57 protein-coding genes and 1 pseudogene (1 of these 58 only partly in view) are annotated in these 55,167 nt (G+C 69.3%); 22 read left to right on the forward strand and 36 right to left on the reverse strand.

Annotation, left to right across the window (positions count from 1 at the left end):
• The 4 genes and pseudogenes from EJK15_RS22105 to EJK15_RS22120 form a co-directional block, all read left to right on the forward strand.
• A pseudogene (locus EJK15_RS22105) lies at positions 1-218 on the forward strand (ABC transporter ATP-binding protein); the annotation flags it as partial.
• A 5-nt stretch (positions 219-223) separates the two neighbouring features.
• Positions 224-2,014, forward strand: a complete 1,791-nt coding sequence (locus EJK15_RS22110; protein ID WP_138712367.1) for an ABC transporter permease — start codon at positions 224-226, stop codon at positions 2,012-2,014.
• Between the two features lie 7 nt (positions 2,015-2,021).
• Positions 2,022-2,306, forward strand: coding sequence for a hypothetical protein (locus EJK15_RS22115; RefSeq protein WP_138712368.1), 285 nt, complete (start codon positions 2,022-2,024; stop codon positions 2,304-2,306).
• Between the two features lie 93 nt (positions 2,307-2,399).
• Positions 2,400-2,843 carry a DUF817 family protein gene (locus tag EJK15_RS22120; RefSeq protein WP_240777132.1) on the forward strand — a complete coding sequence of 148 codons (444 nt, stop codon included), beginning with the start codon at positions 2,400-2,402 and terminating at the stop codon, positions 2,841-2,843.
• A gap of 433 nt (positions 2,844-3,276) precedes the next feature.
• On the opposite strand, the gene EJK15_RS22125 is transcribed toward EJK15_RS22120, so the two are convergent.
• Positions 3,277-4,176 (reverse strand): LysR family transcriptional regulator, encoded by a 900-nt coding sequence (locus EJK15_RS22125; RefSeq protein WP_138712369.1) that lies wholly within the window; start codon positions 4,174-4,176, stop codon positions 3,277-3,279.
• A gap of 86 nt (positions 4,177-4,262) precedes the next feature.
• Between EJK15_RS22125 and EJK15_RS22130 the strand changes: the two genes are divergently transcribed.
• Both EJK15_RS22130 and EJK15_RS22135 read left to right on the forward strand, forming a co-directional pair.
• Positions 4,263-5,189, forward strand: a complete 927-nt coding sequence (locus EJK15_RS22130; protein WP_138712370.1) for a DMT family transporter — start codon at positions 4,263-4,265, stop codon at positions 5,187-5,189.
• Positions 5,186-6,439: an MFS transporter gene (locus tag EJK15_RS22135; RefSeq protein ID WP_138712371.1), complete on the forward strand. Its 1,254-nt coding sequence runs from the start codon at positions 5,186-5,188 to the stop codon at positions 6,437-6,439. The genes EJK15_RS22130 and EJK15_RS22135 overlap by 4 nt, the downstream gene beginning before the upstream one ends.
• Positions 6,440-6,511: 72 nt before the next feature.
• Here EJK15_RS22135 and EJK15_RS22140 read toward each other — a convergent pair whose 3' ends face one another.
• Positions 6,512-7,294, reverse strand: coding sequence for an MBL fold metallo-hydrolase (locus EJK15_RS22140; protein WP_138712372.1), 783 nt, complete (start codon positions 7,292-7,294; stop codon positions 6,512-6,514).
• Positions 7,295-7,384: 90 nt separating this feature from the next.
• On the opposite strand from EJK15_RS22140, the gene EJK15_RS22145 reads away from it, so the two are divergent.
• On the forward strand, positions 7,385-7,981 hold the full coding sequence (locus EJK15_RS22145) for a CGNR zinc finger domain-containing protein (protein ID WP_138712373.1): 597 nt from the start codon (positions 7,385-7,387) through the stop codon (positions 7,979-7,981).
• Between the two features lie 41 nt (positions 7,982-8,022).
• Here the strand turns inward: EJK15_RS22145 and EJK15_RS22150 are convergent, their stop codons facing one another.
• On the reverse strand, positions 8,023-9,318 hold the full coding sequence (locus EJK15_RS22150; RefSeq protein ID WP_138712374.1) for an MFS transporter: 1,296 nt from the start codon (positions 9,316-9,318) through the stop codon (positions 8,023-8,025).
• A 2-nt stretch (positions 9,319-9,320) separates the two neighbouring features.
• A complete protein-coding gene (locus EJK15_RS22155) occupies positions 9,321-10,445 on the reverse strand; it encodes a MerR family transcriptional regulator (RefSeq protein ID WP_206061032.1) in 1,125 nt (374 codons plus the stop codon).
• Positions 10,446-10,675: 230 nt separating this feature from the next.
• Here EJK15_RS22155 and EJK15_RS22160 point away from each other — a divergent pair, with 230 nt between their 5' ends.
• Positions 10,676-10,942: a hypothetical protein gene (locus EJK15_RS22160; RefSeq protein WP_138712376.1), complete on the forward strand. Its 267-nt coding sequence runs from the start codon at positions 10,676-10,678 to the stop codon at positions 10,940-10,942.
• A gap of 199 nt (positions 10,943-11,141) precedes the next feature.
• Here EJK15_RS22160 and EJK15_RS74680 read toward each other — a convergent pair whose 3' ends face one another.
• The 4 genes from EJK15_RS74680 to EJK15_RS22175 are packed head-to-tail and all read right to left on the reverse strand — an operon-like array spanning position 11,142 to position 13,278.
• Positions 11,142-11,456, reverse strand: coding sequence for a cellulose binding domain-containing protein (locus EJK15_RS74680; RefSeq protein WP_240777133.1), 315 nt, complete (start codon positions 11,454-11,456; stop codon positions 11,142-11,144).
• 21 nt (positions 11,457-11,477) lie between these two features.
• Complete coding sequence (locus EJK15_RS76370) at positions 11,478-11,609, reverse strand: hypothetical protein (RefSeq protein ID WP_276615417.1); 132 nt, start codon at positions 11,607-11,609, stop codon at positions 11,478-11,480.
• A gap of 56 nt (positions 11,610-11,665) precedes the next feature.
• Entirely contained in the window at positions 11,666-12,919 is a 1,254-nt protein-coding gene (locus EJK15_RS22170; protein ID WP_206061033.1) for an RNA polymerase sigma factor, read from the reverse strand.
• The gene (locus EJK15_RS22175) at positions 12,916-13,278 is read right to left on the reverse strand and encodes a YciI family protein (protein ID WP_138712377.1); all 363 of its coding nucleotides are present in this window, start codon (positions 13,276-13,278) and stop codon (positions 12,916-12,918) included. The genes EJK15_RS22170 and EJK15_RS22175 overlap by 4 nt, the downstream gene beginning before the upstream one ends.
• 183 nt (positions 13,279-13,461) lie before the next feature.
• Between EJK15_RS22175 and EJK15_RS22180 the strand changes: the two genes are divergently transcribed.
• Positions 13,462-14,901 (forward strand): MFS transporter, encoded by a 1,440-nt coding sequence (locus tag EJK15_RS22180; RefSeq protein WP_138712378.1) that lies wholly within the window; start codon positions 13,462-13,464, stop codon positions 14,899-14,901.
• Positions 14,902-14,946: 45 nt separating this feature from the next.
• Here the strand turns inward: EJK15_RS22180 and EJK15_RS22185 are convergent, their stop codons facing one another.
• Positions 14,947-15,399 carry a MarR family winged helix-turn-helix transcriptional regulator gene (locus tag EJK15_RS22185; RefSeq protein ID WP_138712379.1) on the reverse strand — a complete coding sequence of 151 codons (453 nt, stop codon included), beginning with the start codon at positions 15,397-15,399 and terminating at the stop codon, positions 14,947-14,949.
• Positions 15,400-15,545: 146 nt separating this feature from the next.
• Here EJK15_RS22185 and EJK15_RS22190 point away from each other — a divergent pair, with 146 nt between their 5' ends.
• A complete protein-coding gene (locus EJK15_RS22190; protein ID WP_138712380.1) occupies positions 15,546-15,902 on the forward strand; it encodes a COX15/CtaA family protein in 357 nt (118 codons plus the stop codon).
• A complete protein-coding gene (locus EJK15_RS22195) occupies positions 15,899-17,479 on the forward strand; it encodes a multicopper oxidase family protein (RefSeq protein ID WP_138712381.1) in 1,581 nt (526 codons plus the stop codon). The genes EJK15_RS22190 and EJK15_RS22195 overlap by 4 nt, the downstream gene beginning before the upstream one ends.
• A 225-nt stretch (positions 17,480-17,704) precedes the next feature.
• Here the strand turns inward: EJK15_RS22195 and EJK15_RS22200 are convergent, their stop codons facing one another.
• Both EJK15_RS22200 and EJK15_RS22205 read right to left on the reverse strand, forming a co-directional pair.
• Positions 17,705-18,478: a M23 family metallopeptidase gene (locus tag EJK15_RS22200; protein ID WP_206061034.1), complete on the reverse strand. Its 774-nt coding sequence runs from the start codon at positions 18,476-18,478 to the stop codon at positions 17,705-17,707.
• 403 nt (positions 18,479-18,881) lie between these two features.
• On the reverse strand, positions 18,882-19,472 hold the full coding sequence (locus tag EJK15_RS22205) for a DUF6461 domain-containing protein (RefSeq protein WP_138712383.1): 591 nt from the start codon (positions 19,470-19,472) through the stop codon (positions 18,882-18,884).
• A 6-nt stretch (positions 19,473-19,478) separates the two neighbouring features.
• Here EJK15_RS22205 and EJK15_RS22210 point away from each other — a divergent pair, with 6 nt between their 5' ends.
• The gene (locus EJK15_RS22210) at positions 19,479-19,709 is read left to right on the forward strand and encodes a hypothetical protein (protein WP_138712384.1); all 231 of its coding nucleotides are present in this window, start codon (positions 19,479-19,481) and stop codon (positions 19,707-19,709) included.
• Here EJK15_RS22210 and EJK15_RS22215 read toward each other — a convergent pair.
• The 7 genes from EJK15_RS22215 to EJK15_RS22245 form a co-directional block, all read right to left on the reverse strand.
• Positions 19,706-20,764, reverse strand: a complete 1,059-nt coding sequence (locus tag EJK15_RS22215) for a 3-deoxy-7-phosphoheptulonate synthase (protein ID WP_138712385.1) — start codon at positions 20,762-20,764, stop codon at positions 19,706-19,708. The genes EJK15_RS22210 and EJK15_RS22215 overlap by 4 nt on opposite strands.
• A gap of 355 nt (positions 20,765-21,119) precedes the next feature.
• Positions 21,120-21,596, reverse strand: a complete 477-nt coding sequence (locus EJK15_RS22220) for a hypothetical protein (protein ID WP_138712386.1) — start codon at positions 21,594-21,596, stop codon at positions 21,120-21,122.
• A gap of 204 nt (positions 21,597-21,800) precedes the next feature.
• Positions 21,801-22,667: a hypothetical protein gene (locus EJK15_RS22225; protein ID WP_138712387.1), complete on the reverse strand. Its 867-nt coding sequence runs from the start codon at positions 22,665-22,667 to the stop codon at positions 21,801-21,803.
• Positions 22,668-22,848: 181 nt separating this feature from the next.
• Positions 22,849-23,493 (reverse strand): response regulator, encoded by a 645-nt coding sequence (locus EJK15_RS22230; protein ID WP_138712388.1) that lies wholly within the window; start codon positions 23,491-23,493, stop codon positions 22,849-22,851.
• Positions 23,494-23,497: 4 nt separating this feature from the next.
• Positions 23,498-24,709: a sensor histidine kinase gene (locus tag EJK15_RS22235; RefSeq protein WP_138712389.1), complete on the reverse strand. Its 1,212-nt coding sequence runs from the start codon at positions 24,707-24,709 to the stop codon at positions 23,498-23,500.
• Complete coding sequence (locus tag EJK15_RS22240; protein ID WP_138712390.1) at positions 24,703-25,428, reverse strand: ABC transporter permease; 726 nt, start codon at positions 25,426-25,428, stop codon at positions 24,703-24,705. Before EJK15_RS22240 ends, EJK15_RS22235 begins: the two co-directional genes overlap by 7 nt.
• Positions 25,425-26,144, reverse strand: coding sequence for an ABC transporter ATP-binding protein (locus EJK15_RS22245; protein WP_138712391.1), 720 nt, complete (start codon positions 26,142-26,144; stop codon positions 25,425-25,427). The genes EJK15_RS22240 and EJK15_RS22245 overlap by 4 nt, the downstream gene beginning before the upstream one ends.
• Before the next feature lie 185 nt (positions 26,145-26,329).
• Between EJK15_RS22245 and EJK15_RS22250 the strand changes: the two genes are divergently transcribed.
• Entirely contained in the window at positions 26,330-27,802 is a 1,473-nt protein-coding gene (locus EJK15_RS22250; protein ID WP_138712392.1) for an MFS transporter, read from the forward strand.
• 133 nt (positions 27,803-27,935) lie between these two features.
• Here the strand turns inward: EJK15_RS22250 and EJK15_RS22255 are convergent, their stop codons facing one another.
• A complete protein-coding gene (locus tag EJK15_RS22255) occupies positions 27,936-29,264 on the reverse strand; it encodes an aminotransferase class I/II-fold pyridoxal phosphate-dependent enzyme (RefSeq protein WP_138712393.1) in 1,329 nt (442 codons plus the stop codon).
• Between the two features lie 34 nt (positions 29,265-29,298).
• Between EJK15_RS22255 and EJK15_RS22260 the strand changes: the two genes are divergently transcribed.
• Both EJK15_RS22260 and EJK15_RS22265 read left to right on the forward strand, forming a co-directional pair.
• On the forward strand, positions 29,299-29,922 hold the full coding sequence (locus EJK15_RS22260) for an FMN-binding negative transcriptional regulator (protein ID WP_138712394.1): 624 nt from the start codon (positions 29,299-29,301) through the stop codon (positions 29,920-29,922).
• An 88-nt stretch (positions 29,923-30,010) separates the two neighbouring features.
• A complete protein-coding gene (locus EJK15_RS22265) occupies positions 30,011-30,475 on the forward strand; it encodes a GbsR/MarR family transcriptional regulator (protein ID WP_138712395.1) in 465 nt (154 codons plus the stop codon).
• Positions 30,476-30,578: 103 nt separating this feature from the next.
• Here the strand turns inward: EJK15_RS22265 and EJK15_RS22270 are convergent, their stop codons facing one another.
• Positions 30,579-31,292: an SDR family oxidoreductase gene (locus EJK15_RS22270; RefSeq protein ID WP_138712396.1), complete on the reverse strand. Its 714-nt coding sequence runs from the start codon at positions 31,290-31,292 to the stop codon at positions 30,579-30,581.
• A gap of 123 nt (positions 31,293-31,415) precedes the next feature.
• On the opposite strand from EJK15_RS22270, the gene EJK15_RS22275 reads away from it, so the two are divergent.
• A complete protein-coding gene (locus EJK15_RS22275) occupies positions 31,416-32,951 on the forward strand; it encodes a DNA-3-methyladenine glycosylase 2 family protein (RefSeq protein ID WP_138712397.1) in 1,536 nt (511 codons plus the stop codon).
• A gap of 180 nt (positions 32,952-33,131) precedes the next feature.
• Complete coding sequence (locus EJK15_RS22280) at positions 33,132-34,412, forward strand: MFS transporter (RefSeq protein WP_138712398.1); 1,281 nt, start codon at positions 33,132-33,134, stop codon at positions 34,410-34,412.
• Positions 34,413-34,767: 355 nt separating this feature from the next.
• Here the strand turns inward: EJK15_RS22280 and EJK15_RS22285 are convergent, their stop codons facing one another.
• From EJK15_RS22285 to EJK15_RS22320, 7 genes are all read right to left on the reverse strand, one after another.
• The gene (locus EJK15_RS22285; RefSeq protein WP_171074462.1) at positions 34,768-35,742 is read right to left on the reverse strand and encodes a phosphotransferase enzyme family protein; all 975 of its coding nucleotides are present in this window, start codon (positions 35,740-35,742) and stop codon (positions 34,768-34,770) included.
• Between the two features lie 109 nt (positions 35,743-35,851).
• Positions 35,852-36,319 carry a GNAT family N-acetyltransferase gene (locus tag EJK15_RS22290; protein ID WP_240777134.1) on the reverse strand — a complete coding sequence of 156 codons (468 nt, stop codon included), beginning with the start codon at positions 36,317-36,319 and terminating at the stop codon, positions 35,852-35,854.
• A 142-nt stretch (positions 36,320-36,461) separates the two neighbouring features.
• Positions 36,462-36,668: a hypothetical protein gene (locus EJK15_RS22295; RefSeq protein ID WP_138712400.1), complete on the reverse strand. Its 207-nt coding sequence runs from the start codon at positions 36,666-36,668 to the stop codon at positions 36,462-36,464.
• A gap of 300 nt (positions 36,669-36,968) precedes the next feature.
• A complete protein-coding gene (locus EJK15_RS22300; RefSeq protein WP_138712401.1) occupies positions 36,969-37,400 on the reverse strand; it encodes a PPOX class F420-dependent oxidoreductase in 432 nt (143 codons plus the stop codon).
• A 67-nt stretch (positions 37,401-37,467) separates the two neighbouring features.
• Positions 37,468-38,364 carry an NAD(P)-dependent oxidoreductase gene (locus EJK15_RS22305; protein ID WP_240777135.1) on the reverse strand — a complete coding sequence of 299 codons (897 nt, stop codon included), beginning with the start codon at positions 38,362-38,364 and terminating at the stop codon, positions 37,468-37,470.
• Between the two features lie 209 nt (positions 38,365-38,573).
• Positions 38,574-38,912 carry an ArsR/SmtB family transcription factor gene (locus EJK15_RS22310; protein WP_138712402.1) on the reverse strand — a complete coding sequence of 113 codons (339 nt, stop codon included), beginning with the start codon at positions 38,910-38,912 and terminating at the stop codon, positions 38,574-38,576.
• Positions 38,913-39,282: 370 nt separating this feature from the next.
• The gene (locus EJK15_RS22320; protein ID WP_171074463.1) at positions 39,283-40,332 is read right to left on the reverse strand and encodes an AraC family transcriptional regulator; all 1,050 of its coding nucleotides are present in this window, start codon (positions 40,330-40,332) and stop codon (positions 39,283-39,285) included.
• Between the two features lie 201 nt (positions 40,333-40,533).
• Here EJK15_RS22320 and EJK15_RS22325 point away from each other — a divergent pair, with 201 nt between their 5' ends.
• Positions 40,534-41,385: a polysaccharide deacetylase family protein gene (locus tag EJK15_RS22325; RefSeq protein ID WP_138712405.1), complete on the forward strand. Its 852-nt coding sequence runs from the start codon at positions 40,534-40,536 to the stop codon at positions 41,383-41,385.
• 447 nt (positions 41,386-41,832) lie between these two features.
• Here EJK15_RS22325 and EJK15_RS22330 read toward each other — a convergent pair whose 3' ends face one another.
• Positions 41,833-42,024, reverse strand: a complete 192-nt coding sequence (locus EJK15_RS22330) for a hypothetical protein (protein ID WP_138712406.1) — start codon at positions 42,022-42,024, stop codon at positions 41,833-41,835.
• A 171-nt stretch (positions 42,025-42,195) separates the two neighbouring features.
• Here EJK15_RS22330 and EJK15_RS22335 point away from each other — a divergent pair, with 171 nt between their 5' ends.
• The gene (locus EJK15_RS22335) at positions 42,196-42,852 is read left to right on the forward strand and encodes an isochorismatase family protein (protein ID WP_138712407.1); all 657 of its coding nucleotides are present in this window, start codon (positions 42,196-42,198) and stop codon (positions 42,850-42,852) included.
• A gap of 98 nt (positions 42,853-42,950) precedes the next feature.
• Here EJK15_RS22335 and EJK15_RS22340 read toward each other — a convergent pair whose 3' ends face one another.
• From EJK15_RS22340 to EJK15_RS22350, 3 genes are all read right to left on the reverse strand, one after another.
• Entirely contained in the window at positions 42,951-43,487 is a 537-nt protein-coding gene (locus EJK15_RS22340) for a GNAT family N-acetyltransferase (RefSeq protein ID WP_138712408.1), read from the reverse strand.
• A 291-nt stretch (positions 43,488-43,778) separates the two neighbouring features.
• Positions 43,779-46,139: an ABC transporter permease gene (locus tag EJK15_RS22345; protein WP_138712409.1), complete on the reverse strand. Its 2,361-nt coding sequence runs from the start codon at positions 46,137-46,139 to the stop codon at positions 43,779-43,781.
• A complete protein-coding gene (locus EJK15_RS22350) occupies positions 46,130-46,861 on the reverse strand; it encodes an ABC transporter ATP-binding protein (protein WP_138712410.1) in 732 nt (243 codons plus the stop codon). The genes EJK15_RS22345 and EJK15_RS22350 overlap by 10 nt, the downstream gene beginning before the upstream one ends.
• 201 nt (positions 46,862-47,062) lie before the next feature.
• Between EJK15_RS22350 and EJK15_RS22355 the strand changes: the two genes are divergently transcribed.
• On the forward strand, positions 47,063-47,404 hold the full coding sequence (locus EJK15_RS22355) for a DUF5713 family protein (protein ID WP_138712411.1): 342 nt from the start codon (positions 47,063-47,065) through the stop codon (positions 47,402-47,404).
• Positions 47,405-47,445: 41 nt separating this feature from the next.
• Here EJK15_RS22355 and EJK15_RS22360 read toward each other — a convergent pair whose 3' ends face one another.
• Both EJK15_RS22360 and EJK15_RS22365 read right to left on the reverse strand, forming a co-directional pair.
• Entirely contained in the window at positions 47,446-48,177 is a 732-nt protein-coding gene (locus tag EJK15_RS22360; RefSeq protein WP_138712412.1) for a class I SAM-dependent methyltransferase, read from the reverse strand.
• 26 nt (positions 48,178-48,203) lie between these two features.
• Positions 48,204-49,403 carry a serine hydrolase domain-containing protein gene (locus EJK15_RS22365; protein WP_138712413.1) on the reverse strand — a complete coding sequence of 400 codons (1,200 nt, stop codon included), beginning with the start codon at positions 49,401-49,403 and terminating at the stop codon, positions 48,204-48,206.
• 471 nt (positions 49,404-49,874) lie between these two features.
• On the opposite strand from EJK15_RS22365, the gene EJK15_RS22370 reads away from it, so the two are divergent.
• Positions 49,875-50,600 (forward strand): GbsR/MarR family transcriptional regulator, encoded by a 726-nt coding sequence (locus EJK15_RS22370; RefSeq protein ID WP_138712414.1) that lies wholly within the window; start codon positions 49,875-49,877, stop codon positions 50,598-50,600.
• A 152-nt stretch (positions 50,601-50,752) separates the two neighbouring features.
• Here the strand turns inward: EJK15_RS22370 and EJK15_RS22375 are convergent, their stop codons facing one another.
• Positions 50,753-51,703 carry an NmrA/HSCARG family protein gene (locus EJK15_RS22375; RefSeq protein ID WP_138712415.1) on the reverse strand — a complete coding sequence of 317 codons (951 nt, stop codon included), beginning with the start codon at positions 51,701-51,703 and terminating at the stop codon, positions 50,753-50,755.
• Positions 51,704-52,018: 315 nt separating this feature from the next.
• Here EJK15_RS22375 and EJK15_RS22380 point away from each other — a divergent pair, with 315 nt between their 5' ends.
• Complete coding sequence (locus tag EJK15_RS22380) at positions 52,019-52,486, forward strand: MarR family winged helix-turn-helix transcriptional regulator (RefSeq protein ID WP_138712416.1); 468 nt, start codon at positions 52,019-52,021, stop codon at positions 52,484-52,486.
• Positions 52,487-52,535: 49 nt separating this feature from the next.
• Here the strand turns inward: EJK15_RS22380 and EJK15_RS22385 are convergent, their stop codons facing one another.
• Entirely contained in the window at positions 52,536-52,862 is a 327-nt protein-coding gene (locus tag EJK15_RS22385; protein ID WP_338089885.1) for a DUF6300 family protein, read from the reverse strand.
• 14 nt (positions 52,863-52,876) lie between these two features.
• Positions 52,877-55,167: the 3' portion of a DNA polymerase III subunit alpha gene (dnaE, locus tag EJK15_RS22390; RefSeq protein WP_206061035.1), read on the reverse strand. Its footprint extends 1,264 nt past the window's final position; only the last 2,291 of its 3,555 coding nucleotides appear in the window; the start codon falls outside the window, past its right edge; the stop codon is at positions 52,877-52,879.

Here is a 55,167-nt window from a genome sequence, read left to right on the forward strand (position 1 = left end):
CCGGCAACCTCGACACCGCCGCCACTCTCGACATGCTGAGGATCTTCCAGGAGCTGCGTTCGGCGGGGCAGACCCTCGTGATCGTCACGCACGACGAGCGGGTCGCGGCCACCGCGGATCGGCTGGTCTCGATGCGCGACGGGATGTTCGTCGACGACACCCGGCTGGACGGCTCCCCCACGCGCGGGCTCGGCGGGCTGATCGGGCTGGAGGGCTGAACGTCATGGGCTCCATCGTGCTCGTGGTGCGTCTGGTGCTGGCCGATGTGCGGCGGCACAAGGTCCAGGCCGTGATGCTCCTGCTCGCGGTGACCGTGGCCACCGCCACGATGGCCCTGGGCCTGTCCCTGCGCGGCGTGAGTGACGCGCTGTACGAGCAGACCCGCGCGGCCACCGCCGGGCCGGATGTGGTGGCACTCTCCGGCGACACGGGCCCCGCCGTGACCTCGACCCTGGCCTCGCTGGCGGACGCCCCCGAAGTCATCGCCCACCATGGCCCCTATCGCATCGTCTACGCCGATCTCACCACGCGCGATTCCACCTCGTCCCCAGTGGTGGTGCAAGGCTTCGCCGAGAAGCCCGGCACGGTCAACCGGCCGCTGGTGACCTCGGGCCAGTGGGTACGCTCCGGCGGAGCGGTCCTCGAACGCGGTTTCGCCACCGCGCTGGGCGTCGGCGTCGGCGACCGCGTCACCATCGCCGGCCGGTCGTACCCCGTCGTCGGGATCGCCGTCACCGCGGCCACCTCCATCTACCCCTGGGCGGTGCAGATCGGCCCGGGCGGCGGCCCCAGCGACTACAGCGGCCTGGCCTGGATGACCCGATCAGATGCCCGGGCCCTGGCGTCGTCCCAAGATCTCCCGGTGACCTTGGCCGTGGACCTCAAGCTGCGCGACCCCGCCGCGACCGAGGCCTTCCTGGACGCCTACCGCGCCCCCACCTTCAGGGTGAACATCCGTACCTGGCAGTTCACGGCCACACATGACACAGTCATCCTCAGGAACAGCCAGCCGATCCTGGTCGTCGGTAGCTGGCTGCTCAGCTTCCTGGCCATCACCGGAGTGGCGGCGCTGGCCGCGGGACGCGCCGTCGAGCAGACGCGCCGGGCCGGGCCGCTCAAGGCCGTCGGCGCCACCCCGGGTCTGATCGCCACCGTCCTGCTCACCGAGTACTTGGCGCTGGCGCTGGTCGGCGACGCGCTGGGGCTGGTGATCGCCCGCCTGACCGTACCCGCCATCGCCAGCCCCACCGCCAGCCGGATCGGCGACGCGGTCGGACCGACCGGCGCCACCGTGGCCATGGCGACCGTCCTCGCCGTGGTGGTGGCGGTGCTGTCCACGCTGCGTCCCACGCTGCGGGCCATGCGGACGGCGACCGTCACGGCGCTGACCGCCACCGCGCACCAGCCCCGTCACCGACCCTGGCTCACCGCGCTGTCCGCGCTGCTGCCCACGCCGCTGCTGCTCGGGCTGCGGCTGACCGCCCGCCGGCCGGGCCGCGCCGTGCTACAGGCATGCTCCACCGCCACCACAATGATCGCGATCGTCGCCCTGCTGACCCTCTACGCCCAGCCGGAGAGGGGCTACGGCCTGGACGGCTCTTCCGCCCTGCCCAACCTGCGGGGCGAGCACGACCGCCAGCTGATGCTCGCCGTCACCATCCTGCTGATCGCACTCGCCGTCGTGAACACCATCACGCTCACCTGGACCACTGCCATAGAGGCCGAGGCGAATATGGCCATCGCCCGCACGCTCGGCGCCACCCCAGGACAGATCTCCGCGGGGCTGTCCACCGCCCAACTCCTGCCCAGCCTGCCCGGCGCCATCATCGGCATCCCTCTGGGCATCGGCCTGCTCTCGCTCTTCGCCGCCAGGAATTCGACGGAACCCCCCTCCTCCTGGCTGCTCGGCGCCGCACTCGCGACCCTCCTGACGACGGCGGCACTCACCGCCCTACCTGCACGCCTGGCGGCCCGCCGACCTGTGGCACAGACCCTCAGCGCCGAAACTGCGTGACCGGCCCATGACATCCACCGCCACGGATCTCGTCAGCGACTACGACTTCCGTCCGGACGAGCCAGAAGTGCGGCTCGTCCGCGTGCCACGGGCGGACGTGTTGCGCCTGGACTCCGGGGCCTACGTGAGCGAGGCGGACCTCAACGGCATCGTGCTGCGCCACTACGCCTTCCGCAACGAGTGGTTCAAGGTCAACATAACCTTCGACCGAGCGGGGGAGATCCTCGAGTCTTCACCAGCGCCGGGAGTCACCGCTTTCGCGCTCAACTGCGGCATCGCGACACCCATGTGACCGATCCGCCCTCCACGGCGTACCGCTAATTTCTGCACCCAACCTCCCCGAAGTCCGATGAACCTCGGAGCAGTGCGGACGATCGGTTAAGGCGTGAGGTTCTTTGCCGCCCAGATGTTCCGCTTCGCGTGGGCCGAGGCCAAGTCGTGCACTTTCGCGGTCGCCCTGTTTGCGGGGCTGGCCGCTTCGTCGGTCCTGCCGCTGCCGATCCCGCGCTATGACGCGCTGCTGTTCTATGCCGTGGCCGTGACGGTGATCTTCCGTGCGCTCCGATGGGAGAGCACCCAGGAGATGGTCGTCATCGCCGGGTTCCATCTGGTCGGGCTGGGCTTTGAGATGATCAAGGTACGGCTCGGGTCGTGGAGCTATCCGGAGGATGCCTATACCAAGGTCGGTGGGGTGCCGCTGTACAGCGGATTCCTCTACGCCGCGGTGGGCAGCTACGTCTGCTCGGCCTGGCGGCCCAGCGTCGCCGAGACGGTGCAGCCCGGGCTCCACACCGCCACGGCGGCCGGGTCGGCGGCGAGGGAGGTGTAGCGGTGAAACGCGTCCTGACGCCGGATCACGGCCACTTGCTCGGCCGGCAGGCGCAGCACCTCCTCAACATTCCTCTCAGCCGTGACCAGCAGGCCCTACGGCCGGCCGGCTCCGGGCCAACCACCGGGGAGGCTGAGGAGATCCGGGGGTCGCCCAGAACTGCATCCGCCAGAAGTCGCCCTCCGAGGCCTCGAAGCCGGGGATCTCCGGCGGGGTCCTGCGGCAGGAGATGCGGACCCGGTACAACCCTGGCGCTCCGATCGTCGTGCCATCAGCGTGCCATTGGGGCGGTCAGCAGCGGTCAATCACGATCACTCGCGGACCTCCTCCGCGCAGGTCGAGGCCGTTGCGCCTAAAGATCACCGGCGTCTGCCTGAGGACGCGGCCGAGTCGGTCACCCCGAGGTGCCCAGCCTTGCGGGAGGTGGATTCGGTTACAGGTTGCTGTGTGTGGCCGCGTCCTGGAGAGCGGTCAAGATCCCGGCAAGAGGGCGCTGATCCAGTGACGCATGCCGTACCGCCGCCTGGATCGTCCGGACGGGCTCGGGTTCGCGCACCTTGCGGACCACGACACCTGGATGGCGGCTGGCCAGTCCCATCTCAGGGATCAGGCTGATTCCGAGGCCGGCGGCGACGAAACCCTGAGCCGTCATGTAGTCGTCGCTTTCCACCACGAAGCCAGGAACGAACCCCGCGGCGGCGCAGCCGCCGAGCAGGACGTCCAGGCACGGGCCGGGGGATTCGCTGCCCACCCACGACTCGTCGGCCAGGTCGCTCAGCTCGATGACCCGCTTGGTAGCCAGGGGGTGTCCTTTGGGCAGGACGGCACGATAAGGGTCGTCGAGGAGATGGACCAGGTGGACGCCTCTGTGAAGGCTGCCGCGGGGAGTGACCACGATGGCCAGGTCGGCACGGCCCTGCGTCACCTCCGGCAGAGGGTCGGCGGGGTCGGTCACCCGCAGATCGACTCGCACGTCGGGGTATTCCCGGTGGAACCGGGCGAGGGTGGGCGCCATCAGGGTCGCGCCCGCGGTGGCGAAGTAGTGGACGACCAGCCGCCCCGTACGCCCGGCACGGAGGTCGGCCAGCGCCGTCTCGGCCTCGGCCACCTGCCGGCCGATGACGGTCGCGTGCTCGGCGAGCAGCCGCCCGGCCGCGGTAGGCCGTACACCCCGGCCGGCGCGCTCCAGCAGCACCATCCCGGTCTCTTTCTCCAACGCCGCCACCTGCTGGCTGACGGCGGAGGGGGTGTAGCCAAGATTGGCGGCCGCCGCGCTCACCGAACCGCTGGTGACCACCTCGCGCAGGATCTGCATCCGTCGTACGTCGAGCATGTAGTTGAGCTTAAAGGTTCTGCGTAAATCTTCACTTGTCCTTCCAGGTCTCGTCGGGCAGCCTTTGCCCCTGGAATGAGGAGGACATGGTGGCAGGTGGCTCGTCGGTGCGGATGGCCGTACTCGCCCTGTTGTGGGGATCGGCCTTCTTCTGGATCAAACTCGCGCTGGACAACGGGCTGACCCCGGGGCAGATCACCGTCATCCGGAGCGCGCTCGGCGCCGCCGTCCTGCTCGGACTGGCTCTCCTCGCCCGGCAGCGCCTGCCACGGGACCGCTCGACCTGGGGACACCTCGTCGTGGCGGCCTTCTTCTGCAACGCCCTGCCGTTCTTCCTCTTCGCCGTCGGCGAGCAGAGTGTCGATTCGGGCACGGCCGGTGTACTGCACGCGACCACCCCGTTGTGGTCCCTGCTGATCGGTCTGGTCATCGGCACGGAGCGCGGGTTGCGCCCGCTGCGCCTGGCCGGGCTGCTGATCGGGTTCGCCGGCACGTTGCTGATCTTCGCTCCCTGGCACGAGAGCGAGCTGCTCGGCTGGGGAGCTCTCGCCCTGCTCGGGGCGGCGGCCAGTTACGCGGTCGCCTTCGCGTACATGGGTCGCAAACTGACCGGCAAGGGCACCGGGCCGCTCGCCCTGTCAGCGGCTCAGCTCGTCGCGGCCACGGGCCTGAGTACGCCGGCTCTGCCCACGGCCGGGGCGGCGCCCGCGGGGCCCAACTCGACGGCTGTGATCGCCGTGGCCGTTCTCGGGATCTTCAGTACGGGGATCACCTTCTACCTCAGCTACCGGCTCGTCGCCGACGAGGGCGCGACGGCCGCGGCCACGGTCGGCTACCTCCTGCCGGTCGTCTCCGTGACGCTGGGGGCGATCGTTCTGGGCGAGGAACTCGAGCTTCGCGTCCTGGTGGGAATGGTCGTCATCCTCGCCGGTGTGGCCCTGAGCCAGCGGCGTGAACGGCCGCCCTCCGAGACGAACACCGCCGCACCGACCTCGGCCGGCCTCGCCGAATGACCACGCAGCCTTCGCCGTGGCGGCTACCCGGTTTCCGCGTCCTGATCACCGCGACGGCGCTCAGCCAGCTCGGCACCAACATCGGCTATGTCGCCACCCCGCTCATCGCCGTGACGGTGCTCGGCGCGGGGCCCGGCCAGGCCGGAGCACTGGCCACGCTGAGCACCGCCGCCTTCCTCCTCATCGGGCTGCCGGCCGGGGCGTGGGTGGACCGGATGCGCCACCGCCGCGTGCTGATCCTGGCGGATCTGGCACGAGCCGGGTTGTTCACCTCCATCCCGCTCGCCTGGTGGCTGGAGATTCTCACGATCGGACAGCTGTACGTCGTCGCGCTGCTGAGCGGCTGCGCCACTGTCTTCTTCGACGTCGGCTCCCAGAGCGTGCTGCCGCGAATGGTCGGCAGGGACGGCCTCGTACCGGCGAACGCCGCCGTGATGACCCTGATCGCCGCCGGCAACGTGGCCGGGCGCGGCGCGGGCGGCGGGCTCGTCCAATTGCTCACCGCTCCGGTGGCCGTGGCCTGCGCGGCGGCCGGCTATCTTGCCTCGGCCCTGCGGCTCACCGCCATCCACCGGATGCCGGCTACGCCTCCCGCCGAACGGCCCGCCGGTCTGGCCACGCAGATCGCGCAAGGACTCCGGCACGTCTTCGGCCACAGCGAACTGCGCGCCCTCGCATTCACCGCGACCCTGACCAACCTCGGCTCGCAGATCATCAACACGGTGCTTCCCGTCCTGTTCGTCGGCGAGCTCAGGCTCCCGGCGGGCGCGCTGGGCCTGTTCTGGGCGGCGGGCGGAGCCGGTCTGCTGCTCGGCGCCCGATGCGCTCGCCCCGTCGCCGGACGCCTCGGCTACGGCCGTACGCTCGGCCTGGTCGGCCTGCTGCTGGCACCGGCGGGCCTGCTGGTGCCACTCGTCGATCGCGGCCCCTGGCTGTGGCTGGCGGGAGCCGGCTGGCTGCTGGCCATGGCCAAGACCGGCATGGACAATGTACTCGGCGTCAGCCTGCGGCAGCAGATGACGCCCGATTCCTTGCTCGGCCGCATGAACGCCACCTTCCGTTTCCTGCTCACCGGCGCACTGGCCATCGGTGCGGCGGTCGCGGGACTGATCGGCGAGTTGGCCACCGTACGCGTCACCCTCTGGGTGGGCGGCGCGTTCTTGGCATTCGCCTTCCTGCCTGTCTTCCTCTCCCCGGTCCGGGCACGCCGTGAACTGCCGGCCGCCAGTCCGGCGCCGCTGAGGACCTGAGCGGCGACCAAGACGATCAGGATGCGGCGCTGCGCCTGGGAGCGCGGGAGGTCCTCGGTCCGGCCTTCCCGGTCAGCCCAGGTCCAGTCGGTCAATCAGCCCAGCGTCGGTCAAAGCGGCTACCAGTTCGTCACGGCCCTCGGTGAAGTGGGCCCAACTGTCGTAGTGGACGGGAACCACCCGGCGGGCACCGAGGATCTTGACAGCCTCGGCGGCCTGGGCGCTGTCGAGGACGAGTGGCGCGCCGTCGAAGAGGACGGGGACGCGGGGAGCTCCGGCGAAGAGGATGGCGGTGTCCACCGGGCCGAAGTGCTCGGCGATCTCCTTTACCAGGTCGAGCGAGGCGTTGTCGCCGCTGACGTAGACCGTGGGCAGGCTCTCCCCGGTCAGGACGAATCCGACGACCTGGCCGGTGATCGGTTCGACCTCCTCGCGTGCGCCGGGCCCGTGGATGGCGGGCACGCCGGTCACGGTGATCGTGCCGCCACCGGGGCGGTCCAGCTCGATCGACTCCCAGTCGGCCAGCCCCTTGGCCCCATTCCCCAGGCGCTGCCCGCCCTCGGGCGTGGTGAGGGTGAGCGGGACGTCGGCGAGCAGGGCTCGGCCGGAGTTGTCGAGGTTGTCGGGGTGCTCGTCGTGGGAGAGCAGGACCACGTCGATGCGGCCGAGGTCGGCGGGGCCGGCGGAGGAAGGTGCGGTCTTGGTCAGGATCGTGCGGCCCGCCCTCTGGTAGTCGCCGGGAGCGTCGAAGGTCGGGTCGGTGAGAAACCTCAGCCCTCCGTATTCGAAGAGGGCGGTCGGGCCGCCGAAGACGCGGACGGGGAACTGCTCATTGGTTGTGTCGGCAGAAGCCACGAAGAAACTCCTCACGGATGAAGACTTGTCTATCCGTGAAGTGACGGTAGTGGTTTCTCACGGACGAACGCAAGTCGTACCATGAGAGTCATGAGGGAGACCCCGACCGCCGAATCTGCGTTGCCGCCCGCGCCGGGGGCGGAGCACTACCTCGCCCTCGACTTCGTCGACAGCGCCATCGCGCTGCCCGGTGGGCAGTTCATCGATCTCCTCGGCACCCCCAAGGGGACGAATCAGTGGCTCACGGAACGCGGCCTCGCTCCGGCCGATGCCGGACTGCAGGAGATGTGCACGACGCAGCTACGCTCCCTGCGCGAACACATCAGGGCATTGTTCGCCGCCCGCGTTGCCGGGCTACCCGCCTTGCCTGCGGCTCTGTCCGCCGTCAATGACGCGCTGAGCAGGGCTCCCACGGCCGACCTGCTGCTCTGGGACGAGAAGAACGGCCCCTACCGCGCGGCTCCGCACCCCATCACCGAGGTCCTCGACCACGCTCTCGCGACCCTCGCCGCCAACACGGCCGACCTCCTCACCGGCCCCGACGCCGAGCGCCTCACCGCCTGCGGTTCCACCCCCTGCAATCGCTATCTGCTGCGCCACGGCCGCCGCCACTGGTGCTCCACCCGCTGCGGCGACCGCGCCCGCGCCGCCCGCGCCTACGCCCGACGCACCCAGAAGGCCGACTGACGAACGCCCCGCACCCGGCCTGGCGGGTGTTCAGGGCCGGGTCAGAGGCTGTTGGATCGAGCGGTGTAGTGCCGCAGCTCGGGCGCTGCCCGTGCGATCGCCACCACCGTTATCGTGGTGAGTAACCCGCCAGCGCAGATCACCATCCGGGGACCGAAGATCGATGCGGCGGCCCCATGCAGCAGGTTCGCGATCTGTGGCCCCCCGAAGAGTACGACGGTGAGGGATCCCTGGATTCGGCCGCGCATGGCGTCGTCGGTGTGTGCCTGTGAGATGGCATTGCGGAAGGTGCTCAGCACGAAGTTCACTGCACCGCCGAGGACGAGCGCCGCCAGCGCGATCCACAGCTGTGCGGCCAGTCCCAGGATCATGACAGTGATGCCCCACGCTGCGGCGGCGGCCGCCATGAGAGCGCCGTGGCGGCGGGTGCGGGTGAACGTGCCCGACACCAGGCTGGCTGCGATGACCCCGGCCGGGTAGGCGGCGTAGAGCAGTCCCAATTCCACGCCGCCTCCCGCCGGGCCGCCAAAGGTGTGTTGGGCAAGTTCCGGGAACAGCGCTATCGGCATGCCGAAGACCATCGCTGCGAGGTCCACCGCGAGCACCGCCACCAGCAGCCGACTGGCTGCCAGGTACCGGAAACCGTTCAGTACCTGACGGATTGTGGAACGACCCTGGCGGTACTGCGGGGCCGGGTCGTCCGATGGTCCGGTCGGGTCAGTGCGGGGCGGCAGCGGTGGCAGCTTGACGATGGCCCACACGACGGCCAGCAGTGCGACGGCGTCGCACAGGTACAGCGTGCCGAGCCCGACAGTCGGGATCAGGGCACCAGCCAGTACCGGCCCCAGGATCGACCCGGCGTAGCGGACCAGCGAGCTGAGGCTGTTCGCCGCCGGTAGAAGTTCGACCGGGACGAGCCGGGGCACCGCGGCACCCATCGTGGTCATGATGGCCCCGAAGGTCAGTCCCTGGCAGGCGACCAGCATCATGAACACGGGAACGGAGCGGCCGCCCAGAACCGCCTGGATCCACAATGCCGCGTACGTCAACGCGAGGCAGCAGTGGGCCACCAGCAGCACCGTTCGCCGGTCCATGACGTCGGCAAGGGCACCGCTCCATAGCGCCGCCACGACCAGCGCGACGAACGACACCGCGGCGGAAGCGCCCACGGCCGCCGACGAGCCGGTCACCGTGTACAACTGCGTCGGTATCGCGACCACGCTGAACGAACCGCCCACCGCGCAGACCGCCGAGGCCACCCACAGCCGGCGGTAGGCCGCGATGGCCAGCGGGCGGCGGTCGACGGTGTAGGCGCCCAGCGACCGGAGCGCTGACATGCTCACCGTCGGGTGCCGCCGCCACGGCCGGCATCGGCGGCAGCTGGTGTTTCCAGCCTCACTACATCGGCGACCACACAGGCGATGTTGTCGGGGGCGCCGGCGGCATATGCCCGCGCGACCAGCTCGTCGAGCACCTGCTGAGGGCCACCCGGCCCGGCCAGCACCTCAAGCAGCGATCCGGCCGGTACGACGGCGGAAAGCCCGTCGGAGCACAACAGGTACCGGTCACCCGCCAAGGCTCCGTGCAGCGACAGGTCCGGCTGGGCCCCGCCTGTACCCGTCAGCGCTCGTGCCAGCAGAGAGCGTTGCGGATGCGAGGCCGCTTCCTCCGCGGTCAGTCGGCCCTCGTCGACCAGCCCCTGCACGTAGGTGTGGTCATGGGTGATCTGGAACAGCTCCCCGTCACGCACGAGGTACGCCCGGGTGTCACCGATGTGCACCAGTGCCAGCCGGGAACCTGACCACAGCAGCGCAGTCAGTGTGGTGACCGCCTCACCCGACGGTGTTGCCGCGGCGATTTCCCCGATCGCCCGGTCGGCTTCACCGACCGCTTCTGCGAGCGCGCCGAGCAGGTCTTCAGCCGGCACGGCCAGCGTTTCCAGCGGTTTGAGCGCGTCGATGGCCGCGGTGCTCGCCAGGTCCCCGCCTGAGCCGCGGACCCCGTCGGCCACTGCCAGCAACCGAGGGCCGGCATACGCGGTGTCCTCGTTGCTTGTGCGCACCAGTCCCGACTCCGACCGGGCCGCGTAACGGATCCCGAGCATGGTCGCCGCCTCTTCCACGGTGCTTCCTCTTCCCGACAGATAGTCGACGAGGAAGGTGGCCAGCTGCCCGCGAGCGGCGGTCTCGACCAGCACCTGCTCCCAGTAGCCGGCGATCTCTGCGGCGGCCGCAGGCGCCGGTAGGTCACACACCCGCCGGATGCGCGCCAACGGCATGCCCAGCCGCCGTAGCCATGCGATCAACCGGGCCCGCTCCAACTGCGTCGGATCGTAGAACCGGTATCCCGATTCGCCATCCACCGCTGTCGGTCGCAGCAACCCGAGTTCGTCATACAGCCGCAACGCCTTCGGCGACAGGCCCGCGGCCCGGGCGAACGCCCCGATCGTCAGCAACTGCCGCACCACTCCCCCTCGTCCCGACCACCGTGGCCGGTGCCGACAATGCTGCGGCTTCACCCAAGGGGAAGGTCAACACAACTCCGTGATCCCGGCCCCAACCGACGCTTTCCCTGCCCGGAAGTACGCGAATGAACGCTACCGTTACAAGTCAATTGATCTTGTGACGCGAGGATGGCTGGGCGGTGCCAGGCGCACGCGTCCCCACGACAACCCCTACGGCAGTGAGGTCGCAAATGGAGAACGTTGAGGCCGACAACGGCGGTCCAGCCGCGATGAACGGCACCATGATCACGTACATGTGGGTGCTCACTCTTCAGTGGCCTATCGGTGGTGGCCCGCGTTTCGCCTCGACCACGATGTACGGGACCTGGAACGCGCCGATGGGTGCGTCGCGCGTCCAGATCTATCAGACGATCGTGCAAGACGCACTGAAGCGGATCGGCAGGGACAGCGCGGACACGCTGTTCTTCTGCCTCGAGCCCGACCAGTTGGGTGGCTAGCCTCGATCTTCCCGGTCTTGGCGTGGTCGGCTGAGGGCTGATTTCCGAGCGCCGGTGTGATGTGGAGCCGAGCGAACACCTCGTCGTTCGCGGCCGCACCGACGTGCGGTGTCGCCGTTCGGGCGGCTCACCTGGAAGTCGACGCCGGCGGTGCCGGCTCCGGGGGCGAGGGTGCCGTTGTGGCCGGCGTTCCTGATGGTCACGGTCTGCCCGCGACAGTGGCGGTGCCGTTCCACGAGCCGGTCAGCGTGTGCCCGGCCGGCAGCGTGAAGGTGACCGTCCATCCGGTGATCGCCGAGGTGCCGGTGTTGGTGATGGCCAGCGGCTGGATGACGTACCCGGTGCCCCACTGGGTCTGCACGGTCGGAACGGCCGTGCAGGTTCCGGTGGACGTACCGGGCTGGGTGGTGACCTCCGCGGTGTTCGAGACCGGCGAGGTGTTGCCCGCGGCGTCCCGTGCCCTGACCTGGTAGCGGTAGGTGGTGCTCGGGGTCAGGCCCGTGTCGCTGGACAAGGTCGTGGTCGAGGTGCCGACCTAGGTGAACGTGCCACCGCTCGCGCCGGGCGCGCGCAGGATGTCGTAGCCGGCGACGCCGTTGTCGAGGTCATGGTGCTCGCCGCCTACTCCGGCCTCATAGCGGGCAGTGGCCGCTGACCCACGGCTCATCGACTCCTGCGCCAGGTCACGTCCTTCGCTGAGCGGTCGCCGTTGATCTGCCGCTGTCAGGCACCATCCAGCCGGGCGGCACGAGCATCGAGGTAGTGCCGCTCGGGCAGGCTCGTCGTCTGGCGTGCGGCCGTCCGGTAGCAGGTGCGTGCCGACGCGTGGTCACCTGCCATCTCGAGCAGGTGGGCGCGCACTGCACTCAGGCGATGGTGCCCGGCGAGATGGTCGTCGGTGTCGAGGGTGCTCAGCATCTCGAGCCCTGCCTGCGGCCCCCGCACCATCGCCAGGGCAACGGCGTGGTTGAGGGTGACCACCGGGTTGGGCGCGATCTGCTCCAGCAGCTCGTACAGCGCGAGGATTTGCGGCCAGTCCGTGTCCCGCGCCCGCGCGGCCTCGGCGTGGACCGCCGCGATGGCTGCTTGCAGCTGGTAGGGGCCTATCAGTGAGCGGGGCAGCATCCGTGTGATGAGGGCGATGCCCTCCTGAATCTGGCGACTCTTCCATCGCCGGCGGTCCTGCTCCGCCAGCGGCACCAGTGAGCTGTCGGGTGCCGTGCGTGCCGGGCTCCGGGCGTCGGTGAGGAGCATGAGTGTGAGCAGTCCCGCCACCTCGCCATCGTCCGGGAGCAGGCGATGCACCTGGCGGGTCAGGCGGATCGCCTCGCCGGTCAGGTCAGCACGGTGTAGGGAGGCTCCCGTGGCGGCCGTGTAGCCCTCGTTGAAGATCAGGTACAGCACGCGCAGGACGGTGTCGAGTCGGTTGTTTCGTTCCTGCTCCGAAATCGGGCCGAAGGGCGCGCCGGCCTCTGCGATGTGCCGCTTGGCCCGGCTGATGCGCCGGGTCATCGTCGCTTCAGGGACCAGGAAGGCGCTGGCGATCTGCGCGGTGGTCAGGCCGCCGACCGCGCGGAGGGTCAGCGCGACCTGCGACTCCGGGGTCAGCGCCGGATGGCAGCACAGGAACAGCAGGGAAAGGGCGTCGTCGTCGCGAGGGGGCTCGTCCGCTGGGGGGACGATCAGCTGGTCGGGCGGCACGAGAGCTGCGGCGGTGGTCTCCCTGCGTCGGCGCGCGGTATCACGGCGCCACTGGTCGGCCAGCCGCCGCGCCGCGACGGTGACCAGCCAGGCGTGCGGGCTGCGGGGCAGTCCCTCGACCGGCCACTGGACGGCTGCGCTCAGCAGCGCCTCCTGGAGGGCGTCCTCGGCGGTGTCGAAGTCCGTCCCTCGGCGCACCAGCGTGCCGAGTACCTGCGGCGCCAGCTCGCGCAGCAGGTCTTCGATCGTGTCGTCGCCGCGGCCGTCGGGCGTCACATCTCCATGCCGCCGAAATCCATGAGCGGGCGCACCTCCACCCCGCACAACCGGGCGTCGGGAATGCGGGCCGCGATCTCCAGCGCCCGTTCCATGCTGTGGCACTCGACGAGGTCGTAGCCGGCCAGGTGCTCCTTGGCCTCGACGTAGGGCCCGTCCACGATCATCGTGGCGCCGTCCCGGACCCGGACCGCCTTCGACCGCACCTTGTCGGCCAGCGCGTCGCCGCCGACCCACTCCCCGGACTCGACGAGCTCCTCACACAGCGTTGAGTGGTCGTGCACCACCTGGTCGCGTTCGCTCTGCGACAGGGCATCCCACGTCTGCGGCGAGCTGTAGATCAACAGCATGTACTTCATGCGTCACTCCTCGGATCAGCGCGCGCCTGTATGAGCGCCCTCTCATAGAAATGTCGAACCAGCACGGCCAGATGCGACATCGGCCGAGGTTCCAGCCCCAGGCGTGTCCGCTCCCTGCTCCGGGCTCCGACCTCTCTACGACAGCACCCACCCTGGGTGCGGTCCCCGAGGGAGGACAAACCGTTGACCGACCGCCGCGTTGCACGTCGCCGACAGGTGCTGGGCCTGCTCGCCACGGCTTTCTTCATGACCATCCTGGACGGGACGATCCTGTTCGCCGCCCTGCCCAGCATCAAGGAGGACCTCGGCCTGGCCGAGGCGGAGTCGCAGTGGACCGTCACCGCGTACGCGCTGGCCTTCAGCGGGCTGCTGCTGTTCTGCGGCCGGGCCGCGGACCTGCTCGGCCGGCGGCGGGTGTTCCTCGTCGGGGTCGTGCTGCGGGTGGCGTCCTCGCTGCTGTGCGGCCTTGCCTGGTCCGGTGAGGTCCTGATCGCCGCCCGGACCCTGCAGGGCGTCTCGGCGGCGGTCATCGCTCCGGCCGCGCTCTCCATGGTGATGACGAGCTTCCCCGAGGGGCCCGAGCGAAATCGGGCGCTCGGTATCTGGGGCGGCCTCGGCGGCGTCGGCGCGACAACGGGCCTGCTGCTGGGAGGCGTCATCACCGACGAGCTCGGCTGGCCGTGGGTCTTTCTCCTCAACGTTCCGGTCGGGATCGGGGTGCTCATACTGGCCCCGCTCCTGCTGCGCGAGAGCCGCGATCCTGGGCGTGTCCGGGCGTTCGACACCGCTGGAGCCGTCACGGTGACGGCGGCGCTCGTGCTGCTGGTGTACGCGATCGTCACAGCGCCCGAGGCGGGCTGGGTGAGCGGCCGAACCGCCGGGCTGCTCCTCTCCGCCGCCGCGCTGGCCGCCCTGTTCGTCCTGGTCGAGTCGCGCTCGGCGGTCCCGCTGGTGCCGTTGAGGATCCTGCGCTCACCCAGCCTCGTCGGCGGCAACCTGGTGATCCTCTCTGCCGGCATGGCCGTCGACGGCGTGCTCATCACCCTGACGTCGTACGTCCAGCACGTGCTGGGCTGGACGGCGATACAGTTCGGCCTGCTGGCCGCGGTGATGACCGTGGCCTCGGTCGCCGGCGCCCTGGTCAGCCAGCGCCTGGCGACCGGGATCGGCCTACGGCATGTGGCCACGGCCGGGACCGTCCTGCTGGGTGCGGCCTGCATGCTGCTGATCTGGGCGGTGTACGACGGCGGCTCGCTAGGCGTCATGCTCATCGCGCTGCTGATCTTCGGAGCTGGGATGGGCGCCGCGTTCGTCTGCTCCCAGATCGCCGCGCTCACCGGCGTCGCAGAGCGGGAGGCGGGGCTGGCCGCCGGTTTCGTGGACACCTCCTTCGCCATCGGCACCGCACTCGGCCTCGCCGTCTGCTCAAGCGTCGCCCTCACCCACGCCCAGGCCGCCGACGGGCCGGCACTGCCGGCTCTCACCGAGGGGTACCAGGCGGCGTTCGGCGTGGCCGTCGTCTTCGCCGTGCTTGGGCTCGCCGCCGCGCTGACGCTGCTCGGCCGGGCCGCCGGCTCTGCCAGGCCCGGACAGAGAGGCACTCCCACGCTGACTCGCGAGTGATGTGCCACGTCCAGCGCGCAGCCGTCCGCCGGCAGGCCAGGGGCCCTATTCGCCGGGAGCGACGAACTTGCGCAGCAGGCGCCGTAGCTGCTCCTGCTCATCTGGATCCAGGTGGCCGAGCAACTCGCCATTGGTTCGTACGGCAACCTCTTCGGCGTGGGTGAAAAGGTCGCGGCCGGCGCCGGTGAGGTCCACGGCGTGAGCGCGCCGGTCGCCCTCGGCCGGTCGACGTATCGCAAGCCCTCTGGCCTCCAGATCGTCCACCGTGCGCATCATGGACGACTTGTCACTGCCGGTGAGCTCGCAGAGCCTGCGCTGGCTCATCGGGCCGTGTCGTACCACGTTCATCATCACGCCGAAGTGCCGGCCCTCGATGCCGAGCGTAGCCAGCGCGGCCGTGAACGCGGCGGACGCGCGCTGCCCCGCCACCCTGAGAAGCGGCCCCAAGCTGTAGTCGCGGCCCGCCTGCGGCGAAACCGGCACATGTCGTGGATTCATTAGATATCAGCGTATGCTCTCCGTAGATGCTCTCATGTGGGAGTTTCTCAACTGAGAGGATATGTGCCATGGCGGCTGTGCGAACGGCACTCACCGAGAGAACGGAGCGTGCTCCCCGATGGGTGCGCTGGCCGTTCCGGGGGGCGATGAGTGTGGCAACGGTCCTGCTCTTCGACCAGGCGGTCTTCGCTGGGCAGTTCCTCTCGGGCACCTTCGGCGCCCTGCACACACACCGGGAAAACGCCACCTACGCCGGCATCGCGGTGCTCATCGCCGGCGGCACCGCGATCCTGCTCCGATGGCCCGGCCGTGGGCCGCTCTGGCCGGCGCTGGCATGCCTGGGGCTGTTCGGCTTGATCGCCCTGCAGATCGTGCTGGGTTTCGCCCGGATGCTGACCGTGCACATCCCGCTGGGCTCCGCGATCATCCTGCTCGCCGTACTGCTGGCCGTTCAGGCCTGGCGGCGCCCGGCCCCGCATGAGCCGCAGGAGGACCAGACATGAGGCGGTTGAGCAGGCGGCGCTTCCTCGGCGTGCTGGGCGGCGCGGCCGCGGCCGCCGGGGTGGGGGTGCCGTTCGTGTCGGGGATCGCCGGCTCGACGTCCACCGGCGAGCAGCTCGTCAGCCGGGTGCCGCTGCCCAGGCCGTACACCCTGCCCTTCGCCGTCCCGCCGGTCCTCGCGCCGGCGCGTAGCGACGCCGCCGGCGACCACTACGAGATCGTCCAGCGCGCCGCCAAGGCCGAGCTACTGCCCGGCGTGCCCACCGAGATTTGGGGATACAACGGGATCTTCCCTGGCCCGACGATCGTGTCCCACAGCGGCCGCCCGACAGTCGTACGGCACCGCAACGAGCTGCCCGTCCCGGTCGTCGTCCACCTGCACGGTGGCCGCACGCCATCGTCCGACGACGGTTATCCCACCGATCTCCTGATGCCGGCCGGCACCCCCGGCGGCCGGCAGCACCACATGAGCGGTGGCCACGAGGGACGCATGAGCGACCCTGCCGCGTCCATCTCCACAGGGGAGCGCGACTACCGCTATCCGCTCCAGCAACGGGCCGCGACGTTGTGGTACCACGACCATCGGATGGACTTCACCGGGCCGAGCGTGTGGCGCGGGCTGGCCGGGTTCCACCTGGTCGGCGACGCGGAGGAGAACGCATTGCCGCTGCCCCGCGACGAGCGCGATCTGCCGCTGATGATCGCCGATCGGGCGTTCGGCGCCGACGGGTCGCTGCTCTATCCCAGCCTCGACCCGACGCTCGCGAGGCCAGGGGTGCAGGCGGCATACGGCAGCGGCGTTCTCGGCGACGTCATCCTGGTCAACGGCGTGCCCTGGCCGCTGGCCGAGGTCTCCGCGACCCGGCACCGGCTGCGGCTGCTCAACGCCTCCAACGCCCGTCGGTACCGGCTCGCCCTCGACCCGCCGCCGCCCGGCGGCGGAGGGCTCGTGCAGATCGGCACGGACGGGGGACTCTTGGAGCAGCCGGTACGACACGACGCGATCGACATGGCCCCCGCCCAGCGCTACGACGTCGTCGTCGACTTCGGCGCCTACGGGGTCGGGCAGGAGGTCACGCTCGTCAACCAGTTCGGCACCGGGTCCACTGCGGACGTCATGCGGTTTCGCGTCGCCCGGTCCGGCCGTGACGACACCCGGATACCGGACCGGCTCTCCCGGGTCCCCAGGCTCCGCCCCGCCGACGCGCTCGCCACTCGGACCATGCGCTTCCAGCACGACGACGTGCACGGCATGACCGGCTGGACCATCAACGGGCGGCCGTTCGCCCCCGGCCTCGTGCACGCCAGGGCCCGGCTGGACAGCGTCGAGATCTGGCGACTGACCAGCGACTTCCACCACCCCGTCCATCTGCATCTGGCGCCGTTCCAGGTCCTCTCCCGGGGGAACTCCGGCCCAGGGCCCTACGACCTGGGCTGGAAGGACACCCTCGACCTGCAGCCGGCCGAGCAGGCCACCATCATCGTCAGGTTCGACGGCTACACCGGTCGCTACGTCTTCCACTGCCACAACCTGGAGCACGAGGACATGGCGATGATGGGCAACCTCGTCGTGTTCTGAGCGCCAAGGGCGGCCAAGGCCCGAAGAGCTGCGGTTACTGGTGCCGCCTTACATGATCACATGTCGCCGACCCTGATCTGTCGCTTGGCAGAGCAAGGTCCCTCGACGTCGTGACCGGCACTCGTGTGCAAGCAAGAAGTCAGGAGTTCGAATCTCCTGGGCTTCACCCAAGGTCAAAGGCCACTTCCCGTGATCGGGTAGTGGCCTTTGACGTCAGTCGCGCTCTTAACCGCAGTGTTCGAAGGGGCTGGTGTACGAGCTGCTGCCGATCGAGCCGCCCCACTTGACGCATTGTCCGGCCGCATCGCGCCTGACAGGGCCCGCGTAGTAGGAGAAGCTGCCCGAGTCGGTCGTCCTGCTTTCCCCTTGCGGCTCCAGGAATGCCGACATCGACGACGGTGACCCGAGGTTCGTCGTCTTCAGGGTCACGACGCAGTTGTAGCCGTTGCCCGAGTTGTAGAGCAGGTAGGCGCGACCACCGGTGAGGCCTGCCGAGTCGATGACCGTGTAACCGCTGCCGCAGACCTCCTCAGGGGTGTGGGGGTTGCTGCTGCAGGTGTTGGTGCTCGTAATGGCCTTCTTCTGGCCCAAGGACACGGTCACGCCGTCCACGGTCGGGCTGGTGTCCACCGTACCGCTGGAGGTCCGCTGTTCGTAGTGCAGGTGCGGAGCGTTGGAGCCGCCGGTCGAGCCGACAGTCCCGATCGAGGTGCCCTGGCTGACGCTCATCGAGCCGCCGGCCGACCTCACCATGGTCGCGAGGTGGGCATAGCGGGTTCTGGTGCCGTCGCTGTGACGGACCTCTATCCACTTGCCGTAGCTCGTGCTTCCCGCGTCGTAGAAGTACGCGGTGCCCGAAGCTGTGGCACGCACAGTTTCACCGTCGATGTCATCGCCCCCATAGTCCTGCCAGTCGAGAGAACCGGATGGGCTGTGGCCGGGGTACCAGTTGTTGGCGTAGAAGGTCTTCCCGCAGTTGAACGGGCTCTTGTGTGACACAGCCAGGACGCTGGTGCCCTGCGCTGAGGCTGCCTGGGGAATCAGCGCTGCCGCGAGAGTGACTAACAGGGCAGTGATCGCGGATCTGAGGGTCTTCGGCCAGGTCGGCCTGCCGGTTGTGGGCATGCTCACCTCTCTGAACAGGTGCGTATGGGGGGTGCGGTTAGGCGCCCAGCTCCTTGATGTCCATGAGCCCCGTGGCGGCAGAACTACGTTGGCGGCATGTGATCAACCTCGAGGGGAGGGGAAGGCCGCCGCAAGGGAACATTTCGACATCTCACCGCCTATGAGGGACGGACGGGTCGATCATGAACATATCCCTGAAAGTTCTCTTCATCAATCTCTATGACATGAAATTTTGCGGCTTTCCGAGTCCGGCGTCGAGGCCGAACCGGTCCGCTGCTCACCTCGATTCGGGTACGGCTCCGGACAGGTAAATGGACTCCTCCAGCAGTTCCGGCGTCAACGTGATTCCAGTGAGACGCTCGGCCAGCAGGAACGCCGGCCCATCGTGGAGGTCGGTCGGTTCGTTGCCGGAGTTGATCCGCTCCATGGTCTCCACGAGCTCGTCCGGCACTTCCTCCGAGAAGCCGTCCTGAGACAGGAAGCAGAACCGGATCTCCCCGTCTTCGATCCAGTAGAAGTATTCGTCGCCCTTGATGTTGAGGAAGTGGGAGACGAGACGAGTGCCCGCCGACAACGGCGTGATGATTTCTTCGATGATGCCGAGCAGGCCGTTGGGCCCGACGATGAACACCCAGTCGCCGACGGCCGTGGCGCCGAAGAACATGCCATGCCTGTCGGGCTCGGAGTAGGCGGCCTCGACCAGCTCGCCGAGCGTCAAGAGGGCGAAGTCCTCTGTCTGCGCACCGAGCCGGACCACCAGTTCATCGGGCGTCAGGCCGCGGACGTAGGTGAAGCAGTAGGCGTCCGCCAGGTCGGGGAAGCGTTCGCAGGAGAACCAGGCGTAGTCATCATCATGGGTCGCGCTCATTCCTTCATGTTCGCAGCATCGACCAATTCGATGACCATGGCGATGGCCACCCCGCCCAGGGTCTCGCCGGCGCCTGGGCGGCCGTGTCATTCGCCGCCCAGGTTGCGGGGTGAGGACGTCGACGTCGGCCAGGGGGGCGACGGCGGCGACGAGGATGAGTTCGGTGACGGCGATCTCAGATCCATCGATCCCTGCCGATGCCCCGCCAGGGATGGCCTGGCCGAGCACTTCGGCTAGTGGTTCCGCCGCCGTGACCGCACGGCCTCGGCCAGCACCTCGAGCAGCTGGGCGGTCTCGTCCCAGCCGACACAGGCGTCGGTGATGCTCTGCCCGTACGTCAAGCCCTCCCGCGGACCAGGTTCCTGCCGGCCCGGCACGAGGAAGCTCTCCACCATCACGCCGGCCATCCCGGTGTCGCCGCCGGCGATGCGGGCGGCCACCTCCCGGACCACGGCCGCCTGCCGTACATGATCCTTGCCGCTGTTGCCGTGGCTGGCGTCCACGATCAGGTGCTGCGGACGCTCTGCCTTGGCCAGGAGGGAGAGCGCGTCGCGGACGGAGTCCGGGTCGTAGTTGGGACCGCGGCGGCCGCCGCGCAGGATCACGTGGCAGTCCGGATTGCCCGTGGTGGTGACCACCGAGGCGCGGCCCTCGTCGTCGATGCCGAAGAAGACCTGCGGGTGGGAGGCGGTGAGCACGCCGTCGATGGCGACCTGCACGTCCCCGTCCGTGGCGTTCTTGAACCCGACGGGCATCGACAGGCCCGAGGTGAGCTGGCGATGCACCTGGCTCTCCGGCGTGCGCGCGCCGATCGCGCCCCACGTGACGGCGTCGGCGATGTACTGCGGGCTGGTGGGCTCCAGGAACTCGCAGCCGACCGGCAGACCCGTGTTGAGCACGTCGAGGAGCACGGTTCGGGCCAGCCGCAGGCCCCGTCGCACGTCATGGCCGCCGTCGATGCCGGGATCGTTGATCAGGCCCTTCCAGCCGATGGTCGTACGCGGCTTCTCGAAGTAGACGCGCATGACCACGAGCAGGGCGTCGCCCAGGTCGCGGGTGGCCTCGGAGAGGCGGCGTGCGTAGTCGAGGGCGGCCTCCGGGTCGTGCACCGAGCACGGTCCGATGATGAGCAGCAGCCGGTCATCGGCGCCGGCGAGAACGTCGCGCACGGCGCGGCGGCTCGCGGCCACCAGGGACGCGCGTTCCTCCCCGAGTGGCTGTTCGGCGCGCAACTCCGCAGGCGTGGGCAAGGTTTCGAACGAGGTGATGCGCAGGTCGCTGGTCGTGGTCATGCGCTGATGTCCTTTGCGCTGAGACGGCGGTACGGCCCACGCCCTGGTCTCCGGAGCCGACCGCCTAAACGACGAAGAGCAGAGACGGGTCGTCTCTGCTCTGTGGCTCCGGATGATCAGTTGGTCAGCGCATGTGACCTTCGGCCCCATCCGGAGCCGGCACATAGCGCCAAAATCGACTGATCAGCATGGCTCCAGACGCTATCAGGCAGGCGGCGCCAGCTCAAATCGGCCTCCTTCACCAGTGCGGCCATGGAGACCCGTCGTGCCCCCGCCTCGTGGTCGAGCCCCACGTGCGGCTGCCGCGAGCGACGGACGGCCGGGCCCGGCCGTGGAGGGCTCGGCCGGCGCTCCCTTATGTGCTCACGTGCGCCCTGAACCGCTCGTGGGCGGCCTGCTTGGAGATCCCCATCGCGTCCCCTACCTCCGCCCAGGAGGCGCCGGTTTCCCTGGCCCCGGCGACGGCCTGATCGAGCAGGGTGCGCTGCCAGCTCTCTACTTGAGACAGCAGGGTGAGGGCGGCGAGAGGGCGTTCGGCTGCGAGCTTCACGATCTGCTCGCAGAGGAGGTTCGACTTGGTCACCAGCCAGCTCGGTGGTGCGGCGGCGAGCAGTGGCGGGGCGTGCCTGCTCCACCACCGGTATTCCGCCTCCTTGGCCCCCTCCGGCGTGGCCGGGAATCGGCGCCGGTCGGCCCACCCGCAGGAACACGAGGCTTGGTAGCCGACGAAGGTCCTGGTGAAGGCGCTGGCTGATGAGGCCAGCTCGCCATCGGGGAGCACGGGCGCGGCGAAGCCCTCGTGATCGGGGATGTCAGCAATCTTCAATGGCATAGTCGTCAAGATTCCCTGACGAACACCGCATGCGCAAGAGCTTCCTCGAAGCTCAGCAACACAACCAGGCTGACGTCGCGCAAGCAGTCGCCGCTGACCTGCACTATCGTGGGGGCTGAGTCCGGCACACTGATCCTGTGCCGGACTCAGCCCACGATCGCCGGTCGCAGCTTCACCGGGTTCTCCGCTGCTCGAGCGATCTTCTTAACTCTTGGTCCAGATCGCCGCGATGAGGCCGCCCTCGGTGTCCAGGATCTCCGGCCGGTACCCAAGTGCCTTCATCTGGACGGACTTGAGCGTGTAGGTCACCTTGGACAGGTTCAGGTACTCCTTCAGGCCGGTCGAGCTGCCCTTGCTCCACACGGTGGTGTAGAGCTTGCCGGGCTCGACGGCCATCACAACGGGACGCAGGCCCTGCTTCGCCCGCGCCAGGAGCTCCTTGCCGCGCTCTTCCACGGTCTGACCCATGGTCACCTGAACGGTTCCCGTGGCGGCGCCGGCCACCCAGACGGCCGCGTAGAGCGGCTTCTCGACCGTGCCGTACACGTCCAGCGAGGCGACGCTGTAACCGGCGGCGGTGAGCTGGGCGTTGACCTTGACGAAGGTTTCCTTGGTCAAGTCCAGCTTGGACTGGATCTGCTGGGTGGTCTTCTCGAAGACCGCCGCGAAGACGGCGTCCGCGCCCGTGCCGGTGCCGGTGATCATGGCGGGCTGGAAGCCGGCCTTCGCCTGCTCAGTGATGGTCTTGGGCAGGTCGGTCGCCGACAGACCCTGCAGGACGCTCACCTTGCGGGTGGTGTCCTTGATCCAGACGGACGTGTACTGCGGGTTCGCCGCGTTGGTCACGCTCAACGCCTCGGGAACGTAGCCCTTGCCCAGCAGTTGCTTGACGCGCTGCAGCAACTGGGTCCCGCTGAGCGCCTCCAGGGAGACCCAGTCCAGCGGCAGGCTCTGGGCGGTCTGGGCGGTCTTGGCGGGTTCGGCGGACGCCGGGGACGCGAGCGCCAGCAGGGGAGCGGTGGCCACCGCCATCGCCGTCGTGAAGGCGGCGATCCTCTGTGTGCTCTTCATGATCCTCCTAGGGGTAATGGGTGTCCCAATTTTCGGACAAGAAGGGACCATAACAGAGAATGAGGGAAAGTTGACCACCTGTCACCAGGATCTCGGACCGATCTGTGTCAGCGAAGGCGTGGAAGGAGCGCAGCCGTCCGGCGACCGCCGCCGGTGCGGGCTTCGATTCTCGCGACGGAGGTCAGCCGTCGGCGGCCGGTTTGAGCAGGCCCGTCTCGTACGCCGCGGCCACCGCGGCCGCCCGGTCCTTCACCTCGAGCTTGGCGAAGACATGCAGCAGATGCGTCTTCACCGTCGCCTCGGTGATGAACAGCTTCCCGGCGATGTCCCGGTTGGTAGCGCCCCGGGCGATGAGCTTGAGCACCTCGAGCTCGCGGCGGCTCAGCGTCCGCGACTCTTCCGGCGTGCGCGCCTTCTTCATCAGCACGCCGGCCACGGTCGGGGACAGCACGGTCTCGCCGCGGGCCGCCGCCCGCACGGCATGTCGCAGGTCGGCGCGTGGCGTGTCCTTGAGGAGGTAGCCGGTGGCGCCCTGCTCGATCGCGGGCAGGATGTCGGCGTCGTTGTCGAACGTGGTCAGGACCAGCACGTGGATGCCGGGCGTCTGCTCGCGGAGCCGGCGGATGACCTCCGCGCCGCTCATCTTCGGCATGCGGAGGTCCAGGAGCACGACGTCAGGGCCGGTACGCAGAGCCACCGCGAGAGCCTCGGGGCCGTCGGCCGCCTCCCCGACGACCTCGAAGCCGGCGTCGCCGGCGAAGATGCCGCGCAGGCCGTCGCGGACGATCGGGTGGTCGTCCACGATGATCAGACGTATCGGTGGCATGGCCTCACAATCCCGGCTCGGGGCCGGCGGGGATGGCCGGGACCGTGGCGGAGATTCCGGTGCCCTGGCCGGGGGCGGACTCGAGCTCGAAGTTCCCGGCCAGGCGGGTGATGCGCTGGCGCATCGCGATGAGGCCGAAGCCTTCCCCATCCGTCACCTCCGGCATGAAGCCAGAGCCGTCGTCGCGTACGTCCAGCGCCACCACATCGTCCATGTACGAAAGGGTGAGTCCGACGCGACCGGCCGAGGCGTGCTTGGCGACGTTGGCCAGCGCCTCCTGGGCCACCCGCAGCAGGGACGTCTCCACCTCCGCGTGCAGCGGACGCGGATCGCCGGTGATCGACACGGAGGCGGGCACGCCCGAGTTCCGCGACCAGTTCGCCGCGAGGTCCGCCAGCACGGTCCCCAGCTCCGCCTCGTGCTGCAGCGGCGCTGGGCGCAGCGCCTGCACGGAGCGACGGGCCTCGGTCAGGCTCTCCCTGGCCGTGGCCTGCACCGTGTCCAGGCGTGGGCGAGCCGAAGGTGGCACGTCCCCGATCGCCTCGAGCTGGGTGAGGATGGCGGTCAGGCCCTGCGCGATGGTGTCGTGGATCTCCCTGGCCATCCGCTGCCGCTCCTCCAGCACGCCGGCCTCGCGGGCCCGGGTCAGCAGCTGGGCCTGGAGGTTCGCGTTCTCGTCGGCGAGCGCGACCAGCTTGGCGCTCGTCTCCCGCAACTCCGCGATCATCACCTTGCGCTGGTCGTTCTGGTCGGAGATGGTCTTGATGATCAGACCGACCGTGGAGGCGGCCAGCACCCCGACGACGAAGGAGCCGAGCAGCTCGACCGGAGTGCGCCCGAGCTGGGGGCGGGCGGCGATCAGCACACCGACCGTCACGGCCACCCCGCCGTACGCCCACCACCCGGGCAGCAGGGCGAAACACTGGACGAACGCCCCCAGCCCCGTCACCGTGAACACCGTGTCGATCCTGACCAGGGCCCCGACGACGGCGAGCAGGACCACGAAGTAGGCGATCAGCACCACCGGGCGGGTGATCCAGCCGGGGTGGGAGGTCACCATCAGCCAGTGCCAGGCCACCGCGAACAGCGCCAGGACCAGCACCTCCAGCCGCCACTCCCGCAGCAGGGCGAAGAGCGCGGGCAGGAGGACGAGCAGGTACGGCAGCGCGCCCTGGACCCGGTCCCAGCGCGACAGGCCCGAGCCGGTCGTCACCATCGGAACGTCCTGAGGGCGACGCCACCCGCGACGATCGAGATCGCGACCATGACGCCCAGCGTAAGCGGTGACGTGGGGCCGCCGGCCCAGCCGTCGCGGATCGCCTGGACTGCCGGGGCCATGGGGAGGAGGTCGCCGATGGCGCGCATCGAGCCGGACATGGTCTCCCGGGGGATCATGGCGCCGGACAGGAACACCATCGGGAAGAACACGCCCAGCCCGATCACGGTCGCGGCGCGGCCGGTGGGGACGAGGGCGCCGAGGAGGAGCCCGATGGAGCCGAGGCTGAGCGCGCTCAGCAGCCACGCCACCAGAACGCCCGCGAAGTTCGCCGGCGCGGTCAGGCCGTACGCCACCAGGCCGATGACGATCAGCAGCGCCGAGCCGAGCACCGCCAGCAGCATGTGCGCCGCCCACTGGGCCACGAACAGCGTCGCGCGAGAGGCAGGAGTGGCGCGCAGCCGCTTCAGGACCCGGCGCTCCCGGTACTGGGCCAGCGTGGCGGGGAGCACGACCAGCGCGGCCAGGCCGATGACGAACGCGGTCAGCATCGGCACCGTGGCGTCGATCAGCGGCGTCCCGCCCTGCAGGGGCTTGTTGCCGCCGCGCAGCTTGACCCAGAGCATGATCGCCGGGAAGACGAGCGCGAAAAAGGCCGACATCGGGTCACGGACGATCAGCTTGAGTTCGACGGCGATGACGTTCGTGAGGCCTTTCATGCCATTTCCCTTTCGGTCAGAGCGAAGTACGCGTTCTCCAGCGAGTCGGTTCCCGCCTTCGCGATCAGCTCCCGCGGGCTGCCCTCGGCGATGACGTGGCCGCGGTCGACGATGGCGAGGCGGTCGCACAGCGCCTGGGCCTCGTCCATGAAGTGGGTGACCAGCACGACGGTGACGCCGCGCTCGCGCATCTCGCGGATGAGGCCCCACGTGGTACGGCGGGCGGCGGGGTCCAGGCCGGTGGTGAGCTCGTCGAGGAAGACGACCTCCGGGTTGCCGACCAGGGCCAGCGCGATGAACAGGCGCTGCTTCCAGCCACCGGACAGGTTCGCGAAACGGGCGCGCTTCCGGTCTGCGAGTCCCCATTCGTCCATGACCGCTCGCCAGTCGGCTGGCTTGTCGTAGAAGGAGGCGTACATCCTTAATGCCTCGCCGACCTTGATCGCGTCGGGGAGTGCCGCCTCCTGCAGCTGGGCGCCGATGCGCTGGAGGAGCTCGCGCCGGTCGTCGTGCGGGTCCAGGCCGAGCACGCGCAGCGTGCCGCCGTCCGGCCGGCGCAGTCCGGAGGCGCACTCCACGAGGGTGGTCTTGCCCGCGCCGTTGGGGCCGGCGATGCCGAAGATCTCGCCGCGCTCCACCGTCAGGGAGACGCCGTCGACCGCCTTGCCCGTCTTGTAGCTCTTGCTCAGGTGGTTGATCTCGATGATCGCTGTCATGTTCTGAGCCTCGCTGGCGCGCGCCGCCACCGACATCCACCGATCGGTTGATGGGGGTCAGCCCTTCCGGCCCGTAGCCGATCCGCAGGCGATCGTAACGCTCCCGCTCCAGGGTGAGGTCAACCGTCCGGCGTCCGCCGGTGTTCTCCCTCCGCCCGGCGTTTCCCCCGCTCCTCTGGAGTCCCATGTTCGCCCTGCCCGTCGTACTGGTCGCCGTGTACATGACCACGCTCGACTTCTTCGTCGCCAACCTGGCCGTGCCGTCGATCCGGGCCGGCCTGGGCACGGGCGACGCCGCCGCGCAGCTCGTGATCGCCGGGTACGGGCTCGCGTACGCCGCCGGCCTGATCGTCTCCGGGCGGCTCGGCGACCTGTACGGACATCGCCGCGTGTTCGCCATCGGGCTGGCGCTGTTCACGGTGGCGTCGGCGGCGTGCGGGCTCGCCCCCGACGCCGTGACGCTGGTGCTGGCCAGAGTCGTCCAGGGGATCGCGGCCGCGCTGCTCGCGCCGCAGGTGCTCGCGCTGCTCGGCGTCCTGTACAAGGGCCCGGCTCTGGCCAGGGCGTTCGGCTGGTACGGCACCGCCGTCGGCCTGGCGGGCGTGAGCGGGCAGGCGGTCGGCGGGCTGCTGGTGGCGGCCGATCCCCTCGGGCTGGGCTGGCGAGCCTGCTTCCTGGTCAACGTACCGGTCGGCGTGGCGGCGCTGGCGCTGACCGGGCGGCTGCTCCCCCGCACCGCCGGCTCCGGCACGCGGCGCGACCTCGACCTACCCGGGGCGGCATTGGTCGCGGCCGGGCTGGTGGCCGTCGTGCTGCCGCTGGTCGAGGGGCGGGAGCAGGGCTGGCCGCCGTGGACGTGGCTGTGCCTGGCGTCCTCGGCGCCGGTCCTGGTCGCCTTCGTACGGAGGCAGCGGCGGCTCGCGGCCTCCGGGCGGGCGCCGCTGCTCGATCTGGCGGTGTTCGGGGAGAGGGGGTTCGCAGGCGGGCTGGTGGCGGTGGCGCTGTTGTTCGGGACGTCGGCGGGACTGTCTTTCGTGCTCGCCCTGTACCTGCAGGAAGGTCTCGGCCTGAGTCCGCTGGCCGCCGGAACCTTGTGCACCGCGCTGAACGCGGGCTTCTTCCTCGGCTCCCTCCGGGCCAACCGGGTGCCGCCGGGGATCGCCGCGCTGGCGCTGGTGGCGGGGCTGGCGCTGTTAGGTCACGTGGTCGGGCGGGACGCGGGGGCGTACCAGATCGCTCTGGCGCTGCTCGTGACGGGGAGTGGGATGGGGCTGCTGATGTCGCCGCTGATCTCCCGGGTCCTGTCATCGGTACGGCGGGAGCGGGCGGGCGCCGCGGCCGGGGTGCTCGGGACCGTGCAGGAGGCCGGAGGAGTGCTCGGCGGCACGGTCGCCGGGGGCGCGTTCTTCGGTGCGCTGGGCGGCGGATGGGACGCCGCGGCGCTGGCCGGGCTCGCAGTGGTGATGGTGGGTGCGCTCGGCGTGCTGGCCCATTGCGTGGCGCGTTCGAGGCCGGCCCTGCGTCCGAGGCGGGTCGCAGATCCGAGGCGCGTCGCAGATCCGAGGCGGGTCGCGCCTTTGGGGCGAACGGGGTCGCGGCCGGCGGTGGCGGGGACGGGCGAGGTGGCGGGCCGATCCTGTCCTGCCACGCGGCCGTGATTCACGTGAATCACGAGCGCTGATCGAGCCCACCGGAGGGCGTGCCCTGCTCGGCCCATGGCGCCGCGCCTCCCCCGGCACCCGTCTTCGGCATTCCACACGGCGGCGGGACGGGCTGCGGCTTGCCGCCGGCTCAGCCGTACCGGCCGCGTGACGGCGGGCGCAGGGCGGCGGCGAGGTCGTCGGCCAGCGGCGGGATGTCGCCGGGCCGCAGGGGCGAGACGGTGAGGCGGATTGCGGGCGGCGTGCCGACGCGGTTGCGCGCGCCCGGCGCGACGGCCCAGCCGCGCGCCAGAAGGCGGGTGATCGCGGCGGCCTCGTCCGCGACGGGCACCCACACGTTGAGCCCGGTACGGCCGTGCGCCGGGATGCCGCGTGCGGCCAGCGCCGCGACCAATCCGTCCCGGCGCTCGGCGTACGAGGCCGCCACCACGGCGGTGTCCACCGCCTCGGTACACCACAGGTGGGCCACGGCCCGCTGCAGCAGATGGCTGACCCAGCCCGCGGCCAGCCGTTGCCGTCCGCGCAGCCGGTCCAGCGTGACCTGGTCGCCGGTGATCAGCGCGAGCCGCAGGTCGGGGCCGAACGCCTTGGCCGTCGAGCGGACGAGCATCCAGCGCGCCGTGACGCCGGCCAGCGGATGCAGGGGGACGTCCACGAACCCGTCGCCGTGGTCGTCCTCGACGAGAAGGACACCCGGGTGCGCCGCCAGCAGCTCACGCAAAGCCGCGGCGCGCTCGGCGGTGACGGCGGCGCCGGTCGGGTTCTGCGCGCGGGCCGTGATCACCGCGGCCCGCGCGCCCGCCCGCAGCGCCTTCCCCAGCTCGTCGGGCAGCGGGCCGTCGTCGTCGTGCCGCATCGGCACGGGACGCAGGCCCAGCGCACCGACCAGGTCGAGCAGGGCCGACCAGCCAGGGTCCTCCACGGCGACCGCGTCGCCAGGACGCAGGTGGGCGGCCAGGACGCGTTCGACCGCGTCGAGGGTGCCCGAGGTGATCGCCAGCGGCGCCACCGGCACGCCGTCCCTGCGCAGGCGGGCGCCGGCCAGGGCGAGGAGCTCCTCGTCGTCGTCCGTGCCGTACATGGCCGGCCGATCCTGGTGCGCACGGGCCGCCGCGGCGAGGGCCTCGTGCAGGGACGGCAGCAGGGCGGGGTCGGGGTTGCCCTTGGACAGGTCGCGTACGCCCGGCGGCACCTCGATGCGGATGTCCTCGCGGGCCGTGCTGGCCGGCCGCGGCCTGACCCGGGTGCCCCGCCGCCCGGCGGTCTCCACGATGCCGCGCTCGCGCAGCAGCCGGTAGGCGGCCGCCGCCGTGTTGGGGCTGACCTGGGCCAGCGCGGCCATCTCGCGCACCGGGGGAAGCGCCGTGCCCGGCGGCAACCGGCCCTCGGACACCGCGGCCTCGACCCCGGCCGCAATATCGCTGGCCGTCCCGCCAGTAATTCGATATTTTTCTAGCACAAAAGCCATTATGTACTAATACAAGAGGATTTAGATGCTCATTCACCCATGGGACGCGGCCCGCGACAGGAACGAGTGGAGGAGCTGGCTGCGTACGCGCGACTTCGGCCAGCTGGCGGCGAACGGCGTGACCGGCGGCCCACCGGTCGTGGTGCCGACGCATTTCCTGTTCGACGGCGACATGGAGATCGTGCTTCACCTGGCCAGGCCCAACCCGATCTGGTCGGCGCTGGAGGCCAACCCGGCGGTGGTGGTGAGCGTGCATGACGACTACGCCTACATCCCGTCCACGTGGCGCTCGGACTCCCCCGCCAACGGCGTGCCGACCAGCTACTACGCCTCCGTGCAGCTGACGTGCGCGGCGCGGATCGTGGACGACAAGGAGGGCAAGGCGGAGATCCTGCGCCGCCAGCTGGCACACCACCAGCCGGACGGCGGGCACGGCGTGATGGCCGCCGACGAGGGGCCGTACCGGAAGATGCTGTCCGCGATCCGGGGGCTGCGGCTGGAGGTGGTGGGGGTGCGGGCCAAGTTCAAGTACGACGACCACCGGCCCGCCGAGTTCCGCGAGCGGATCGCGGCTGGGCTGGCCGAGCGGGACCTGCCGGGGGACGCGGGGGCGCGGGCGCAGCAGCTCAGGCGAATGGCCGCTGGATAGCCGCCTGAGCCGGCCCGCGCTTGCCGATGCCGGTTGTTGTGGTTGTGTCCGAAGTTACTGGCGAAACGGTGAGCGTTAGGGTGATCGTATGACTGGGCAGGACGGCCCCGATCGCGAGCAGGTGCTCGACTGGGTCGAGCGGGTGGGGACGTTCGTCTCCGAGGAGTGGGGGCTCGCCCCCATCACCGGCCGCGTCCTGGGCTGGCTCATGGCCTGCGACCCGCCGGAGCAGACCGCCGGCGACATCGCCGAGGCGATCGGCGCGAGCCGCGCGTCGCTCACCACGAACATGCACCTTCTGACGTCCATCAAACTGATCCGGCGGCTCCGCAAGCCCGGGGAGCGGAACGTCTACTACCAGATCGAGGACGACGCCTGGTCCAAGGTCATCCGGCAGAAGCTCGCCGCGTTCATCGCGTTCGACGAGCTGGCCGCCGAGGGCCTGCGGCTGGGCTGGACCGACGAGGCGCAGACCAGGCGCATCCGCTCGGCCAGGCTCTCCATGGCCGCCCTGGCCGAGGTCCTCGACCGGACCGCGACCAAGAACGGCTGAATCCCCCGGCGGTTCCCTGCGCGACGCAGAGGTCCCGCCGAGCGCCGCCGCGCCGAGCTGGTGGACCGGTTCGAGCTCCCGCCGGTGACGGCAGGACCGGCCGTCAGGGGGCCGGCGTCGGGAGTTCCGGCTGGGCGCCGGTCGCCAGCCTCTGCGCCCGCCGTACGATCTCACCGCTCCAGACGTCCGGCACCACGGTGAACGCCCCTGCGCGCACCGCCGCCAGCGCGTTGTCGGCGATGTCCGCCGGATCTTCGCCTTCGGGCGACATGCCGCTGCGAACGAGAGCCGGGCAGAGCAACGTCACCCCGATCGGCGTGCCGGCGAGCGCCTGAGCGGCCTGCTCGGCGATGGCGACGACAGCATGCTTGGAAGGGGCGTACGCACCCCCGGCCGGGAACGTCACCAGCCCCGCCAGCGAGGCGGTGATCAGGATGTGCCCCGGCCGCCCGCTCTCGAGCAACCGCGGAACGAACGCCCGCAGCCCGTTGACCACGCCGCCCACGTTCACCGCGAACACGTGGTCCCAGTCCGCGGCGCCCACCTCCCACGGCACGCCGACGTCCTTGCCGACGATGCCGGCGTTGAGGCACACCAGGTCAACGCCCGGCGCAGCGGCGGCGAGCGCGTCCATCGCCCCGGCGTCCGAGACATCGGTCGGGACGGCCTGGCCATCCAACTCCGCCGCGACGGAAGCGAGCCCCGCCGCGTCGAGGTCGGCGAGCACGAGCCGAGCCCCGGCCGCGCGCAGACGGCCGGCAAGGGCTCTGCCTATTCCACTGGCGGCGCCAGTGACAACAGCACTGGTGATATCCATGGTCGCCCATTGTCTCCCATGAACAGCCCCGCCACCCCCAGCCGCATCCCGCTTAGCTGATCAAGACGCTTGATGTCCGATGGTCACTAGTGAGAGAGGCGAGGAGCAGGAAAAGTAGGGCACATGCTCGCAGACGAAGACGCGTACGCCGTGCTCAGGAGCCGGGACGGCCGCTTCGACGGCCGCTTCTTCGTCGCCGTCGTGACCACCGGCATCTACTGTCGTCCAAGCTGCCCGGCCGCGCTCCCCAGGCGCGAGAACGTCCGCTTCTACCCGTCCGCCGCGGCCGCCCAGGAGGCGGGCTTCCGCGCGTGCAAACGCTGCCGCCCCGACACCGCCCCCGGCTCCCCCGAATGGAACGTCCGCGCGGACGTCATCGGCCGCGCGATGCAACTGATCGCCGACGGCCTCGTGGACCGGGAGGGCGTCACCGGGCTGGCGGCCCGGCTCGGCTACAGCGAGCGCCAGCTACGCCGCCAGCTCATCGCCGACCTGGGCGCGGGCCCGCAAGCGCTCGCCAGGGCACAACGAGCGGCCAATGCCCGAACCCTCCTGGAAACCACCGACCTGCCCGCCGGCGAGATCGCGTTCGCCGCCGGCTTCTCCACGATCCGCCAGTTCAACGACACGATGCGCAAGGTATACGACACCACGCCCAGTGCCATACGCCGCACCGGCCGCACGAAGAGGCCACACCAGCGGACCCGCGAGCCCTCGCACCAAGCACCCCAGCCTCCCCACGGGGTGCTCCACCTGCGCCTCACCTACCGCCCGCCTCTGGACCTGACCGACCTGTTCCAGTACCTGGCCGAACGGGCGATCCCCGGATTGGAGGAGGCCGGCGACGACTTCTATCGCCGAGCCCTCACCCTCCCTCACGGCCTGGGCCTCGTCACGCTACGACCTGGCGAGTCGTACGTGTCCTGCGAGCTGCGGCTCGACACCCTCAAGGACCTCCCCGCCGCGGTACGACGCTGCCGGCGCCTCCTCGACCTGGACGCCGACCCCCGCGACGTCAACGACCATCTCGGCATCGACCCTCTCCTGGCTCCTCTGGTCGCAACGGCCCCAGGCAGGCGGATCCCCGGCCACGTGGACGCGGCCGAGATGGCGATACGCGCGATCGTGAACGAGGAGTCCAGCGAAGGCCGAGCCCTGCTCACTCACCTGGTCCAGCACTACGGCACGCCACTACCCTCATCGGCCGCCCAGCCCCGGCGACCGCTCGCCCAGGCGAACGACCCCGAACCACCACCGGCCCAGACACACGAAGACGTCCCCATCGGCGTCACCCACGCATTCCCCCGCATGGAAGCCCTGGCCGACGCGAACGTGCCGGCCCCGATCACCGCCTTGGCCCGGTCCTTGGTCGCCGGCACCGTTCACCTCGGCCCCGAGACCGACCGCGACCAGATCGAACGCGAACTCCTCGCCCTACCAGGCGTAAATGCCCAGGCCGTGGCCCGGATCCGCATGCGAGCCCTTGGCGACCCCGACGTCTTCCTCCCCACGGACCCAGCCGTTCGGGAAGGGCTGCGTCGCCTCGGACCGGCATCGGAGCAGCACGCACAACGGTGGCGCCCATGGCGCTCCTACGCGATGCAACACCTGCGAGCGATCTCAACCACCACAGCGCGCGCCCCCGCTGCAACCACTTGAGCGTCCGTTCTCGCGAAATCACTGAAGCGCCTGCTCCAGGCAATGCCCGCAGCGCTCATCCGCACGCGAGCCGGCAAACACCCTGCTCACCGGCGCCACCACGCAACACCCGCAACGCCGCCCCATGGCCGGGGCCGCCCGCAATCCCTCACGACGGCAACCCTGTAAGGACCGAGCCCTGTGTCGATCTATGTGCCCCTCCTCAAGACCAGGCCGGACTTCCGCCGCCTGTGGTTGGGCGCGTCCATCTCCGTGATGGGCGACAGCATGACCTTCATCGCGCTGACCTGGCTCGTACTGGCCCAGCCGGACGGCACGGCGAAGCTCGGCCTGCTGGCCGGCTGCTACACCGCCCCCGTCCTGATCGGCGGCCTGGCCGCCGGCCCTGTCCTCGACCGCTTCGACAAGCGGACAACCCTGATCGTCGACAGCGTCCTGCGAGGTCTGGCGGTGGCGTCGATCCCGTTGACCGCCGCCGTCGGTACGGTCCCCGAGTGGCTCCCCTTCCTGGTCGCAGCCGTATACGGCCTGCTGAAGATGATCCCGATGGCCGCCGTCCCCGCGGCCATCCCCGACCTGGTGGGCCCGGACCAGCGCGACGCCGCCAACGCCCTGGAATCCGTGAGTTACTCCTTGTCGGGAATCATCGGCTTCACCCTGGCCGCCCCTCTTCTGACCACCCTGGGCCCGGCGAACATGCTTGCTGTGGACGCCGTCACCTACGCCTGCTTCGCCATCGCACTGACCCGCATCCGCACTCCCCTGCGCCCGCACCCGCCCCAGACCGAGAAACGCGCCTCGGCAGGACTTCCGCTCCTCCGCGACAAGGTCCTCATGGGCACCACTCTCGCCTTCATGGCGTTCAACATCGCCGAAGGCGCGCTGACCATGGTCGTAGCCCCCTGGCTGGCCAAGGAGCACCTCCCCGGCCACGGCGCCGCGCTCTCACTCCTCATGGCCGCTCTGTCGGCAGGGGAACTCCTGGGCGGATTCGCGGCAGGAGCCTGGCACCCCAGAATCGGCAGGCTGACCGCGATCGCCATCACCGAACTGGTGGCGGCCGCAGGCATCCTCGCCATCCTGGGCGCACCCAACTGGATTCCGGTCACCGCAGCCTTCCTGATCATGGGTGCGTTCAGCGCCCCCATGACGGTGTGGGCTCAGTCGTTGCGCATGGAACGCGTCCCCCCGTCGCAGCGCGGCCGCGTCTTCAGCGTCTTCCGCACGATGATGCAGGCCACGCCACCCATCGGCGCCGCCATGGTGACCCCGCTGCTGGTAACAGGAAACCTGCCGGCGGCCGTGCTCCTGATGACCGCCCTGGCCGCCGTACCGGCCCTCGCCCTGCTGCTTCTGCGCCAGACCTCCCGACCATCTCTCCCGGACCTCGACATCCATCAGACTGCTGGACATGTCCCCCATGTCCCCCGTGGATCACGAGGAGAAGAGGGTGATCGCTAGGATCCATGGCCGTACCGGAACCCCTTGCGAGCGCTGACCCACAGCCTGTGGATAACCCACCCCTCCTGTGGATAACGCCCCGACCTGCCACCCCTTCCACGGCACCGGCCACAGCCTGGCCAACGCTGCCGAGACAACCCCGCGGCCAGGCGTCATCGCAGCACAGCCTGGACCTGCGGGGTCTCACGGCGTGACCGGGACGCAGCGGAAGGGGCTCCCGCGGAGGTCGTCCCCTTCCTCCCGGTTCACGACGCCGACGATGCACAGCCTGTGGACGACGGACCAGCCAACCGCCCCACAGTGGCCGCGATCCGCTTGGCCACCTCGGCCGGCGTCACGTCGGTCGTGTCCGCGTTCATGCACAGGCAAGTTTCAACACGTCGGCCAGCTGCCGCGGGGCCGGCAGGATGGTCAGCGCCTCGTCGATCTCGCGTTCCGCCCACTCCCGGTGCCGCCCCTCGGCTCGCGAGTCGAGCGCGACACGCGCCTGGACCAGCAGAAAGTTCAGCCGGGACGCCAGCAGCATCGAGAAGTCCGCCGGCTCGGTGATGCGCCCCGGCCCGCCCTCGCGCACGTACGCCTGGTACATGACGCGCATCGCGTCAAGATCAGCGGTGGAGCCGTCGCAGAACCAGTCGAACAGCGCCCGGGCCAGTTCCCGGCCCGGCGCGGCCGGCCCGAGGTTGTCCCAGTCGACGACCACCATCGCACCTGCCGGGTCGAGAAGGACATTCTCCGGATGCAGATCACGATGGCAGACGATCAATCCGCCGGGATCGGCCGGCCCGACCGCCGCGCACAACTCGGGCAACGTGGCCAACCGATCAACGAGCCGCCCCGCCCACACCGCTCCCGACGCGGACACCTCCGCCCACGCGTCCGCCGCGGGAACCCGGTCGTACCAGGGATCAGGCGGCCCGCCACCCGGCTCGACCGCCGAAGCGGGGGCACACCGGTGCAGCCGCGCCAGCAACGCCCCCAGCTCCGCCGGCGTGGCCCGCGCCGCCGGCTCTACCGGCCGCAGATCGACCCAGTCGTAGAGCCGTAACCATGTCCCATCAGGCGCCGTGACCAGGAACCGCCCGTCGCGATCGGGATGGCTCACCGGCAACCGCACCCCCGCCTCGGCCGCCCGCCGCGAGAACGCCAGCTCCGCCTCGATCAACGCCACCGACGGCGGCTCAGCGAAGATCTCTTTCAGCGCATAGCGCGCCGGCCCGACGTCCACCCGCCAGACCTGCCCCAGCGCACCCCGCGGCCCGGCGGACACCACGACGTCCGCATCCCAGCCGAACGCCTCCCGCACGTACGCGACCAGCTCCTCGATCACGATCAGCCCACAACCGAGAGCCGGCGGATGGGTATCCGGGCGACGAGGGTCATACGCCCCAGTATGGAGCGTGTTGCCCGGCGGCTGCGGACCAATGCCCCATCCGCCATCAGCGTTCCCAGCGAACTTCGCCCTCGTGCCATCGGCCGGTGGGGCGCAACCCGGCCGAGGTCGCGACGGAAGCCGAGGCCACGTGATCAGGGTGAATGTGCGCGACGATCGTATCGATCCCCTGCCTCACGAGCCAGCCGACCAGGGCCTTGGCAGCCGCCGTGGCCAGGCCGCGCCCCTGCCATGGCGTCCCGATTACCCAAGCGATCTCAGCGGTCGCCCCATCGATCGTGGCCTGCACATATCCGACCAGACAGTCTTCCTCACGTAGCCAGACGACCCAGTTGCGCCAGCCGGGCGGCCCGGAGACCAACCGCTCGTAGCGAGCGCGCAGTTCCTGCGCGGACAGCGGGACGCCGCCGGTGAACGTGTACAGGGCAGGGTCCGAGAGTACAGCCGCCATCTCGTCGGCGTGCTCGACACGCAACGGGAGGAGGACCAGGACCGGGGTCTCGATGATGTCCACGCGGCCACGATATTCGGGGCATCCGGCCGGCTCGCCAGAAGGACGCCGATCCCTGTCCCGAGTCCAAGCACGCAGGCTGGTGAGACCGCAGTCGGTGATCACGATGGAGCGACTGCGGCAGATGCCGTCGATCACCTGCGACTTACCTGGTCAACCGGTCGGACTCTTCGACGGCGTTGTTGTAGCTGCCGACGAGGAAGTCGCGGATCGTCTTCAGCGTGCCCGCGGTGCTGGAGCCCTCCCGGTTGAGCGTGTGCAGGCACAGCAGGTCCGTGGGACCTACGCCGACCTGCTGCGCGATCAGACGGAGGCACCAAGCACCCCGGATGCGGACGCAAAGGATCGACAACCTATCTGTGATCCTCGACGTCATACCAATTGTCACGTTCCATCCCCTGCTTCTGGAGCCCTCTGTGCTCAAGCGTCTGTTCGTGTCCGCCGCCGCAGCGGCCGTGATGGTCCCTGTCCTCACGACGCCGGCTCAGGCCACTGCAAGTAGGCGCACAAAGCACAGGGCCCCGTATCCAACTGGAACGGGGCCCTGGAGGAACTGCTGGACGTCCCGGTTGGGCCTGGGTTCGCCGAGCCGCACGGCTAACTCACCGTCGCCGGCGCGGACCTGGACATACGAAGCTTCTTCGGAACGCCGTCAGCGGATCTTGGCGCCGTACACGTGGTCGACCGTCATCGTCATGAGCACCCTACGGTCGGACACCATCACCGACCGGTACTCGTCCCAGTCCGGGTGCTCCCCGGCGGCGATGCGGTAGTAGTCCACCAGCGCCTCGACCTCGGGACCATAGGGATCGGTTCCCGGCCCGGTGAGTGTCGCCGTGCCCTCGGCGGTGGCCCACTCCCAGCCGTCGGCGCTGGTGATCTCCAGCGCGGCTCGTGGGTCCCGACGCAGATTCGCCGTCTTGGCTCGTCCCTCGCTCATCGAAACATGGATGACATCGGCCTCCTGATCGTAGAAGGGCATGACGGGGGAAAGCTGGGGGCGGCCGTCCGACTTGATCGTTGCGAGGACACCGAGTCGGCTTTCCGCGAGCAGCGTGCGTGGGTTGAATGGTGTGGCGGTCATGTCGAGGGCCAAGTCGCGACTGCATGCCGGCCATTCCTGGCGATGCGGGGCCGACGGCTGGCCATGGTCACCTCCCCGAGGGCTTGCGGAGCTGCTCGATCACCGCTGCGTAGCCGCTGCCGCCGTGCCCATCGGCTACGGCCTGGCCGGTCAGGGCCTTGATGAACCTCGGAAGTTCGGCGTTGACACCGAGGAACTCGCTCTCGTGGATGAGGTGCTCCATCGCGGCCACGTGAGTGTCGATGGTGGAATCAAGGGCCGGGTACGCGCCGTCGTCGATCTGCTGGGCGTAGGCGGCCAGCCAGCCGTTCACGGTTTCGATCCCCTTGTTCGCGAGTGGGGTGAACGTCGTGGCCTCCACACCGGCCGCGCCGAGCAAGGCGGCACCCTGCAGGAAGCCGTTCAGAATGTTCCACATCAAGCTCAGCATGGCCACGTCGTACAGTGACGACAGGCCATGATCGCCGCCGAGGTACGTCGTTCCCGCGCCGAGGCTCCTCAGGGTGGACTCGTGCAGGTCGAAGACCGACCGCGGCCCGCTGTAGAGGATGGCGGCGTCCGCCGTGCCGATGCCCGCGGGGATGGCCAGGATCGCGCCGTCGAGGTAGGTGGCGCCCCGCCGCGCCGCCCACTCGGCGGTCTCGCGGGCCCCCTGCGACGTGCCCGAGGTCAGGTTCACCAGGACGCGGCCGTCGAGGACCTCACCCAGCGGATCGAGGAGTCCGTGTACGGCGTCATAGTCCGAGACGCAGACGACCACGAGCGGGCTGGCCGCGACGGCGTCGCCGGCCGAGTCGGCGAGCCTCGCGCCCTGGGTGACAAGGTGTTCAGCCTTCGCTGCCGTGCGGTTCCACACGGTCGTGGGATACCCGTTGCGCAGGAACGCTCCGGCCAGCGCCTGACCCATCAGACCCAGGCCGATGACCGTCACGGGAGTGTCGCCGGCATCGCGATTCTGCATCATGTGCTCCCTCGAGGGTGAGTTGGTGGTCATGGCAGAATCATCAACGTTCACACCAATATGAAGGTCAAGGGGGAGCGACCTTACTGATCGGGGAGCTTCGGCCACCGTCCGCGCGTCGCGCAGTTCGCCGTCCAGGTGAGCGAACATGGCGCCGCTGGGCGTGGAAGGTCCGTGTCAGTGCGCGTGCCGCGACCGATCGCAGACAGACCTCAATCGCATCCACAGGCTGGGGATTCCTGATCCGGAGGTGGACAGCAGGCGTTCAGGGTGGCCTGCAGGTCGGACAGCGCCTTGCTGATCCGGGCCGAGTCGGCGCGATAGTAGACGGCCTTCCACTCGCGACGTGAGGTGAGCACGCCGCCGTCGCGGAGAGTCGCCAGGTGGGTGGAGGTGGCCGATTGGGCCAGCGACATGCGCTCGGCGACTTCGTTGACGGTCAGTTCGATGCCACCGACGAACAGCTCCATGATCTGCTGGCGCGTCTCGCTGGCCAGCGCCTTGAGGAACCCGCGCGCCTCGTCGCTCAGCTCGATCCCATTCGTCGTCATGGTCATAGCATCACCCCGGGCGAATCATATTGTGCTTTCTGGATATGACGGTACGATACGGCGTCATGGAAGCCATCGTCATCGGCGCCGGCCAGTCAGGCCTCGCCGCCGCCCTGGAGTCCGGTCGGATGGAGCGCCGCCCGATGTTCGTTGCTTCGCCTCCAACACCCTGCGCGGGGTGCACCGCGACGCCGAGCACATCGCCGCCCCGATCGCCGCGTACGCGAGCAAGGCTCTGGCCGCCTACGGCCGCTGACTTGGATCCCCGCCGGTCACCCTGGCTTTGGTAGGACCCGCGCGGTGTCGAGCAGCATGACGCCGATCCATTCACCGACAGAACCGAAATAGAGGTCGTGGTAGAAAGCGCTGGCTAGGTTGGGCCGCTCGCGCGGATGACGGCCGGGCCGTGGCCGTACCAGCGGTGGATGGCCCGCCGCAGGGAGCGGGAGTCGGTGAAGCCGACCCGCGCCGCGATGGACTCCACGCTGAGCGAGGTTTCCCGAAGCAGGCGATCCACCCGCCGCTGCCGAAGCTTCTCCAGCTCTTCCCGCCAGCTGGTGCCCTCCTCGCGCAAGCGGCGCTGAAGGGTGCGCGGGCTCAGGGCCAACCGGCGGGCTACGTGGTCAAGGCCCGGCGGACCATCGGCGACCGCGGATTCGAGGATGGCGTGGAACCGGTCGAGCCAGCCCAGCACCGGCCGGGCGGCCGCAGTGGACAGTCGCGCGTGCTCGTCCAGGATCGCGGCAAGCGCGGGGTCGGCGCGGGGCAGGGGAGCGTCCGTGTCCGCCTCGGCGAACGTTATCGACGGATGGTCGGCCTCGCCCTCGACGTACCTGGTGTTGTACAGCTCCCCCAGACGCTTGGGCGCGGCGGACGGGCGGTGCGGTAGCCGTACGCGCACCGGCGCGAGCCGCCGCCCGGCTCCCGAGCTCGCCACTATGAGCAGCATGTGCGGTACCAATTCCGCGATCAGCGGGTATTGCGGGTGGTCGCGGTAGGGGCCCTGATAAGTGACCGTCACCCCGTCGCCGTCGCGGGTGACAAGGAGCCGGTCGGCGGGGTCGGCGATGGCCGTGAAGCGGCGGCTGGAGGCGTGGAGCGCATCGCCAAGGGTGCCGGAGACGGAGAACAGGTAGTCCCACACACCCAGGCCGCCGGGCCGCCACAGCTGCATGACGCCCTGACTGCCGTCCACCTCCCAGGCCAGGCTGGAGATCAGTTCCCAGAGCCGCAGCACAGTGGCAGTGGGGATGCGGATCCCCTCTTCATCGAGCACGGCCAGGCCGGGCATACCGGCCAGGCGCGACCGGTCCAGGCCTGTCGCGATGCTCGCGCGGACCAGCAGGCGGGTCAGATGGGGCGAGACGGTGCCTTTGGCGGTGTCGCCCACCGCGCCGTCGCGCACCGCGTTGTTCACCATGAACGGTCTGTCTCCCAGGGGCCGGGATGACGCTCTTGGCATGGATACCGGTAATACAGGATATAGCGCAATCTTGCTGGCGCCTTCGGCCCTCTTGGTGGCGCCTTCGGCCCTCCTGGCCGACATCTCGGATTCCTATCTTCATGGGCAAGCGGCCCCCCTCTTGACCGGGGCCGGTGCAGCGATGCGGAAGGAAACACGATGGAAAACACACTGTTCGACTACAGCCCGATCGTCGAGCGCGAACCAATCCGCTGGCCGGGCGGCGCCCGTGTCGCCTTCTACGTGGGCCTGAACGTCGAGCACTTCACGATCGACCGCCCCTCGACCAGCATCAACGAGGCGACCGCCGCGCTGGTGCCGGATCCGCTGAACTACGGCTGGCGCGATTACGGCCCGCGGGTGGCGATCTGGCGCGTGATGGAGATCCTCGACCGGCACGGCATCCGGGCGAGCGTGTTGCTCAACGCCGACGTGTGCGAGCAGTACCCGCAGATCATCGAGGCGGGCAACGCCCGAGGCTGGGCGTGGCTCGCCCACGGCAAGAACAACTCCACGCTCCAGGCCGACGTCGACGACGAGCGCGCCTACCTGACCGAGGTGGTCGAGACCATTCAGAAGGCCACCGGGCGGGTGCCGCGCGGCTGGCTGGGCCCCGCGCTCACCGAGACGTTCCAGACGCCGTCCCTGCTCGCCGAGCTCGGCCTGAACTACGTGCTGGACTGGACCAACGACGACCAGCCCTACCGGCTGAACGTCCCGGGGATGCTGAGCCTGCCGTACTCGCTCGAACTCAACGATCTGGGCATTTTCACGATGCACGGCATGAGCGGCGGCGAATTCGTGCAGCTGATCAAGGACCAGTTCGGCCAGCTCTATGCCGAGTCTGCCGACAGCGGGCGCGTCATGGCCTTGGCGCTGCACCCGTTCGTCATCGGCCAGGCGTTCCGGGCGAAGTATCTCAACCAGGCGCTTGACTACATCGCCAACCACTCCGGCGTGTGGCTGACGACGAGCGACGAGATCGCCGAGCACTACGCGAACATGGCATGAGCCCGCCTGAAGGGGTTCCCAGCGAGCGGTGTCGCTACAAGCCGATCATGGATGCGGTCAGCTCCAGCGCCAATGGTTCCTGGGGCTGCGCGGGTCCGGGCAGGCACAGCCCACGTACGCGTTGGTGCTGTCGTGCTGTAGAGTCACCGCTTCCCTGAGGGCTTTCGCCTTGTCCCCCTCGGCCTCGTTCAGCTTCTTCGCCGATGCCAGAGCCCCGTATTGGACGCCGCCGAACTTCATGCTGGAGATCTGTGTCCACAGCTGGCCGCGGTCCTTCCATGAAAGCCTCCTTCTCGCCGTCGCTGTCCAGGCACCACCAGCCCTCGGAGCTCACGGCCTTGGGATCGGCGTACCTGAACATGTATGTAGGTTCGGTGAAGCCCTTGACGGTGGTGTCGACCTTGCCCACGTGCCAGAGCCACTGGCCCGGCCGGCATTTGTACGCCTTCAGCTGCCGGCCACGGGGACGGCGCAGTAGCCGTCGGCGGACTTCAGCTGGGCTTTGAAGCCGTCCGCAGACTGCACGGCGGCCGCGGCCTGCGTGCGGGGAGCGGCGTGGGCCGGTGCGGCGGCCAACCCGTGCGTCACCGCGGCTGCGGCGGCCACGCCCGCGAGGGCGGCAGCGTACTTTCGCGCCATTGCATACCTCCAGATAGGGAAATGCGGAACGAGGACGAGCATGTCGTCCTCGCGCGTGCGTTCCCAGGCCAGTTCGCTGCCCAATACCTGTCCACGGCTAAGTGTACATATGGTCATTAGCGGTGTAGGGTTGCTAATGACCATATGTTCATTAGTGATGTGGAGAACACCATGACACTCGAGCCGCTGACCCCGCAGAACACGACGATCGTCCTGGTGGACCACGCCGTCGGGTTCGCCAACGTGCTGCGCTCGCACGACGCGGCCCAGCACGTCAACAACGTCGTCGGGCTGGCCAAGACCGCCGTGTGGTACGAGAGCGGCCTGGTGGTGACCAACGGCCTGCCCAGCAAGCCGTCCGGTCCGCTCTACCCGCAGCTTCTTGAGGTGATCGGCGACCATCCGGTGATCGAGCGGGGCGGCAACTTCAACGCCTTTCTCGACGAGCGCTTCGCGCGGGCCGTACGGGAGACGGGGCGCAGGAAACTCGCGATCGCGGGCGTGTCCACCGAGGGGTGCGTCCTGCAGACCGTGCTCGGCGCGCTGAGAGAGGACTACGAGGTGTACCTCGTGGTCGACGCCTCGGCCAGCGTCACGGGCGAGACGCACGCCACGGCGGTGCAGCGGATGGTGCAGGCGGGCGCCACCCCGATCACCTGGTTCTCGCTGGCCGGCGAGTTCACCGTCGACCACCGCGCGCCGGCCGCGCCGCACTTCCAGCGGCTGATGCGCGAGCACGTCCCCACCATGGCCATGGGCGTCCAGCTCTACCTGGCCACCCTCCACCAGGCCGAGAGCATCGAGTCCCCCGTCACCCCGCCGTCATGAGGTGAAGGGTCCCGATCGGCCGGTGACCACCGCCCCATGACGCGCCCGCACGGACACTCGCCCACAGGCGGTCATAGCCCATGCTCTCCGAACTCGCGCTAGAGACGCTTGCGGTAGACCACCAGGTCACACGGAGTGGCCAGCAACGGAGCCAGCGCCGGATAGGACCCCTCGACAGGGGTGACGCCGGTCCTCTGGTAGCCCAGACGGGTGTACCAGCCGGCCAGGAACTCTTTGGATGGATGCGTCCAGGACCGGGGTGTCAGGATTTCGAGCCGCATGACCGAGCATCCGCTGTCGAGGGCGCGACGCTCGGCGAAGGCGACCAGCTCGCGGCCGATGCCGCGGCCGCGGTGCGCGGGATCGGCCGCGAGCATGCCGAACTCGGCCGTGCGCTGATCCAGGGGGCGGATGCGGACGCAGCCGACGATGTACGTGCCCAGGCAGGCCACCGCGATCTGCCCTGCGGCGGTCAGCTCGGCGACCTCCTCGTCGGTCGTACGGGCCGCGCCCGCATGCCACAGGCCGCTCTCGGCCTCGGCGTAAACCTCGTTGACCAGGCCGGACAGCCGCGCGAGCACGGCGGGGTCGGCGTGCGCGCCGGCCGGCAGCAGGGACAGGCGAAAATCGTGCATGGCTTCATCTTCGTAGGTGGGTGGGCGCCACGCGGCGCTGTATCGGCCGCCGCGGCCGGGTCTACGCCGTCGCTCGCGTCACGTCCGGTCGGTGTCCGGGCGCCAGATCCAGTTCCGCCGGCTGTACAGCGGGCGCAGCCCGGCGCGGAGCATGTTGTTCAGCGAGGGATTGGCCGCTCCTTGCGCCGGAGCCGGTGACCTCGGCGACCAGCGTTGCGGCGGTCCGACAGTCCACGGTGCACGGGTCATTGGATGCCCCGCCCGTGCCCGCATCCTCAGCGTGCCGAGCGTCTACTCGCGTCCGCCGATCGCCTCGGCCGGGTGTTGTCTGAGCGCCAGCCGGGCCGGGAGCGCGGTCGCCAGCAGCGCCAGCGCCGTCACTGCGGCGATCACCGCCGCATACGTGCCGAGCGGCATGTACGGCAGTGCCGAACCGGTCATCCCGGTGCCGAAGGCCGACAGCGTGGCGAGCGAGATCGCGGTCCCGGCCACCACCGAGATGAGGACCGAGGTGAGCGTCTCCAGGCGCAGCATGCGCAGGACCTGCCGCTTGGTGGCACCCACCAGGCGCAGCAGCGCCAGCTCGCGGGTGCGGTCGGCACTGGACATGGCCAGCGTGTTCACCACGGCGATCGCGGTGAACGCGATGATCAGGCCCATCGCAACGTAGTTGACCTCGGCATTGGGCGCGCTCAGCTCGACCGTCTGCGCCTGGGCCAGGATGGTGGCGGCAGGCAGCGCACGGCGCAGGGCGTCGGCGGTGCCGCCGGCCACCAGCAGCGTCCCGGACGGATCGTCCACATGCTCCTGCACGAGCGTGCGGGCGAGTGTGAGTTCGCCGAAGCCGAGACCCCGCGTGTAGATCGCGGCCACCTTGAGCATGGCGGGGGTGCCATCACCCAGGGTGAGCTCGAGCTCGTCACCGACGTTCTTCCCGAGCCGGGAGGCGGCCGTCTGGCTGAGGGCGACCGAGTCCTTGCCGAAATCCTTGATCGAGCCCGCGGTGATGCCCAGATCCATGGTGCGCGGGTCGACGTCGGCGGCCTGAGCGCCGTACTTGGTCAACCCGACCCGGACCGACGTGCGCAGCACCTGGCTGACCGCGACCACGCCGGGCACGTCACGGACAGCGGCCGCACTGGTGCCGGTGACCACGTGATCCGCCCGCGCGCCCGCGGCGGCCTGCTGCCGGGCGGCGTGACCCAGCGTGGTCTGCACGAACAAGATCGTGCACGTGAGTGCCACCATCAGCGTGAGGGGGGAGATGACCGAGGCCATGCGTTTGGTTCCGGAGCGCAGGTTGCGCGTGGCCAGGTAGCCGCCGACACGGGAGGCGGCCAACGGCAGAGCCAGGAGCGCCAGCGCGGCGCGGGCCGGCAACGGGCCCAGCAGGGTGACGGCGGTGGTCCACACCAGCGCGGTGAGCAGGGTCATCGGACTCGAGGCGGCCTCGGTGTTCAGGAACGACAGCAGGATCGTCAACGCGATGCCGCCCGCCACACAGACCAGCCCCGCGATCAACCGGCCCACGGGCAGGCCGGGGCGTTCCAGCGATGCCTCACCCAGCGCTTCGACCGGACGGATGCGGTTGGTGCGGCGGGCCGAGACGCGCGCTGCCGCCCAGGCGGCGGCCACCGTGGCGGTCAGGGCGCCGATGGCAGGGAACGGGCTGACGACCAGATTGAGGTTGGCGGGCATCGCGCCCAGTTCTACGAAACGGGAGCGTAGCCAGAAGCCCAGTCCGATCCCGGCGGCCGAGCCGAGCAGCCCGGCGGCCACGCTGATGGTGAGGGCTTCGCCGCCGAGGAGCTTGCGGATCTGCTTGGGGGTGGCGGCGATGGCGCGTAGCAGGGCCAGTTCGCGCTGGCGTTGCTGGATGGACAGGGCGAAGGTGCCGACCACGACGAGGATGGCGACCAGGAGGGAGGTCGCGGCCAGCGCGCCGCCCAGGCTGATCAGCTTGATCCGGGCATTCTCCGCGCCCAGGAACTCCACCGTGCCGCGTTCGTCACCGGTGTAGGTGAGGGCGCCTTCGACGTGGACGTCCCTCTGAGGGAAGACGCCGATGGCGGTGAGCTGACCGGGACGTCCGGCGAGCTTGCGGGCTTGAGCGGTGGAGAAGAACAGGGTGTCCTGGCTGGGCAGCGCCTGCGCGGTAACGCCGACCACCTTGTAGCCGGCCAGCTTGGTACCGAGCGCGTGAGCGTTACGGGCATCGACCACGACCTCGTCATCGGCCTTGGGCTCGCGACCTTGTGCGATGGTGAACGGGGTCAATTCCGCCGACTCCCACCCATGCCCGAGGAAACGTCCCGCGACCGGGAAGCTCACCTCCGGCACCACCCTCGTAACCCCGGGCGCCCGGCGGAGCTGGTCGGCCAGTTCGGCCGGAATCCACTTGCGCTCCGACAGCGTCTTGGCCTTCGTCTTGGTCTTGCCGCCGACCTTCACGACCGTCTCGCGCACGAACTGGTCGCCGGCCACGATCACCGGTGCCCCTGCGTACCGTTCCGGTGCCACGCTGCCGCGCAACCCGGTCTCCAGCAACATCAAACACGCGCACACCAGTGCCGCCGCGCACAGCAGCGCCACGAACGCGCCCGCGAAGGCGGCCTTGCGGTGCCGCACCATCTTCCACGCGATCACTTCCATGCCCCCAGCCTGGTCATCCGCTCGGCAACCTTCTCCGCGCTCGGCGCGCTCATCGCATCCACGATTCGGCCATCGGCCAGGAACAACACACTGTCGGCATAGGAGGCGGCCACCGGATCGTGGGTGACCATCACCACCGTCTGCCCCAGGCTGTCGACTACTTCCCGCAGCAGCTTCAGCACGTCGCCGGCGGTCATTGTGTCGAGTGCGCCGGTCGGCTCGTCACCGAAGAGCACCTCGGGCCGGGTGACCAACGCCCGGGCGATCGCCACCCGCTGCTGCTGGCCACCCGACAGCTGCGCGGGCCGCCGATCCGTACGGCCTGTCAGACCGACCCGGCGCACGATCTCGGCCAGCCAGGCGGGGTCCGCCTTGGCGCCGGCCAGGCGCAGCGGCAGGGTGATGTTCTCCGTCACAGTCAGCGACGACACGAGGTTGAATGCCTGGAAGACGAAACCGACCCGCTCGCGACGCAGCTCGGTCAGCTGTGTTTCTGACATGTTCGCCAGTTCGGTGCCGCCCAGCCGGACCGAGCCGGAGGAAGGCAGGTCCAGTCCGGCCGCGCAGTGCAGGAACGTGCTCTTACCCGATCCGGAAGGCCCCATCACGGCGGTGAAGGACCCGCCGGCGATGCTCGCCGACACCTCACGCAGGGCGGCGACCGCGCCTTGGCCCTTGCCGTACACCTTACTCACCGCGTCCAACCGCACAACGTCTGTCATGCCTGTAAGCCTGCCGACCAGCCCGGCTGCGGAACAGAGAGTCGCTCACGTGCTGACCATGACGTCGTCATAATCCGGACACTGCACGACAGCGCCCGTCGCACGCCCGCCAGCGCCGCGATCCATGCGGGCAGGGCCCCTCCTTGTCGGTGGCAAGGTGCAGTATCGGCATACCGGATCACGGCGAGACAGGAGATCAGGGTGCCGCCCACCAACCAGCAGACAGTCGGCCACGCGTTTCTCAAGGGCATGTACCAGGACGGCTACTATCCCGACCACGTCGTTGACAAGGGCAGAGAGATCCTGCTGAGCCTGTGTGAGCGGATCGAGGACGAGCGGCCGTCGGACCTCGCGGCACTGTACGCCCTCACCCATGCGGCGACGGAGGAGTTCAACGAGCTGGAAGCCGAGTTCGAGGCGGCCGGCAGCGAGATCGAAACCGTGGCGCGCGAAGTGATCGCCGAGGACTTCTGGTTCGTGGCGTCGGCCTACGGGTTCGCGGATGCGGACGCGGAAGAGCTGGTCGCGACCCGCGACTGGTGACGCGCCGGCCGACGGGATCTCGCGAGTCGCTCATGTCCGGCTCATTCGCCCGGTCGCCGGGCCAGGAACACATACTCCTTGCCGGGCCGGTCGGGCGCGTCGCGGACCTCCTCCACCGCGTACCCGTGCCCGACCAGCGCCGCCTCGACCTCCTCGCGTTCCCGGAAGCGCAGCGTCGAGTCCGACGTCAGCACCGCCCCGTCCGCCGCGAAGACCCAGGTCCCGCGAAACGTCACCAGCGGCCCACTGACGTCGGTCACCGTAGACCAGTTCTCGACCGTGCCGATCCCCTCGACCTGGGCGACCCGGTACGACGCCGCGCGGTTCCACTCCAGCCAGGCCCGTCTCGCCGGCACGCGGGTCTCGAACACGAGGTGTCCGCCGGGGCGCAGCGCCTCGTAAATCCCGCGCAGCGTCCCGTCCCAGTCGTCCGGCTCGACGATCGCCTGGGCGACGTTCGCGGTCATGGTCGCGAGGTCGACCCGCATCGGCGGAAGGCGCGTCGCATCGCCGTGGATCCAGCGCACCCGCTCGCCGCCCGGCTTGGCCCGGGCCACGTCGAGTGAGGCGCCGGCCGGGTCCACCCCGGTCACCTCTATCCCGCGCCCGGACAGGAGCAGCGCAAACGTTCCCGTGCCGCACCCGACATCCAGCACGCTGCGGGCGTCCAGTTCGGCGACGATGGCGGTGTACGCCTCCAGGTCGCCCCGGTCGGGGTCGAGCAGGTCGTAGACGGCGGCCAGTCGCGGATGCTCGAAGATGTCGTCTGCCATGCGGAAACCCTACGACCCGAGCCTGCTCACCTCCGGGTATGGCTCTCCTGGGACTTGGCCGGGCAAAACTCGGCGGTGAGTACGTCGTTGAAGATGCTCAGGCCGCTCCAGTCGCCGTTGACCTGGCTGGTGATGATGTGCTTGCCGTCACGCGATCCCACGGCGTACGCCCATGAACCGTAGGTCGCGCCGGCGTTGCCCCAGACCGTGACGCCGCATGGCAGCTTCTGGGAGAAGACGCCCAGCCCGTAGCGGGTGTTGGGGATCCACGGGGGGCCGCCCTGGGTGGCGACGGTGGTGAACATCTCCCGCTGCTGGGCGGGTGGCAGCAGGCGTCCGCCCAGCAGTGCGCTGAAGAAGCGCTGGAGGTCGCCGGTGGTGGAGACGATGCCGCCGGCGACCCAGGCGAAGGACTGGTTCATCTCGGTCACGTCGTGGATCTTGGGGTTGGGCTCGGTGGAGAACAGGGTGGAGTAGTGCACGGGGTGCGTGCCGCGGATCTTCGCTTCGCTGCCGGGCAGGTAGGTGCTGGCCAGTCCCAGAGGGCGCAGGACGCGACGGGTGAGTTCGTCGCCGAAGGTCCTGCCGGTCGCCTTCTCGACGATCATGGCGGCCAGGTAGTAGTTGGTGTTGGAGTAGCCGAAGCCCTTGCCCGGCTCGTCGAAGTAGGGCGGGTTGGCCAGGCCGATCTTCACCAGTTGCTCGGGGGTGTAGGTGTCGTAGCGGTGCTTGTACCAGGCGGCCCCCACGCCTTTGGCGAAGAGCTCCTTGTCGTTGCCGTAGTTGAAGATGCCGCTGGTGTGGTTGAGCAGTTGCCGGATGGTGATCTTTCGGCCGTCGTAGCCGTTGCCCGTGACCAGGCCGGGCAGCCACTCCTCCACCGTGTCGTCGAGGCTCAGCTTGCCGTCGGCGGCCAGTTGCAGGACCACGGTTGCGGTGAACGCCTTGGTGGTGCTCCCGATCCGGAATCGCTCATGTTGCTGACGCTTACGACCGGTCTTGGTGTCGGACACGCCCGCCGAGCCGAACCACCTCCCACGGCGGTCGCGGACCTCGGCGACCATGCCGGGAGCGCCGCTCTTGGCCACTGCTTGATCAAGAGCACGCTGCACCTCGGCATGCCCGGGAGCAGACGACGCGGACGCCGCGGGGGCCGCCAAGGCGGCCCCCGCCACCGTCACTGCGGCAACGAGCAGCCCTGCCTTGGCGGAGAGGGATGTGGTCATGTCAATTCCTTTCAGGAGATCAGCCCACATGGGCCCACCTCCATGTCGAGTTCATGAGGTCAACGGAGGGTTTCAGGGCGCCATCTGGCGCGGCTTCGTGGCCTCGGCAGGCGCGGCGATGGCGCGTTTGGCGGTGACGATCACTCGTACGGTGGCCGCTGATGAGTGAGGAAGGGCGTCATGAGGCTGCTCCAATCGCAGCGATGAACAGCCTCGTTCAGGTGGCCTCGATCGCGACAGAGTGCTTGTTTGCGTTCGGCAAAAAGCTAACTTGCTTTTACAAAACCGTCAACACAAATGACTTCATTTCTCCGTACCAGCAGGGAAAATCGGTCGAGTCTTGCAATGAATATGAAGGCGAATGCAAATGCCGACCCGACATGCTTGCAATGAGATGTCTGCGAACGCAATACTGTCCATCCCACCCCGCAGACGCGTCGAGCGGACCAGAGCAACAGGAGGCGAGCACCGATGCCTGGAGGCAGGTTGACCCACCAGGACCGCCGGCAGATCGCCGAAGGACTGGCCCAAGGACACACCTACACCGAGATCGCCAGGCGCCTGGAACGGCCGATCTCGACCATCACCCGGGAGGTGACCCGCAACGGCGGAGCCGGCGGCTACCAGGCCGACCAGGCGCATCAGGCAACCGAAAGCCGTGCTCGCCGACGCAGGCCGACCCCGGTCCCGGCGGCACCGGCCGCCCCCGACGCGCACGGGCGGGACCCCGAAGCGGTCCACGAATTGGAGGAGCGATTCACCACGTTGATGATCAACACGGGGCTGCCGCGCATGACCGCCCGGGTGGTCACCTGCCTGTACACCACCGACAGCGGCAGCCTGACCGCCGCCGAGCTCGTCCAGCGCCTTCAGGTCAGCCCCGCCTCCATCTCCAAGGCCATCGGCGAGCTCGAACAGCAGGAGCTGATCCGGCGGGAACGCGACCCCCGTCGGCGACGCGACCGGTACGTCATCGACGCCGACGCCTGGTTCCGAGGCTGGATGGCCAGCGCCCGCCAGAACGTCATGCTGGCGGATTCCGCCCGCGACGGAGCCGAGATCCTCGGCGCCGCCACACCCGCCGGCATCCGGTTGCAGGACATCAGCCAGTTCTTCGAGCATGTCGGGCACGCCATGCTCGAGGCGGCCGCGGAGTGGCGGCAGGCCTATTTCGCGAGGCGAACGACAGATGGTTAGTACGGCGAAGCGCTTGCGCCACTTCGTCCAGGTCGGCAGGAGAGACAGATCGCCGCAGCGGGCTGGTGCGAGCTCGGGCGTGTGCCCGCTCGAAACGGGCACAGCCCGCAACCGGTGATCACGTCGGCGATCAACCGACGACAGGGACCTGCTCAGCTCCCCTTTATCTTCGAGGCGTTGTCGGCCAGCCAGTCGTCGAAGCTTTTGAGTGCCGGGTTGAGCTCGCGCAGCTTGTTCAGATCGCGGGCGGCGGTGAACTCCTGGTCGAAGTCGCCGTAGTACTGAAACATGTTGGCGAGCTCCTCGGCGGCCGGGATGTCGAGGGAACGGAAGACGTCGTAGGGCACCGGCTGGAAGCGCACCGGCTCGCCGAGCGCGGTCTCGAACTTCGTCGCGTACTGCGCTCCGGTCAGATGGTCGCCGGCCAGGCCGATGGTCTCGCCGACGAACCGGTCGCCCCCCTTGAAGATGGCGAGGGTAGTCCGGCCGATGTCGTTGACGTCTACGCCGGAGAGGAGCTTGCCGTCCTCGATCGGCAGGGTCAGTGTCAGCACGCCGTCCTCGGCGCGCTGGGGGCCGAGGCCCTGGAGGAAGCCCTGGAAGAAGAAGGTGGTGTTCAGGAAGGTCGTCGGCACACCGGCCTGTCGGAACAGTTCGTTTGCCTCGCCCTTGGCGTCGAAGTGCGGCACGTTGTACTTGTCCTGGAGGACGGGCATCCGCTCGTCCTCCAGCGGCAGCAGTTCGCGGGTGTCCTCCAGCGTCGACCAGACCACGTGGCGGATCCCCGTCGCCTTGGCTGCCCGTGCCAGAACGTTGACCTCCTCGGTTTCCTTCGCTGCCGAGCCATGTGCCCAGAAGTTGGTGACCAGGAAAGCGCCGTAGGCACCTTCGAACGCCTTGTGCACGCTCGGCTCGTCATAGAAGTCCGCCTGGACGACCTCCGCCCCGAGTGCGGCCAGTTCCATGGCGGCGGATGAGTCGGGGTTTCTGGTGAGCGCGCGCACCGCGAAGCCCGAATCCGGGTCGGCCAGGATTGCCCGTGCGACGCCGCCGCCCTGGGCGCCCGTTGCTCCGGTGACCGCGATGACCTTCTTGTCGTTCATGGCTACTACCCCTGTCCGATGAGAACTATGTTGATGTATCAACCAACCTAGGACCAGAAATGATGACACGTCAACTTCTTCAGTTGAGTTTCGGCCATGAGCGACTCCGGCTGGCCGACCGAGGGCCGGCAGCGGCCGTGGCGGGCTTCATCGCCATGCAGGCCGCGCTGGTCGGACGCCTGAACGCACCTGCACGTCGCGCCGGTCATCGTCGCCGTCACCCCAGAGCCATCAGCGCATCCAGGGCATCATGACGTATCTCCTAACATTCGCGACGACCAGATGACCCGTCAACAACTTGTTACACTGATGCCTATGGCTGAGACACCGCGCTGGCTCACCGAGACGGAGCAGCATGCCTGGCGCAGCTTCGTCCGGGTGCAGGAAAAGCTCTCCGGCCGGCTGGCCCGCCAGGTGCAGGCCGAGTCCGGCCTGTCCGCCGCCGACTACGGAGTGCTCGTCCACCTCACCGAGGTGCCCGAGGGCCGGCTGCGCTTCCTGGAGCTGGCCAAGGCGGTGGAATGGGAAAAGAGCCGGATGTCCCACCACATCGGGCGGATGGCCAAGCGCGGCCTGGTCGTCCGGGAGGAATGCGTCGATGACGGACGCGGGGCGTTCGTCATCGTCACTCCCGCCGGCCGCGAGGCCATCGCGGCCGCGGCCCCCCGCCATGTCGAAGCAGTCCGCCGCCTGTTCATCGACCCGCTCACCCCGGCAGAGCTTGCCATGCTCGCCCAGATCTCGAACCGCATCCTCGAAGCGCTGGAGAAGGACTGCGCGTGAGCACGACGCCAACGCACTGACCGCCGACCAACGACACACCGCGGGGCGGCTACAGTTCGCCGCGCCTCGACAGCTCGATCTCCGTCTCCAGCAGATGCTCGTCCAGCGGCGGCACCGACACCTGCTCCGTCCACGCCACCAGGAGACGGACGAACTCCTCGCTGTACTCCTGCTCCACCTGCCCGTGCACGTGGAACCACGTGATCAGCGGGGCCGCGCCCGGCGCGGCGGCGTCGCACGTCGCGCACAGCACGAACCCGGTGCGGCCTTCCACTGCGGTGCCGCCAGTGTTTGTCCACCCGTACGGCACCCGCGCCGACAACAGCGCCTCATCCCCACAACGAGGGCATGCGGGCACCTCCACCGTTGTGAGCACATCGACGCGCCGCTTCAGAGCGCGATCGCTTCCGGCCCGAGCAGCGCCTTCACATCCGCGGCGAAACTGGGCTCGGCGTTGACCGGGAAGTCCGGCACATCCATCACCATCGTCTTCCCGGCCGACCGCTTCAGGTTGATGTGCAACGGCACCTTGCCCTCGTGCAGTTTCAGCACGTGCCGCAGCTCCTCCAGCAGTTGCGGGGTGACCCGTTCTTCCCGCACCAGGAGGGTGATCGGGGCGCCGGTGTCGCTGTTGACGCCCGACACGTCGATCAGGGCGAGATCCGTCGCGAAGATGGAGATGGCGCCGTCTCGGTTATTGATCTGTCCGCGCACCGCTACCACGATGTCCTCGCGCAGCGATTCGGCGTACAGCACGTAGCTCTTGGGGAAGAACAGGCACTCGATGGCGGCGTCCATGTCCTCGACCGTGATGATCGCCCACGTGTTCCCCGCCTTGTTGACTCTCCTGTCCACCTTAGTGATCAAGCCGGACACGCTGACGTCCCCGCGATCGTCGCGGCCGGATTCGAGCAGGTCGGCGATCGTGGTGTCCCGATTCCGGGCCAGGAGGCGTTCCGCACCTGCCAGCGGATGGTCCGACACGTACAGGCCGAGCATCTCCCGCTCGAAGTCGAGCTTCGTCTTCTTGTCCCACTCCATGTCGGGGACCGTGACGGTGAACACCTCGTCGGCGCCGGCGTCGGCCAGGCCGCCGAACAGCGAATCCTGGCCGTGCGCTTCCTGCTTTTTGATGCTGGTGACCTGCTCGATGGCCTGCTCGTGGACCATGAGCAGGCCCTTGCGCGGGTGGTCGAGCGAGTCGAACGCGCCCGCCTTGATCAACGATTCGATGACGCGCTTGTTGCAGGCGGTCAGCGGGATCTTGGCGAGGAAGTCGTTGAAGTCGGTGAAGAGGCCCTTCTCCTTGCGGGCCTTCACGATCGCTTCGACGACGTTCTCACCGACGTTGCGGACCGCGCCCATGCCGAACCGCACCTGGGTGTCGCCGACCGCCACGAAGTCGAGCTGGCTGTCGTTGACGTCCGGCGGCAGGACCTGGATGCCCATCTTGCGGCACTCGGCGAGGTAGACGGCCGCCTTGTCCTTGTCGTCTCCCACGGAGGTCAGCAGGGCGGCCATGTACTCGGCGGGGTAGTTGGCCTTCAGGTACGCGGTCCAGTAGGCGACCAGGCCGTAACCGGCGGTGTGGGACTTGTTGAAGGCGTAGCCGGAGAACGGCACCATGACGTCCCACAGCGCGCGGATCGCCTCATCTGAGTAGCCGTTGGCGCGCATGCCGGCGGAGAACTTGTCCCACTCGGCGTCCAGGACCTCTTTCTTCTTCTTGCCCATGGCGCGGCGCAGCATGTCGGCGCCGCCCAGGGTGTAACCCGCGAGCTCGCGGGCGACGGCCATGATCTGCTCTTGGTAGACGAGCAGGTGGAAGGTGGTACCGAGGATCGGTTCGAGTGCGTCCTTCAGCTCCGGGTGGATGGGGTCCACCTCTTGGCGGCCGTTCTTGCGGTGCGCGTAGTTGGTGTGCGCGTTGGCCGCCATCGGGCCCGGCCGGTACAGGGCGAGTACGGCGGCGATGTCCTCGAACCGGGTCGGTTCCATCAACTTGAGGAGCTGCCGCATGGGGCCGCCGTCGAGCTGGAACACGCCGAGCGTGTCCCCGCGGGCCATCAGTTGGTAGGTCTTCTTGTCGTCGAGCGGCATGGTCAGGGTGTCGAGCTTGATACCCCGATTCTGCTCGATGATCTTGATGGCGTGGTCGATGATGCCCAGGTTCCGCAGCCCCAGGAAGTCCATCTTGACCAGGCCCATGTCTTCACAGGACGGGTAGTCGAACCCGGTGATGATCACCTTGTCCTTGTCCCGCATATGCAAGGGGATCAGGTCCATCAGCGGCGTCGAGGACAGGATGACCGCGGCAGCGTGCACGCCGGTGCCGCGGATCAGCCCTTCGATGCCGCGGCCGGTGTCGATCACCTTCTTCACGTCCGGGTCGGTGTCGTACAGGGCGCGGATCTCGGTGCCCTCGTTGTAGCGAGGGTGGTCCTCGTTGAACAGGTCCGCCAGGGGGACGCCCTTGCCCATGACATCCGGCGGCATCGCCTTAGTGATCTTGTCGCCGACTGCGAACGGGTAGCCGAGGATTCTGCTCGCGTCCTTGACGGCGGCCTTGGCCTTGATCGTGCCGAACGTGTTGACCTGGGCGGTCATCGGGCTGCCGTACTTCTCGGTGACGTAGTTGACCATCCGGTCCCGGTGGCGGTCGTCGAAGTCGAGGTCGACGT

The sequence above is a fragment of the Nonomuraea basaltis genome (genome assembly GCF_005893125.1).
Taxonomy (GTDB): domain Bacteria; phylum Actinomycetota; class Actinomycetes; order Streptosporangiales; family Streptosporangiaceae; genus Nonomuraea; species Nonomuraea basaltis.

Coding starts and splice junctions, on each gene's coding strand:
- EJK15_RS22320 (WP_171074463.1), bottom strand. CDS start 40,332: ATGGTGAACAACGCGGTGCGCGACGGCGCGGTGGGCGACACCGCCAAA.
- EJK15_RS22235 (WP_138712389.1), bottom strand. CDS start 24,709: ATGGTGACGACCGGCTCGGGCCTGTCGCGCTGGGACCGGGTCCAGGGC.
- EJK15_RS22230 (WP_138712388.1), bottom strand. CDS start 23,493: ATGCCACCGATACGTCTGATCATCGTGGACGACCACCCGATCGTCCGC.
- EJK15_RS22330 (WP_138712406.1), bottom strand. CDS start 42,024: ATGGCGCGAAAGTACGCTGCCGCCCTCGCGGGCGTGGCCGCCGCAGCC.
- EJK15_RS22365 (WP_138712413.1), bottom strand. CDS start 49,403: ATGACCACATCCCTCTCCGCCAAGGCAGGGCTGCTCGTTGCCGCAGTG.
- EJK15_RS22300 (WP_138712401.1), bottom strand. CDS start 37,400: ATGACCGCCACACCATTCAACCCACGCACGCTGCTCGCGGAAAGCCGA.
- EJK15_RS22245 (WP_138712391.1), bottom strand. CDS start 26,144: ATGACAGCGATCATCGAGATCAACCACCTGAGCAAGAGCTACAAGACG.
- EJK15_RS22225 (WP_138712387.1), bottom strand. CDS start 22,667: ATGAAGAGCACACAGAGGATCGCCGCCTTCACGACGGCGATGGCGGTG.
- EJK15_RS22260 (WP_138712394.1), top strand. CDS start 29,299: ATGCTCATTCACCCATGGGACGCGGCCCGCGACAGGAACGAGTGGAGG.
- EJK15_RS22375 (WP_138712415.1), bottom strand. CDS start 51,703: ATGAACGACAAGAAGGTCATCGCGGTCACCGGAGCAACGGGCGCCCAG.
- EJK15_RS22310 (WP_138712402.1), bottom strand. CDS start 38,912: ATGACGACGAATGGGATCGAGCTGAGCGACGAGGCGCGCGGGTTCCTC.
- EJK15_RS22340 (WP_138712408.1), bottom strand. CDS start 43,487: ATGCACGATTTTCGCCTGTCCCTGCTGCCGGCCGGCGCGCACGCCGAC.
- EJK15_RS22240 (WP_138712390.1), bottom strand. CDS start 25,428: ATGAAAGGCCTCACGAACGTCATCGCCGTCGAACTCAAGCTGATCGTC.
- EJK15_RS22190 (WP_138712380.1), top strand. CDS start 15,546: ATGAGTGTGGCAACGGTCCTGCTCTTCGACCAGGCGGTCTTCGCTGGG.
- EJK15_RS22370 (WP_138712414.1), top strand. CDS start 49,875: ATGCCTGGAGGCAGGTTGACCCACCAGGACCGCCGGCAGATCGCCGAA.
- EJK15_RS22210 (WP_138712384.1), top strand. CDS start 19,479: ATGTTCGCAGCATCGACCAATTCGATGACCATGGCGATGGCCACCCCG.
- EJK15_RS22335 (WP_138712407.1), top strand. CDS start 42,196: ATGACACTCGAGCCGCTGACCCCGCAGAACACGACGATCGTCCTGGTG.
- EJK15_RS22145 (WP_138712373.1), top strand. CDS start 7,385: ATGAGGGAGACCCCGACCGCCGAATCTGCGTTGCCGCCCGCGCCGGGG.
- EJK15_RS22135 (WP_138712371.1), top strand. CDS start 5,186: ATGACCACGCAGCCTTCGCCGTGGCGGCTACCCGGTTTCCGCGTCCTG.
- EJK15_RS22115 (WP_138712368.1), top strand. CDS start 2,022: ATGACATCCACCGCCACGGATCTCGTCAGCGACTACGACTTCCGTCCG.
- EJK15_RS22130 (WP_138712370.1), top strand. CDS start 4,263: ATGGTGGCAGGTGGCTCGTCGGTGCGGATGGCCGTACTCGCCCTGTTG.
- EJK15_RS22220 (WP_138712386.1), bottom strand. CDS start 21,596: ATGCCATTGAAGATTGCTGACATCCCCGATCACGAGGGCTTCGCCGCG.
- EJK15_RS76370 (WP_276615417.1), bottom strand. CDS start 11,609: ATGAGCCGTGGGTCAGCGGCCACTGCCCGCTATGAGGCCGGAGTAGGC.
- EJK15_RS22175 (WP_138712377.1), bottom strand. CDS start 13,278: ATGAAGTACATGCTGTTGATCTACAGCTCGCCGCAGACGTGGGATGCC.
- EJK15_RS22160 (WP_138712376.1), top strand. CDS start 10,676: ATGGAGAACGTTGAGGCCGACAACGGCGGTCCAGCCGCGATGAACGGC.
- EJK15_RS22345 (WP_138712409.1), bottom strand. CDS start 46,139: ATGGAAGTGATCGCGTGGAAGATGGTGCGGCACCGCAAGGCCGCCTTC.
- EJK15_RS22195 (WP_138712381.1), top strand. CDS start 15,899: ATGAGGCGGTTGAGCAGGCGGCGCTTCCTCGGCGTGCTGGGCGGCGCG.
- EJK15_RS22250 (WP_138712392.1), top strand. CDS start 26,330: ATGTTCGCCCTGCCCGTCGTACTGGTCGCCGTGTACATGACCACGCTC.
- EJK15_RS22360 (WP_138712412.1), bottom strand. CDS start 48,177: ATGGCAGACGACATCTTCGAGCATCCGCGACTGGCCGCCGTCTACGAC.
- EJK15_RS22305 (WP_240777135.1), bottom strand. CDS start 38,364: ATGATGCAGAATCGCGATGCCGGCGACACTCCCGTGACGGTCATCGGC.
- EJK15_RS22205 (WP_138712383.1), bottom strand. CDS start 19,472: ATGAGCGCGACCCATGATGATGACTACGCCTGGTTCTCCTGCGAACGC.
- EJK15_RS22125 (WP_138712369.1), bottom strand. CDS start 4,176: ATGCTCGACGTACGACGGATGCAGATCCTGCGCGAGGTGGTCACCAGC.
- EJK15_RS22110 (WP_138712367.1), top strand. CDS start 224: ATGGGCTCCATCGTGCTCGTGGTGCGTCTGGTGCTGGCCGATGTGCGG.
- EJK15_RS22380 (WP_138712416.1), top strand. CDS start 52,019: ATGGCTGAGACACCGCGCTGGCTCACCGAGACGGAGCAGCATGCCTGG.
- EJK15_RS22265 (WP_138712395.1), top strand. CDS start 30,011: ATGACTGGGCAGGACGGCCCCGATCGCGAGCAGGTGCTCGACTGGGTC.
- EJK15_RS22185 (WP_138712379.1), bottom strand. CDS start 15,399: ATGAATCCACGACATGTGCCGGTTTCGCCGCAGGCGGGCCGCGACTAC.
- EJK15_RS22350 (WP_138712410.1), bottom strand. CDS start 46,861: ATGACAGACGTTGTGCGGTTGGACGCGGTGAGTAAGGTGTACGGCAAG.
- EJK15_RS22270 (WP_138712396.1), bottom strand. CDS start 31,292: ATGGATATCACCAGTGCTGTTGTCACTGGCGCCGCCAGTGGAATAGGC.
- EJK15_RS22215 (WP_138712385.1), bottom strand. CDS start 20,764: ATGACCACGACCAGCGACCTGCGCATCACCTCGTTCGAAACCTTGCCC.
- EJK15_RS22275 (WP_138712397.1), top strand. CDS start 31,416: ATGCTCGCAGACGAAGACGCGTACGCCGTGCTCAGGAGCCGGGACGGC.
- EJK15_RS22150 (WP_138712374.1), bottom strand. CDS start 9,318: ATGTCAGCGCTCCGGTCGCTGGGCGCCTACACCGTCGACCGCCGCCCG.
- EJK15_RS22325 (WP_138712405.1), top strand. CDS start 40,534: ATGGAAAACACACTGTTCGACTACAGCCCGATCGTCGAGCGCGAACCA.